This is a genomic window from Streptomyces diversicolor (genome assembly GCF_057537855.1).
Window position 1 is genome coordinate 1 of sequence record NZ_BAAJXA010000033.1, and the last position, 57,671, is coordinate 57,671.

Below are 57,671 nucleotides of genomic sequence, written 5' to 3' on the forward strand. Positions count from 1 at the left end.
CCCCCCCCCCCCCCCCCCCCCACCACCGTCCTGTCCGCTTACGTTCGTCCCGCTGTGAGCCGTCGGGACAACGGCGGCTCCCCAAAAGGGAGATCGGGGGTGCACACGTGCGCATCGGACTGCTTACCCAGGGTGGCTACCCGTATGTGAGCGGTGACGCCAGACTCTGGTGCGACCGGCTCGTACGCGGGCTCGGACAGCATGAGTTCGACATCTACGCGCTCAGCCGCAGCAGGCAACAGGAGGACGAGGGCTGGCTTCCGCTTCCACCGCAGGTCAGCCGCGTACGCACGGCACCGCTCTGGACGGCCGAGGACGACGGGGTCGGCTACGCACGGCGCGCGCGCCGGCGCTTCGCCGAGTGCTACGAGGATCTGGCGAGGGCCGTCTGCACCGGCTCGGACGGTCAGGCGGACCGTTTCGCCAGCGCCCTGTACGGGCTCGCGGAACTGGCCCGCGACGAGGGCGGGCTCGTCGGCGCACTGCGCTCCGAGACCGCCGTACGCGCGCTGGAACGTGCCTGCCGCGCCCCCGGCGCACCCCGCACGGTGCGCGAGGCCCGCGTCCCCGACCTCCTCACCGTCGCCGCACACCTCGAACGCGCCCTGCGCCCCCTCTCCCTCGACTGGTACGAGGACGACGGCCTCGGCTCCGTGGACCTGTGCCATGCGACGGCCGGCGGCCCCGCGGCCCTGCCAGGACTGCTCGCCGGCCACTTCTCCGGCGTGCCCCTCGTGGTGACCGAGTACGGCGTACAACTGCGCTCGCACTACCTGGCCGCCGGCGCCGGGACGCAGCCCCCCGCCGTACGGGCGCTGCTCGCCGCCTTCAACCGCCGGCTCGTCGCCGAGATCTACGCACGAGCCGTGCTCCTCACCCCGGGCAACACCCATGCCCGCCGCTGGCAGGAGCGGTGCGGCGCCGACCGTTCCCGGATCCGTACGGTCTACCCGGGCATGGAGGCGTCCCGCTTCGCCGAGGTCGGCGAGTCCCAGGAGCGCGCCGACGCGGACACGCTGGTGTGGGTCGGCCGGGTGGAGCCCGCCAAGGACCTGGTGTCGCTGCTGCACGCCTTCGCGGAGGTCCGCAGGGCGCAGCCCAAGACCCGGCTGCGGATCGTGGGCGCGCCGGCGGACCCCGAGGGCCGGGCCTATCTGGGGCACTGCAGGGCGCTCGCCGCCCAGCTCTTCCCGGACGAGGCGGACGGCGTGCACGCCGTCGGGGACAATCCGGTGTCCTTCGAGGAGATCGGCGGCCCGGAGACCCCGACCCTGGCCGACGCGTACGCCTCGGGTGCCGTGGTCGTCCTGTCCAGCGTGGTCGAGGGCTTCCCCATCGGTCTCGTCGAAGCGATGCTCTGCGGCCGTGCGACGGTGTCCACGGACGTCGGCGCGGTGGTCGAGGTCATCGGCGGCACGGGCCTCGTCGTGCCGCCGCGCAACCCGCGGGCGCTCGCCGAAGCCTGCGTGGCGCTGCTGCGCGACCCCGAGCGCCGTGAGCGCCTGGGCGCGGCCGCCCGCGCCCGCGCGCTCGAACTGTTCACGGTCGAGCAGAACATCGCGGCATTTCACGGCATTTACCTGGAGGCCGTCTCGCGCTGTCCGGTGCGGCGCGTGGTCCTCGACGGCTCCGGTGAACCCCTGCCGTTCGCCGTCCCGGCCGAGGCGCACATCCCCGGCCGCTGGACCGGCCCGGCAAGCCGCGTCCTCGCTCGCGGCGGCCCCGGCTGGGCCGTCACCGCCTCCGACCCGGTGGCGGCGACCCCGGTTGCGGCCACGGAGGGCGCCCGATGAGCGGCCTGGGCGAACTGGACCGCCCCGGAACCCCGGCCAGCCCCGGCGCCTGGGACGCCCGCTCCGAGGGCTGGCTCTTCGGAGAACCGAAGGAACCGGACGAGCCTGGTGAGTCCCCTGCGGCCGGTGAATCCGGTGACCCGTACGCGGCCTTCGCGATCGGCGAGGCCGACGTGACCGGCGAGGCCGATGTGAGGGAAGCGAGGGGTGTGAGGGACGTGAGGGACGTCATGCGGGCTCAGGAGGACACCGCCGGACACCCGGCGGCCGGTGCCGCGACCGCCGACGCCACCACGGACGGCACCGGTGAACGGCCGGCGTTCGGCGCCCCGGCCCGCACCCCGGCCGGCGCGAGGCCGACGGGCGCAGGCCGCGACGCAGGTGAGGGAAGCGGCGCCGGCCGGGACCGCGGTGCGGACGGTGCCGGCTCGGACACGAGGCGCGGGACCAGGGCGCGGCGCGGGGCCGACCCCGTGAAGACGCTGATGCACCGGCACCGCGACCTGTGCGAACGGGCCGTGGACCCGCTGGAGATCGCCGCCGGCCTTGAGGCGCACGGCATCACCGACCGGACCGCCGCCCGCTTCCGCCACCGCGACGTCTTCTCACTCGCCGAGGAGATGTACGCGCGCGTCCCCCGCGACGGCGACCGGCCCCCGCCGCCTGCACGAACCGCCCCGGCCGTCCGGGCACGCGCCGACTGGGTCCTGCGCGCCCTGCTGCCCGGTGCCGTGACCGGACTCACCCTGGCGGGCCTGCACCTCACCCACGGCCGCGCCCGCCTCCTGGTGGCCGTCGCAGGCGTCCTCGCCGTGGCACTCGGCGTGCGTGCGGCACTGCGCCGCGGCCCGCTGAGCACGCCGTCCGGCACGCACGCGTGGCGCCCCGCGGACGGCACCCACACGGGCACCTGGTGGCTGCTCGGCTACGCACTCCTCGGCGACGGCCTCCTCAGGGCCGCCCTGTCCGGCGGCCCCGACGGACTGCCGAACGGCACCGCGGACGGCCCCTGGCCGCTGACCGCCGCACCCGTCCTGGCCCTCACCCTGGCCTGCGTCCCGGCGGCCTGCTGCGCCCACCTCTTCGCCACCCGCGCCCGCCGCAGACTCGACGGCAGCCGCGGCCTTGAGGAGTTCGCCGCCGCCGTGCGGCCGTTGCTGTTCGGCACGTTCGCCCTGTTCCTCGGCGCGCTCGCCGTCCTCGCCGCGCTGTGCGGCGTGGTCCTGCGCGAGCCCGCCGCCTACCCCCAGACGCTTGCCCTCGGTGCCCTCCTCCTGCTCGCCCGTCTCCTCACCGTCCACCACCTACCGCACCCCGCGGCCCTTGCCCTCGCCGCCGCGGCCACGGCCGAGGCACTGGCGCCCGCCCTTGCCCTCGCCGCCCGCCTCCCCGGCTGCGCCTTCCTGGCCACCCCCGTCGAGGCCCTGGTGGACGCCTGGGGGCCCGGCGGCGTCCCGACGCTCGCCTGCGCGACGGCCGCACTGGCGCTGCTGCTCCACGCGAGCCGCGCCCTGACCCGGGCCTCGGCCCACGCGCCGACCGGAGAGCTGACGTGAACCCACTCGCAGACGCCCGGCCCCACGTGCGGCGGCGACCGCATCACCCCTTCGAAGGAGAAGACCAGATGACCACCTCCCGACCCGGAGCATCCGGAGCCACCGGAGCAGCCGGAGCACACACCCCGGGAGCCGAACGATGAGGGTCCTGCTGATCGGAGCCAACGGCTACATCGGCCGATTCGTCGCCGACCGTCTGCTCGCCGACCCGGCCGTCCAGCTCACCGCGCTCGGCCGCGGCGACGACGCCGACGTCCGCTTCGACCTCGCGACCGGCAGCCCCGGCGCGCTCACCCGCTTCCTGGACGCGGTCCACCCTGGCGTCGTCGTCAACTGCGCGGGCGCCACCCGCGGCGGTGCCCGCGAACTGACCCGGCACAACACCGTCGCCGTCGCCACGGTCTGCGAGGCCCTGCGGCGCAGCGGCTGCGGCGCCCGCCTGGTGCAGATCGGCTGCGGCTCCGAGTACGGGCCCAGCCAGCCCGGCTCCTCCACGGCCGAGGACGCGGTGCCCCGCCCCGGCGGCCCGTACGGCGTCAGCAAGCTCGCCGCCACCGAACTGGTCCTCGGATCGGGCCTGGACGCCGTCGTGCTGCGAGTGTTCTCGCCCGCCGGCCCCGGCACCCCGGCAGGATCGCCGCTCGGCCGGCTCGCCGAAGCCATGCGCCGCGCCATGCAGGCCGGCGACGGCGAACTCAAACTGGGCGGCCTCGGCGTGCAGCGCGACTTCGTCGACGTACGCGACGTGGCCCGCGCCGTGCACGCGGCCTCCCTCTCCGCCGCGCAGGGCGTCATCAACATCGGCTCCGGCCGGGCCGTACGGCTCCGGGACGCCGCCGCCGTCCTCGCCCGCGTCGCCGGATACGGCGGCGCCCTGCACGAACTCGACGGACCTCCCGGCCCGCTGCGCACCGCCATCGGGCACCCCCGCGCCGACTCCGACCACACGCCGCCCGTCGCGTACCCGTACCCGGACGGCTGCGGCAGCTGGCAGCAGGCCGACGTACGCACCGCACGCGACCGGCTCGGCTGGCGCCCCCGGATCAACCTTGAGGAATCCCTCGCCGACATCTGGATGGAGGCCGCATGCCGTATCTGACCAGCACCCCGGAGGGCACCGCCCGCGCCGCTCTGCGCACCGGCTTCGGCGTCCCCGGCCTTGCGCACCCCCTCCTCGCCCCGGCCGAGTGGGCCGAACTCACCCGTCCCGGCACGCCCCTGCACTGGGTGGTCCTCGATGTCGCCGACGGCCCCGGCGCGCACCCCGACCCGCACTGCCTGGAGGCCGCGGGCCGGCTGCGCAACAAAGGCGTCCGCGTCCTCGGCCACCTGGACGCCGCGTACGGCGCCCGCGCCCGCGCCGACCTGCTCTGGGACGCGCGCCGCTACCGCGACTGGTACCAGGTCGACGGCTTCCTGCTGGCCCGCTGCCCCACCGAGCGCGCCGACCTGCCCGACATCCGGCGTGTCGTCACCGCGCTGCGCACCCTCGACGCGGCCACCCACATCGTCCTCGGCCACGGCGCCCACCCGCACCCGGGCTACGCCGAGAACGCCGACCAGTTGGTCACCTTCTCCGGCACCTGGTCCGACTACCGCTGGTCGCAGGCCGCCGAGTGGACCGCCGACTACCCGCCCGACCGCTTCTGCCACTTCGTGCACGGCGTGCCCCGCGGCCACCTCGAAGAGGCGCTGCGCATCGCCCGCTGGCAGGGCGCGGCCACGATCTACTTCACGGACCGCACCGACCGCGGCGGCCACATCGACCCCTGGGAGACGATGCCCGGCTACTGGGACGACATCGTCTCGCGGATCGGAACGGGTGTCTCGGAATGAAAAAGGCCGTGGCAGTGTTACGGGTAGAACAACTGTAGTGTTTGACCGACCAACGGAGTCCCCGTGTCGCTGCCACCCCTGGTCGAGCCGGCCGCCGAGCTCACCGTAGACGAGGTCCGCAGGTACTCCCGCCACCTGATCATCCCTGACGTCGGGATGGACGGGCAGAAGCGGCTGAAGAACGCGAAGGTGCTCTGTGTGGGCGCCGGTGGCCTGGGCTCGCCGGCACTGATGTACCTGGCCGCCGCGGGCGTCGGCACGCTCGGCATCGTGGAGTTCGACGAGGTCGACGAGTCGAACCTGCAGCGCCAGATCATCCACAGCCAGGCCGACATCGGCCGCTCCAAGGCCGAGTCGGCGCGTGACACCGTCAAGGGCATCAACCCGTACGTGAACGTGATCCTTCACGAGGAGCGGCTTGAGGCCGACAACGTGATGGACATCTTCAGCCAGTACGACCTGATCGTCGACGGTACGGACAACTTCGCGACCCGCTACCTGGTCAACGACGCGTGCGTGCTGCTCAACAAGCCGTACGTGTGGGGCTCGATCTACCGCTTCGACGGACAGGCGTCGGTGTTCTGGTCGGAGCACGGCCCCTGCTACCGCTGCCTCTACCCGGAGCCCCCGCCGCCCGGCATGGTGCCCTCCTGCGCCGAGGGCGGCGTGCTCGGCGTGCTGTGCGCGTCCGTCGGGTCCATCCAGGTCACCGAGGCGATCAAGGTCCTCACCGGCACGGGTGAGCCGCTGGTCGGCCGCCTGATGATCTACGACGCCCTGGAGATGCAGTACCGCCAGGTCAAGGTCCGCAAGGACCCGAACTGCGCGGTCTGCGGCGAGAACCCGACCGTCACCGAACTCATCGACTACGAGGCTTTCTGCGGCGTCGTGTCCGAGGAGGCCCAGGCGGCGGCCGCCGACTCGACGATCACTCCCAAGCAGCTCAAGGAGTGGATCGACGACGGCGAGAACATCGAGATCATCGACGTCCGCGAGCCGAACGAGTACGAGATCGTCTCCATCCCGGGCGCCAGGCTCATCCCGAAGAACGAATTCCTCATGGGCTCCGCGCTGGAGGGCCTTCCGCAGGACAAGAAGATCGTCCTGCACTGCAAGACGGGCGTGCGCAGCGCCGAAGTCCTCGCCGTGCTGAAGTCCGCGGGCTTCGCCGACGCCGTGCACGTCGGCGGCGGCGTGATCGGCTGGGTCAACCAGATCGAGCCGGACAAGCCGGTCTACTAGGCCAACGCCCTCCCCGGTTCCCAAGGGGCCCGGCAGCGCGCCTGCCGGGCCCCTTCGCGCTGCCCGCCACATGCCCGGGGCGCGCGCCGCCTGGGCCGCTAGGCGCAGACCTTGCCGTCCTTCGGCACCGTCCCGTCCAGCAGATAGGCGTTCACCGTCGTATCGACACAGTCGCTGCCCCTGCCGTACGCCCCGTGACCCTCGCCCTTCCAGGTCAGCTCCACACCGACGCCCTTGCCCAGTTCGTCCGCCATCCTGCGGGCGCCCTCGTACGGGGTCGCCGGGTCGCCGGTGTTGCCGACCAGCAGGATCGGGGCCGCACCCGGCGCACTCACCTGCGGGGTGTCGTACTGCCCGGCGACCGGCCAGTCGTGACACCAGCCGGCCGTGTCCCAGCCCAGGAACTCCCCGAACACCGGGGAGATCTCCGCGAACTCCGGCAGCAGCTTCTTCGTCTCCTCCAGCGTGGGCCGCTGCCTGTCGTCCAGGCACGATATGACCCGTTGCGCGTGGGACGAGGTGCCGTAGCGCCCCGAGGAATCACGTTCGTTGTAGTCGTCGGCGAGGGACAGCAGCCGTGAGCCGTCACCCTGCTCGGCCGCCTCCAGCGCCTCGGTCAGCTCCGGCCAGCGGGACCTGCTGTACAGCGGCAGGGCGATGCCGGTGACCGCGAGCGACTGGGTGAGCCTGCGCCCGGACGTCGCCGGCAGCGGCCGGGCGTCGAGCCGGTCCAGCAGGTCCGCGATCTTCCGGGATCCCTCCGCGGGGTCCTGACCGGTGGATTTCAGGTAGTCGTCCAGGGCTCGCTGGAAGCCCAGCGCCTGGTTCTTGGCGTGCCCCACCGTGTCCGCGGTCGGGTCGACGACCGCGTCCAGGATCATCCGGCCCACGTTCTCGGGGAACAGGTGGGCGTAGACGCCGCCGAGTTCGGTGCCGTAGGAGATGCCGAAGTAGTGCAGTCTCGTGTCGCCGAGGACCTGGCGCATCAGGTCCATGTCGCGGGCGGTGTCGGTCGTCGAGGCATGCGCCATCAGTTCTCCGGCGGCGCGTGCGCAGCCCTTGCCGAAGTCGGCGGCGTCCTGGAGGAACGCCTTTTCCTCGGCCGGGGTGTCGGGGGTGTTGTCCACGGTCTCGGCGGCCTGGATGTCGCGGTCGCTGCGGCAGCGGACGCCCTCGCTGGCGCCGACGCCGCGCGGGTCGAAACTCACCAGGTCGTACCGCTCGCGCAGCTTGGCGACCGTCGTGGCGTAGTACGGCATCATCGAGACGCCCGAGCCGCCCGGGCCGCCGAAGTTGAAGAGCAGCGAGCCGATGCGGTCGCCGCCGGTGGCCCGCGCCCGGATCAGCGCGACATCGATCGTCCGGCCGTCCGGCTTCGACCAGTCCAGCGGGACCTTGAGCGTCGCGCACTGCCAGTCGGCGCTCGGCGCCGCGGAGTCCGCGGTGGCCTCGCAGCGGCCCCAGTCCGGCTGCTGCGCGGTGAGCGAGGCGGGCAGCCCGGCCCTGGACGGCCCGGCCGGTGCCGTAGGCGAAGCAGCCCGGTCCTTCCCGTCCCCCGCGCCCGCGCCTGTTTCTCCACTGCCGTCGGACGATCCGCCGCCGCATCCGGCCATCAGCACCGCTGCCGCGACCGCCGCCGTCCACCGTACGAAACGCACCTTGTGCACCCCCCTCGCAAGCCCTCCGCATCTCGGTCGCGGAGGGCGGTCAGGCCATAGTAGGCGGATCGAGCCGGACCCGTTACAGCCTGTGGATAACGCTCTGACCTGCTGGTTAATCGAATCTGATGGTGGGTCAGGTGCAGACCGTGCCGGCGGTCGGCAGCTTCCCGTCCAGCAGATAGCCGTTCACGGCGTCCTGCACGCACTTGTTCTTGCTGTCGTACGCGCCGTGCCCCTGCCCCTTGTACGTCAGCTGGATGCCGACGCCCTTGCCGAGCGCGTCCGCCATCCTCCGCGCACCCTCGTACGGGGTCGCCGGGTCGCCGGTGTTGCCCACGACGACGATCGGCGCGGATCCGGGCGCGCTCACGTCGGGGTGGTCGGCTGCGCCCGGCACCGCCCAGTTGGTGCAGCTGATCATGCCCCAGGCCAGGAAGTCCCCGAACAGCGGGGAGGCGGCCCGGAACTCGGGCACCTTGCGCTGGATGTGGTCGACGCTGTACCGCGGTTTCTCGTCGGCGCAGTTGATGGCCACGTTCGCGGAGGTGAGGTTGCTGTACTCGCCGCTCGCGTTGCGGCCGTTCATCGAGTCGGACAGCAGCATCAGGATCCTGCCGTCGCCGTCGTACGCCTCTTCCAGGCCCTCGGTCAGGTACTCCCAGAAATCCTTGGAGTACAGGGACTGCGCGATGCCGTTGGTGGCGGCGGTCTGGGTGAGCTGGCGCGGGAAGATGCCCGGGATCGGCTTCTTGTCGAGGTCGGCGAGGAGTTTGGCGATGCGGTTCTTGACGTCCTGCGGGGTGTCGCCGATCGGGCACTCGGTGACCTTCGAGGTGCAGTCGTCGGCGAAGTTGTCGAGCGCGCGCTGGAAGCCCCTTGCCTGGCCCAGAGCGTTCTGCTCGGGGGTCTTGGTGGGGTCGACGACCGCGTCGAAGACGGCCCGGCCCACCTTCCTGGGGAACAGGTGGGCGTAGACGCCGCCGAGTTCGGTGCCGTAGGAGATGCCGAAGTAGTACAGCCTGGTGTCGCCGAGGACCTGGCGCATCAGGTCCATGTCGCGGGCGGCGTCCGTGGTGCGCACATACGGCAGGATCGTCTTGGAGTTCTTCTCGCAGCCCGCGTTGAACCCCTTGGTCCGGTCCACCAGTTGGGCCCGCTCCGTGGCGTTGTCGGGCGTCGCGTCCTGCTGGAAGTACACGTCGAGCTGTGCGTCGGTCTTGCACTTGACGGGGGCGCTGCGGCCGACGCCGCGCGGGTCGAAACTGACCAGGTCGTAGCGTGTGCGCAGCTTCGCGTAGTCCGAGGCGAAGGCGGGCAGCGTGGTGACGCCGCTGCCGCCGGGCCCGCCGAAGTTGAAGATGAGTGAGCCGATCCGCTTGCCCGGGTCGCCGCTCGCCCTGGCCCGGATGAGGGCGAGCCCGATGGTGTCGCCCTTCGGGTTGCTCCAGTCCAGGGGCACCTCCAGGGTGGCGCACTGCCAGGGGCCGCTGCCCGGCAGCGGCGAGGGGGTGTTGCCGCCGCCCTCCGCCTCGGAGGGTGCCGGACAGTCCTTCCAGTCCAGCTTCTGGGCCGTCAGGTCCCCGGCCTTCGAGCCGCCGCCGCAGGCCACGAGCAGGGAGGGCAGCAGGACGGCGGCGGCCACGGCGGCGCGGATCCGGGAGGGCTTCATGATCCCATCCTGGGGCGGCGCACGCCGGGGCGCTCGGGGCGCGGGCCGTACGAGGGACGAGCCGCCCCCCTGGCCGGGCCGTGCCCCGGCGTGCTACAGGGAGCCCCGGCGGGAGAGATGGTTGAAGGCCAGCCAGCCCGGCAGCACCGGCAGCCACAGCGTGAGCAGCCGGAACAGCAGCACGGCCGGTGCGGCGACCTCCTTGGGGAGCCCGACGGCGATCAGTCCGACGGTCAGCGTGGCCTCCACGGCGCCCACACCGCCCGGAGTCGGCGCCGCGGAACCGAGGGCGTTGCCGGCCAGGAAGACGACGGCGACACTGGCGATGCTGAGCGAGGTGGACCCGTCGCCGAACGCGCGGATCGAGGCGTCCAGGCACATCACGAAGCAGGCGGTGAGCAGCAGCATCCCGCCGATGCCCGTGACCAGCTTCTGCGGGCGCTGCAACACGTCGAGCATGCGCGGCACGACGCCCGCGAACAGCGACCTCACGCGCGTGACGACGAATTTCCGCAGGAACGGCACCGAGGTCACCACGAGGACGAGCACCGCCACCGTCAGCAGGCCGGCGATGACCGTCCGGGACGGGGACAGCGACGGGGTCTTCTCGGTGCCGGTCAGGTAGCCGAAGGACAGCAGCATCAGAATGTGGCAGCCGAGCCCGAACAGCTGCGACGCGCCGACGCTCGCCACCGCGAGCCCGGGGCGCACGCCGGCGCGCTGCAGAAAGCGTGTGTTGAGGGCCACACCGCCGACCGCGGCCGGCGCCACGATCTTCACGAACGACCCGGCGACCTGCGCCCCCACGGTCCGCAGGAACGGCACGCGCTCGGGCACGAAGCCGAGGAGCGCCATCGCGGCGGCGACGTAACTGAGCGCCGAGAACAGCACCGCCGCCGCGACCCAACCCCACTGGGCCTGCGCGAAGAGCGTGCCGAACTCGATGTGGGTGAGCTGTGTCAGCAGGTAGTACGCGCCGATGGCGCCCGCGATGAAGCTGATCAGCGTGCGTGGCCGGACCCGCTCCAGCCGGGCCGGCTCCACCGGCGCCTGCGGCCTGATGCGCAGCACCTCGTGCCGGATCTGGGTGAGCAGATCGTCTTCGCGGGCCTCCTCCAGTGCCTCGTCGATGGCCCTCTTCTCGGCCCGCTGCTCGGCGCGCACGGCCTTCTTGTCGGGCTTCTCCAGGGACGTGTCGTCCGGGGCCTCCTCCAGGCGGGCCTGCTTGTCCTGCCGGGCTGCCTCCAGGACCGCCTCACGCTCGCGCTGCGCCCGTTCGCGGGCCAGTTTGCGCAGCGTCGCGCGCGTGGAGCGGGTCAGGGCGATGGGCTGGAGCATCGGCAGACAGTCGGCGACCGCGTCGGGCCCGAGGACGCCGACCGCGGAGGCCACCGCCCGCTCGGCGCCGACCCGCAGTCCGAGCGTGGTCACGAGCTGGGCGACATCCATACGCAGCAGCAGATCTCCGGCCGCGATCTCGCCGCCGCGCAGATCGGTGAGGATCACCGAACCGGACCGGTCCACCAGGATCGCGTCGCCCGCGAGCCTGCGGTGCGCGATGCGTCGCGACTGCAACGCCTGCACCTGGTGCCAGGCGTGGCGCAGCAGCTCGTCGGTGATCTCCTCGTCGGCCAGTGAGTCGAGCGTGCGCCCGCCGGTGTGCTCGTAGACGAGCATGACGGCGTCCGGGCCCAGCTCGGAGGTCGCGATCAGCTTGGGCGCGTTGGCGCCGGCCGCGATGGCGGCGTACGCCAGCAGCGCCTCCTGCTCCAGCGCCTGGCGCAGCGACTGCAGGCTGGATCGGGTGGCGAAGCCGCGCAGGGTCAGATTGCGCCACGCCCGGTAGAAGAAGCCCTGGGCCTGCTGCTCCCGGTCGACGACGGTGACGTCCAGCGGCGGACCGTCCTCCAGGGTCACGAAGTAGCGTCGTCCGCGGTCGCCGTTCTCGGTGTCCGCGGCCTCCTCGCGTGCGGCGGACACCGGGTGGAAGCCGACGTGCCGCAGGCCCGCCATCAGCGTGCGCCCGGTGGGGCGGACGTTCGGGGAGCCGACCGCGTACAGCGTCCCGTAGGCCACGGTCCAGCCGATCAGCACCGTCAGGATGATCGAGAACGGCGTCGTATAGCCGGTGACGAGCATGGAGAACGCGTCGAGCAGCAGCACGATCCACAGCACGGCACGCCAGCGCGGTCTGCGGGACATGCCGACGGCCGTCATGTACGCGATGACGGGGGCCAGGTAGCCGTGCACCGGGTCGGTCAGGGCGTGGATGTTGCCGGGGGATGGCTGGGTGAGCGCTTCCTGGATCGAGTTCGGAGCGCCCCTGGCGACCCAGAGGTCGGTGGCGAGCGTCACCCCGTGCGCGAGGACCGCCGCCAGGACGCCGTCGGCGATGCGCAGCCCGTCCCGCTTGATCAGCCGCTCGATCGCGAACGCGACCGGCACCAGGAGGATGGCGATGCTCGACGCCAGCCCCGCGATCTTGATCAGCAGGTCGGGTGCCTGGCCGGTGCCCTTGTTGATGTCCTGTTCCAGGCCCGAGGTGGTGCCGTGGGCGAAGGCGGCGACGGCCAGGAGCACGGCGATCGCCAGCACGCCCACCAGGAGGCGCATCAGGTCGGAGGGCCGGTGCACGCGCGCGGGAAGCAGCGGTTCGTCGCCCTCGACCTCGTCGGCGTGGGCGTCATCCGGGCAGTCGGCGAGGTGCGCCGCGCCGGTGCCGTTGTCCGCCTCGGCGGGGCTCGTGCCGTGCGGCTGGGCGGCGTCCGGGCGCGCCCCGGCGTCGGAGGTGCCCTCCGCGCCCTCGGCGTGCACGCCCTGCTGCTTCATGGTCTCTTCTTGGTCTCGTATCACCGGTCACCGCCCGCACGATGGTGGCATGACCCTCCGACACACAGGGTCATCAGGGTGCAAATGCGGGGCGCACAGTGTGCCGGAAACGCCGCCGCAGGGCGAGGGGCGGGCATCACACCGCTCGCGCCGCGTTGTCGGTGGGGTGGGGCAGGATGGGGCGAATGAGCGAGGAGAGCCGTCCTGAGGAGGCGGGCGCGCAGGGGCACGCGGACGCGCTGCCGGAGTATGCCGAGCGGGTCCTCGACGTCGCCGAACGGATCCCGCCCGGGCGGGTCATGACATATGGGGACGTCGCCGAATGGCTGGAGGAGGGCGGCCCGCGCCAGGTCGGCAGGGTGATGGCCCTCTACGGGGGAGCCGTGCCGTGGTGGCGCGTCGTGCGGGCCGACGGGGCGCTGCTCCCGGGCCACGAACTGCGCGCGCTCGGCCACTACCGCGCGGAGGGCACACCGCTGAAGGAGGCGGGCAGGGCCGCCGAGGGCCACCTGCCGCGGCTCGACATGAGACGGGCCCGGTGGGACGGCGGCGAGAGCGCACAGGGTCACACCTGACAGCTTCCGCCATAGAGGGCTCGTTGGGGGAACCCATGGCCCGTTCGGGGGACACAGGGGACGTCCGTGACATGACGTACGTTCGTGGGTTGTGGGGCTCATGCGCCTGGGGAGGCGCGTGAGAAGAAGCGGAAGCCCTGCTTCCGTGCCTCGCGTCGGCGTAGCGTCGGCGGCGCGTGTCCCCCTCACCCCGCGGCCACCACCTTGCACGCGGGGCGGCCAGACGAGTACGAGCACCAGGACCGGCGAACCACGTGAGCTCCTTCTCCACCACCAGACACCTGCCGCACCAAGAGGTGCGGCAGGGGAGCCGTGGCGCCTACCGACTGGTCCGCACCCCGCCGGCCGAGCCGGATCCCCTTCGTCTGGACGCCGCCCAGCGCGCGGTGGTTGACCACCGGTCCGGGCCCCTGCTGGTCCTCGCGGGTCCCGGCACCGGCAAGACCACCACGCTGGTGGAGTCCGTGGCCGCGCGGATCGCCCGCGGCGCGGACCCCGAGCGGATCCTGGTGCTGACCTTCAGCCGCAGGGCCGCGCTCGAACTGCGCGACCGCATGGCCCGGCGGGTGGGCGCGGCCCGCGCACCCCGCGCGACCACCTTCCACTCCTACGCCTACGCCCTGGTCCGCGCCCACCAGGACAGCGACCTGTTCGTGCAGCCGCTGCGCCTGCTCTCCGGCCCCGAGCAGGACGTGACCGTCCGCGAGCTGCTGGCGGGCCAGCCGGACCTGGAACGGCTCGGTCTCGCCCATGTGCGCTGGCCGGACGAACTGCGCGCCTGTCTGACCACCCGGGGCTTCGCCGACGAGGTCCGAGCCGTCCTCGCCCGCAGCCGGGAGCTGGGCCTCGGCCCGGCCGCCCTGGACGCCTTCGCGCGGCGCATCGGCCGCCCCGACTGGCGGGCCGCCGCGGCCTTCCTCGCCGAATACCTCGACGTGCTCGACCTTCAGGGCGTCCTCGACTACGCGGAACTCGTCCACCGCGCGGTGCTGCTGGCCGACCGGCCCGAGGCCGCCGCCCGCCTCGCGGCCCGGTACGACGCCGTGTACGTCGACGAGTACCAGGACACCGACCCGGCCCAGGTGCGCCTGCTGCACGCCCTCGCCGGCGGCGGCCGCACCCTGGTCGCCTTCGGCGACCCCGACCAGTCGATCTACGCGTTCCGGGGCGCCGACGTCAACGGCATCCTGGACTTCCCGGCGGCCTTCCCGCGCGGGGACGGCCGCCCGGCCCCCGTCGAGGTGCTGCGGACCTCACGCCGCCTGGGGGCCGGCCTGCTGGCCGCCACCCGGCTGCTGACCCAGCGCATGCCCCTGACCCGCCTACCGGCCGACAGGGTGCGCGCCCACCGCGAACTCACCCCGGTACGCGACATCGGCCGCGTCGAGGTCTGCACATACCCCACGGCCGGCGCCGAACTGGACAACATCGCCGACATCCTGCGCAGGGCACACCTGGAGGACGGCGTGCCCTGGAACGAGATGGCGGTCCTGGTGCGTGCCGGATCCCGCACCATCCCCACCGTCCGCCGGGCCCTCACCTCGGCCGGCGTGCCCCTCGACATCGACGGCGACGACCTGCCGCTGCGCCATGAACCGGCGGTCGCACCGCTGCTGACGGCGCTCAGGGCGGTGGCCACGGCCGAGGCGGCGCGGCCGGCCGAAGAAGGCGCACTGAAGGACGGGGAGCGCCGGGACGGCGCGATCCCCGACGAGGGCGGGCCCGCGGAGGAGCCCCCCGTGGCGGTCTCCGGAGAGCGGGCCCTTGCGGAGCGGCGCTCCGGGGACGCCGTCGAGCCCGCCGGGGAGGACACCTCCTGGCTCGACACCGAGACCGCGCTGACCCTGCTCGTCTCGCCCCTCGCCGGCATGGACGCCGCCGATCTGCGCCGCCTCGGCCGGGCCCTGCGCGAGGAGGAGAGGGCGGCGGGCAACCCGCTGCCGCCGCCCTCGGACGTGCTGCTCGCGCGGGCGCTCGCCGAGCCCGAACGGCTGGTCGCGCACGACCCTGCGTACGCCCGGGGAGCCCAGCGCCTCGGCGCGCTGCTGAGAAAGGCCCGGCAGCGCCTCGCGAACGGCGGCACCGCCGAGGAGGCGCTGTGGGACCTGTGGGAGAGCACGCCCTGGCCCGGCCGCCTGGCACGGACCGCCCGGCGCGGCGGAGCGGCAGGCCGCAACGCCGACCGCGACCTCGACGCCGTGTGCGCCCTGTTCGCGACCGCCGCGCGGGCCGAGGAGCGCACCGGGGGCCGCGGAGCCCTGAACTTCCTGGAGGAGATCGAAGCAGAGGACATCGCCGCAAACACGCTCGCCGGCCGCGCCGTGCGTCCCGATGCCGTCCGGCTGATGACCGCACATCGCGCCAAGGGCCTGGAGTGGCGTCTGGTCGTCGTGGCCGGCGTCCAGGAGGGCCTGTGGCCGGACCTGCGCCGCCGCGGCTCCCTCCTGGAGGCCGACCGCATCGGCCGCGACGGGCTCGCCGAACCCCTCACCCCCGGGGCGCTGCTCGCCGAGGAGCGCCGCCTGTTCTACGTGGCCGCCACACGCGCGCGTGAACGTCTCGTCGTGACCGCGGTGAAGGCGCCCGCGGACGACGGCGACCAGCCCTCCCGGTTCCTCACCGAGCTGGGCGTCGAGCCGCAGGACGTCACCGGTCGCCCGCGCCGTCCCCTGTCGGTGGCAGCGCTGGTCGCCGAGCTGCGCGCCACCACGGTCGACCCGCGCGCGTCCGCCGCGCTGCGGGAGGCCGCCGCCCGCCGCCTGGCCCGGCTCGCCGCGCTCGGCGACGAGGAAGGCCGCCCCCTCGTCCCGTCGGCGCACCCGGACCGCTGGTGGGGCATGCACGAGCCGACCGCGAGCAGGGTGCCGCTGCGCGACCGCGGCCAGCCCGTCGTGCTGTCCGGCAGCGCCCTCGACCAGCTCGCCAACACCTGCGCCCTCCAGTGGTTCCTCGGGCGCGAGGTGAAGGCCGACGCACCCGCCACCACCGCCCAGGGCTTCGGCAACGTCGTGCACGTACTCGCCGACGAGGTGGCCTCCGGACGCACCCCCGCCGACCTCGACGTCCTGATGGAGCGCCTGGAGTCGGTGTGGAACGCGCTCGCCTTCGACGCGCCCTGGAAGTCGGCGCAGGAGAAGGAGAACGCGCGCGTGGCACTCGAACGCTTCCTGACGTGGCACGTCGACTCCAACGGCGCCCGCGCGGGCCGCAAGCCGGTGACCAGCGAGCATGACTTCGACGTCAGCCTCGAAGCGGGTGACTACGAGGTGCGCATCCGAGGCCAGATGGACCGCGTGGAGACGGACGGCGAGGGACGTGCGTACGTGGTCGACTTCAAGACGGGCAAACAGGCGCCCAGCACCGCCGAGGTGGCCCGCCACCCCCAGCTGGCCGTCTACCAGCTGGCCGTCCGAGAGGGCGCCGTGGACGACGCCTTCGACGGGACGCGTCCCGAACCCGGTGGCGCCGAACTCGTCCATCTGCGGCAGGGCGCGCCCAAGCGGGACGGCGGCGACAGCCTGCCCAAGGTGCAGGCCCAGGACCCCCCGGAGGGCGAGTGGGTCGGCGAACTGCTCGCCACCGCCGCGGGCAAGGTTCTCGACGAGCGGTTCACGCCGACCACGGGACAGCACTGCGCCCACTGCGCGTTCCGGGCGTCGTGCAGCGCACGGCCGGAAGGGCGGCACGTGGTCGAGTGACCCGCGCCGCCCGCCGCCGCGCCGTTACGGGACGCCCGCTGCCACGGCCCGCCCCACCAGCCGTACCGACCGCGGCGCCAGTACCGACCGCGGCGCCAGTGCCGGCCTGTGGCGCTCGGTGCCGGTCCACGGTGTCCGTGTCGGCCTGTGGCCCCGTCGGCCCGTGCCGGCCTGCCGCGACCGGACCGGTCCGCGCCCCCGTCCGGCCCGGCCGCCCGAGCCCTCCGGCAGCGGGATCCGGCACCGACTGTCAGTGCCCGCCGATAACCTCTGCGACATGCCCGCCCGTATCACCGATCCCCAGCAGCTCAAGGAGCTCCTGGGCATCCCGTTCACCCCGGAGCAGACGGCCTGCATCACCGCGCCGCCCGCCCCGCAGGTGATCGTGGCCGGGGCCGGGTCGGGCAAGACCACGGTCATGGCGGCCCGGGTGGTCTGGCTCGTGGGCACCGGCCAGGTAGCCCCCGAACAGGTCCTCGGCCTGACCTTCACCAACAAGGCCGCCGGGGAACTCGCCGAACGCGTCCGCAAGGCGCTCGTCAAGGCCGGCGTCACCGATCCCGACACCATCGACCCGGACAACCCGCCGGGGGAGCCGGTCATCTCCACGTACCACGCCTTCGCGGGCCGCCTGCTGACCGACCACGGCCTGCGCATCGGGCTGGAACCGACATCCCGGCTGCTCGCCGACGCCACCCGCTACCAGCTCGCCGCGCGCGTGCTGCGCGAGGCCCCCGGCCCCTACCCTGCGCTCACCCGCTCCTTCGCCGACCTGGTCAGCGACCTGCTCGCGCTCGACGCCGAACTCGCCGAACACCTCGTACGCCCCGAGGACCTGCGCACCTGGGACGCCGGTCTGCTGCACACCCTGGAGGGCGCCAGGCTCACCAACGCCGACCTGCGCAAGGTCCCCGAGACGGCCGCGGCCCGCCGCGAACTCGCCGAGCTGGTGCTGCGCTACCGGGCCGCGAAACGCGACCGCGACCTGCTCGACTTCGGCGACCAGATCGCCCTGTCCGCGGCGCTCGCGGAGATCCCCGACGTCGGCCGCGCGCTGCGCGAGGAGTTCCGCGTGGTGCTCCTCGACGAGTACCAGGACACCTCCGTCGCCCAGCGCGTCCTGCTGGCCGGTCTGTTCGGCGGCGGCACCGGCCACCCTGTGACCGCCGTCGGCGACCCCTGCCAGGCGATCTACGGCTGGCGCGGCGCCTCCGTCGCGAACCTGGACGACTTCCCCGAGCACTTCGCACACGCCGACGGCCGCCCCGCCACCCGCCAGGCGCTCAGCGAGAACCGCCGCAGCGGCGGCCGTCTCCTCGACCTCGCCAACGGCCTCGCCGAGCCCCTGCGCGCACTGCACGCGGGCGTGGAGGCCCTGCGCCCGGCCCCCGGAGCCGAGCGCGACGGCATGGTCCGCTGCGCCCTGCTGCGCACCCACGCCGAGGAGATCGCGTGGATCGCCGACTCCGTCGCACACCTCGTGCGCACCGGGACGGCGCCCGGCGAGATCGCCGTCCTGTGCCGTACGGCGACCGACTTCGCGGAGATCCAGGGCGCGCTCGTCGCCCGCGACATCCCCGTTGAGGTGGTCGGCCTGTCCGGGCTGCTGCACCTGCCCGAGGTCGCCGACCTCGTCGCCGTCTGCGAAGTCCTCCAGGACCCCGGCGCCAACGCCTCCCTGGTCCGCCTGCTGACCGGCCCCCGCTGGCGCATCGGCGCCCGCGACCTCGCCCTGCTGGGACGGCGCGCCCGCCTCCTCGTGTCCCACGCGCGCGTGGACGCCGACGACGACCCCGACCGCAGGCTCGCCGAGGCCGTCGAGGGGGTCGACCCGTCCGAGGTGATATCGCTCGCGGACGCCCTCGACACGTTCCTGGAATCCCCCATGGACGCGGACGGCGCCGACGACGGGCTGCCCTTCTCCACGGACGCGCGCGTGCGCTTCGCCCGCCTCGCCACCGAACTGCGGGAACTGCGGCGCTCCCTGTCCGACCCGCTGATGGACGTCCTGCACCGCGTCCTCGCCGTCACCGGCCTCGAAGTGGAACTGTCCGCATCCCCGCACGCCCTGGCGGCCCGCCGCCGCGAGACCCTGTCGAACTTCCTGGACGTCGCCGCCTCCTTCGCCGCCAACGAGAGCGAGGCCACCCTGCTCGCCTTCCTGGGCTTCCTGCGCACCGCGGCCCAGTACGAGAAGGGCCTCGACAACGCCCTGCCCGGAGGCGAGAACACCGTCAAGGTGCTCACCGCCCACAAGTCCAAGGGCCTGGAATGGGACGTCGTCGCCGTCCCCGGCCTGGTCACCGGAACCTTCCCCAGCACCCAGGGCCGGGAGAAGTGGACCTCCCAGGCCAAGGTGCTGCCGCACGCGCTGCGCGGCGACGCCGACACCCTGCCCGACATTGCCACCTGGGACGCGCGCGGCATGAAGGACTTCCACGAGGCCGTGAAGGACCACCAGCACACCGAGGAGCTACGCCTCGGCTACGTCACCTTCACCCGCCCCCGCTCCCTGCTCCTCGGCTCCGGCCACTGGTGGGGCCCCGCCCAGAAGAAGCCCCGCGGCCCCTCCGACTTCCTGCGCGCGCTGCACGACCACTGCGCCGCCGGGCACGGCGAGATCGAGGCGTGGGCGGACGAACCCGAGGAGGGCGAGGAGAACCCGGCCCTGCACGAGGCGACCGCCGACCGGGCCTGGCCGCTGCCCCTGGACGCCGACGCCCTGGCCCGCCGCCGTGCCGCCGCCCAGACGGTCCTCGCCCATCTGGACGGCCTCACCTCACCCGTGGACGCCCCTCCGGTGGCCGTCCACGACCCGCACACCCATGAGGACCCGGACTGGCCCCCGCCGCCCGACGACGACGCACCACTCGACGCCGAGCCCCCCTACACCCCCCACAAGGACGAGCCGCAGTTCCCTCCGTACGAGGACGAGCCCCCGTTCACGGAGGACCCGGCCGACTGGGACGCGTGGGCCACCGACCGGCCGACGCTCCCGCACCAGGCGGGCGCCCCCGCCCCGCCGGCGCCCGCACACCTCCACCCCGAGCAGTCCGGCCCCACCCCGCTCACCCCCGAGGAAGCCCGCACCGTCGCCTCCTGGGACCGCGACCTCGACGCGCTCACCGGAGAACTGCTGCGCGCGCGGGAGACCGTGACCGACGTCCTCCTGCCGGCCACGCTGACCGCGACCCAGCTGCTGCGCCTCGCCGCCGACCCCGACGGGCTCGCACAGGAACTCGCACGCCCCATGCCGCGCCCCCCGCAACCGGCCGCGCGTCGAGGCACCCGGTTCCACGCCTGGGTAGAGGCCCGCTACGAAGCGTTGACGCTGCCGATGCTGGAACCGGAGGAACTGCCCGGCAGCGAGGCCGAGATCGCCGACGAACGCGACCTCGAAGCCCTCAAAGATGCCTTCGAACGCACCGAGTACGCCCACCGCACGCCCTACCGCGTCGAGGTCCCCGTCCAGCTCGCTCTCGCCGGACGCCTCGTGCGCGGCCGGATCGACGCCGTCTACAAGCACGGCGACGGCGCCACGGCCACGTACGAGATCGTCGACTGGAAGACCGGGCACGGGCACAGCGCCGACCCGCTCCAGCTCGCGGTGTACCGGATCGCCTGGGCCGAGCAGCAGGGCGTACCGCCCGAATCCGTCACCGCCGCCTTCCTCTACGTACGCAGCGGCGAGGTCGAACGACCGGACGGCCTGCCGGACCGGGCGGCGCTCGAAAGACTGCTCACCGGCGCGGCCCGGTGTGACGAACCGCCCGATCAGGAAGCCGGCGCGGGCCGATAGGCTCGATGGCATGAGCCAGACCCCGGACAGCGCCGTCCGCGCGTACATCGAGCAACACCGCGCCGCCTTCCTCGACGACCTCGCCGCATGGCTGCGCATCCCCTCCGTGTCGGCCCAGCCCGACCACGCGCCCGACGTACGACGCAGCGCCGACTGGCTCGCCGCCGCGCTCACAAGGACCGGCTTCCCGATCACCGAGGTCTGGGAGACCCCGGGCGCCCCGGCCGTCTTCGCCGAGTGGCCCGCCGACGACCCCGGGGCACCCACGGTCCTCGTCTACGGCCACCATGACGTCCAGCCCGCCGCCCGCGAGGACGGCTGGGACAGCGACCCCTTCGCACCCGTCGTACGCGGCGGCCGGCTGTACGCGCGCGGGGCCGCCGACGACAAGGGCCAGGTGTTCTTTCACACACTCGGCGTCCGCGCCCACCTCGCCGCCACCGGCCGCACCGCCCCCGCCGTCCACCTCAAGCTGCTCATCGAGGGCGAGGAGGAATCCGGCTCCCCGCACTTCCGGGCCCTGGTCGAGGAGCACGCCGGACGGCTCGCCGCCGACGCCGTGATCGTCTCCGACACCGGCATGTGGTCCGCGGACACCCCCACCGTCTGCACCGGCATGCGCGGCCTCGCCGAGTGCGAGATCCGCCTGTACGGACCCGACCAGGACATCCACTCCGGCTCCTTCGGCGGCGCCGTGCCCAACCCGGCCACCGCCGCCGCCCGCCTCGTCGCCGCCCTGCACGACGAGCACGCGCGCGTGGCGATCCCCGGCTTCTACGACGGCATCGCCCACCTCACCGACCGCGAGCGCGCGCTCTTCGCCGAGCTGCCCTTCGACGAGGAGCAGTGGCTGCGCACCGCCAAGTCGTACGCCGCCCACGGCGAGGCCGGACACACCACCCTGGAGCGCATCTGGGCCCGCCCCACCGCCGAGGTCAACGGGATCGGCGGCGGCTACCAGGGACCCGGCAGCAAGACGATCATCCCGGCCTCGGCGATGGTGAAGCTGTCCTTCCGGTTGGTCGCGGGCCAGGACCCCGACCAGATCGAGAAGGCCGTCCGCGCCTGGGCCGCCGACCAGGTGCCCGCCGGGATCCGCTGCGAGATCGACTTCGGCGCCGCCACCCGCCCGTGCCTGACCCCGCTGGACCACCCCGCCCTGCGGTCCGTGGTCCGCGCCATGGTCCGCGCCTTCGGCAAACCCGTCCGCTTCACCCGCGAGGGCGGCTCCGGACCGGCCGCCGACCTCCAGGAGGTCCTTGGCGCCCCGGTCCTGTTCCTGGGCATCTCCGTACCCTCCGACGGCTGGCACGCCCCGAACGAGAAGGTCGAGCTCGACCTGCTGCTCAAGGGCGTCGAGGCCAGTGCCCACCTGTGGGACGACCTCGCGCAGAACTGGCGCCGTGCGCCCTGATCCGGCGCCGCGCGGGGCCGCACCGCCCGCGCGGCACACTGGAGGGACCGCCTGCCCGCCCCGCACCCGCCCGACCCGGTTCCCTCCCGCCCCAGATCCCGCCGACCGCCGCCGAACCCGACCGTTCCACCGGGGGAGTTGGAAGCACCCGTGACCACCTGGACCGACCAGACCGCCGACCGACCCATCTCGCTCACCGCACCCAGTGGCATCGACCGCGCCGCCCACCACCGGCTCGACGAGGCATGGCTCGCGGCGGCGTGGAGCCACCCCACGACCCGCTGCTTCGTGGTCTCCGGCGGCCAGGTCCTCATCGACGAGACGGCGGACGGCCGTACCGAACTCGTCATGACCCCGTCCTTCGAGGCCCCCCTCACCGAGGCGCACCGCTACTTCCTGGGCACCGACGAGGACGGCGTCAGCTACTTCGCCCTCCAGAAGGACTCCCTGCCCGGCCGCATCGACCAGTCCGCCCGTCCGGCCGGGCTGCGGGAGGCCGGGCTGCTCCTGTCACCGCGAGACGCCGGTCTGATGGTGCACGCGGTCGGCCTGGAGAACTGGCAGCGCACCCACCGCTTCTGCTCCCGCTGCGGAGAGCGCACGGTCATCGCGGCCGCCGGTCACATCCGCCGCTGCCCGGCCTGTGGCGCCGAGCACTACCCGCGCACCGACCCCGCCGTGATCATGGCGGTCACCGACGACGAGGACCGGATTCTGCTCGGCCGCCAGGTCCACTGGCCCGAGGGCCGCTTCTCGACGCTCGCCGGCTTCGTCGAACCCGGCGAGTCCATCGAGCAGTCGGTGCGCCGCGAGGTCTTCGAGGAGGCCGGCGTCACCGTCGGCCGGGTCGAGTACGTCGCCAGCCAGCCCTGGCCGTTCCCGTCCAGCCTCATGCTGGGCTTCATGGCCCACGCCACGACGACCGACATCGAGGTCGACGGCGACGAGATCCACGAGGCCCGCTGGTTCTCCAGGGAAGAACTGCGGGCCGCCTTCGAGTCCGGCGAGGTGCAGCCGCCGTACGGGATCTCCATCGCCGCCCGCCTCATCGAACTGTGGTACGGCAAGCCGCTGCCGACCCGCAGCTTCGTCTGAGGCCAGGGGACGGGGCCGGGAACGGCGGAGGGGTGGCGGTCCCGCCGGGACCGCCACCCCTCCGCACGAGCGGAACGCTCACACGCCGATCTTCTGCTTCACCTGCGCCAGCGACGGGTTCGTCAGCGTCGAACCGTCGGCGAAGAGCACGGTCGGCACCGTCTGGTTGCCGTTGTTCGCCTTCTCCACGAACGCGGCCGACTCGGGGTCCTGCTCGATGTTGATCTCGGTGTACGCGATGCCTTCCCGGTCCATCTGGCTCTTCAGCCGACGGCAGTATCCGCACCACGTCGTGCTGTACATCGTCACAGTGCCCTGCATCTCGCTCGCGCTCCTCTGGCAGCTCGGGGAAGGTCGTCCTGTGGGGGAACGTACGCCACCGGCCCGCCATTCCCGCCGGGGGTATACGGCCGCCGGGCGCGAGGCCAGACGCACCAAGCAGGTCCAGTGAAGTCCGCTGCGGTTCGACCGCGCCCCAAAGTGCAGAGGGGCGCGGGGAACTGCGCGACCGGCCACGACGGTGCCGCAGACGACCGACGGCCTATCGCGGCATTTCCAGCGGAGCGCTTAGTACGACTGCAAGGGGCTCCCTGTGGACAACCGTCACAGCCGTCCCGGGCGACCTGGCAGCATGGCCGTGTGACAGCAGCAACGCACTCCACCCTCTTCCCGCAGGTACCGGACTCGGCCGACGCGGTGCTCGAAGGGCTCGACCCCGAGCAGCGCGAGGTGGCCACCGCCCTGCACGGCCCGGTGTGCGTGCTGGCCGGGGCCGGCACGGGCAAGACGCGGGCGATCACCCATCGCATCGCCTACGGCGTGCGTGCGGGCATCCTCCAGCCGTCCAGCGTGCTCGCCGTCACCTTCACCAACCGCGCCGCCGGCGAGATGCGCGGCCGGCTGCGCCAGCTCGGCGCACAGGGGGTCCAGGCCCGCACCTTCCACTCCGCCGCGCTCCGCCAGCTCCAGTACTTCTGGCCGAAGGCGGTCGGCGGCGCCATGCCCCGGCTCGTCGACCGCAAGATCCAGCTCGTCGCGGACGCGGCAGCCGCCTGCCGTATCCGCCTCGACCGCGGTGAGCTGCGCGACGTCACCGCCGAGATCGAATGGTCCAAGGTCACCCAGACCGTCCCCGCCGACTACCCGCTCGCCGCCGTGAAGGCCGGCCGTGAGACCCCCCGCGACGCGGCCGAGGTCGCCCAGCTCTACTCCGTGTACGAAGACCTCAAGCGCAGCCGCTCGGTCATCGACTTCGAGGACGTCCTGCTGCTGACGGTCGCGATCCTCCAGGACCGGCACGACATCGCCGAGCAGGTCCGCGCCCAGTACCAGCACTTCGTCGTCGACGAGTACCAGGACGTCAGCCCCCTCCAGCAGCGGCTGCTGGAGCTGTGGCTCGGCGACCGGGACAGCCTGTGCGTCGTCGGCGACGCCAGCCAGACGATCTACTCCTTCACCGGGGCGACCCCCGACCACCTGCTCGACTTCCGCATCCGCCACCCCGGCGCCACCGTCGTCAAACTGGTCCGCGACTACCGCTCCACCCCCCAGGTGGTCCACCTCGCCAACGGGCTGCTCGCCCAGGCCCGCGGGCGGGCCGCCGACCACCGCCTTGAGCTGGTCTCCCAGCGCGCCGCGGGCCCCGAGCCCGGCTACACCGAGTACGCGGACGAGCCCGCCGAGGCCGAGGGCGCCGCCCGCCGCATCCGCGAACTCGTCGACGCCGGGGTCCCGGCCGCCGAGATCGCGATCCTGTTCCGCACGAACTCCCAGTCCGAGACCTACGAGCAGGCCCTCGCCGACGCCGGGGTGCCCTACCAGCTGCGCGGCGCCGAGCGGTTCTTCGACCGCCCCGAGGTGCGCAAGGCGGGCATCGCCCTGCGCGGCGCGGCCCGCTTCGGCGGCAACGACGCGCTGCTGGACGACGTCGTGGACCTGCCCTCGCAGGTGCGCGCGGTCCTGTCGGGGGAGGGCTGGAGCCCCGAGCCCCCGGCCGGCTCGGGGGCGGTGCGGGAGCGCTGGGAATCACTGGCGGCGCTGGTCGGTCTGGCGCAGGACTTCGCCGCAGCCAGAGCCGGCGCCACCCTGGGCGACTTCGTGGCGGAACTCGACGAACGGGCGAACGCCCAGCACGCCCCGACCGTCCAGGGCGTCACCCTCGCCTCGCTGCATTCGGCCAAGGGCCTGGAGTGGGACGTCGTCTTCCTGGTCGGCGTCGCCGAGGGCATGGTGCCGATCAGCTACGCGAAGACGGACGAACAGATCGAGGAGGAACGCAGACTCCTGTATGTCGGTGTGACCCGGGCCCGGGAGCGGCTGCATGTCTCCTGGTCCCTCGCCCGGTCCCCGGGCGGCCGTCCGAGCCGCCGTCCGAGCCGCTTCCTCGACGGACTGCGCCCGGGTTCCACGGCCACGGTCGGGCGTGCGGCGGGCGGTGCCGCGGGCGGCATCGAACGGGGCCGGCCGGCGAACGGCACGGCCGCGCCCCGGCGTACCCAGCGGACCCCGGCCCGGTGCCGGGTCTGCGGCCGTACGCTCACCGACGCCGGTGAGATGAAACTGATGCGCTGTGACGACTGCCCCTCCGACATGGACGAGGGAATCTACGAGCGGCTGCGTGAGTGGCGGGCGGAGCAGGCGCTGCGTTCGGGCCAGCCGGACTTCTGTGTGTTCACCGACAAGACTCTGATGGCGATCGCCGAGTCCGTGCCCGAGGACTATCCCGAGCTGTCCCGGATCCCCGGCGTCCCGGCCCGCAAGCTCAAGCTGTACGGGGCCGCCGTTCTGGCCATCTGCGCAGGCGGGAGCGGTGCGGCAGACGGCGGGGGCGACTGATGCGAACTCGTCGGAAAAATAGTTTGCGCATGGCCCGGCGATCCCCATAGGTTCTAGACACGGAAACAGCGGCCTTCTCGGAGGCACTGATTCCGTGTTCTACTTGCATATCCGATGGGACCGGCTCACCCCGGTCCCCGAGACGCCGAGAGGAGGCGAGTCCAGTGATCAGCATCAACATCAGCACCAGCGCCGGTTCCCTGAACGCGGCCAAACTGCGCGATCGCGCGACCGTCTCCCTGTGCATGCTCGGCGCCTCGAACACGGGCACCGGTCTGTCCGGCATTCGTGCCGTGCGTCCGGCGTCCTCCGTGTCTCTCGCGGGTCTTCCCGTGCGTGAGCGCGATGAGCGACCGACCGAGGCACTGGAAGCAGTAGTGGCACAGGCGCGCGCCTATGCCTTTGCGGCGGCCGGTGCCGGAGCCCGGAAGCAGACGACGCAGCACCACCTGATGTGGGCCTTCCGTGGGCCAAAACCCTGGAGTGATCCAGCCTGATCGCCGATCAGGCCGGCGCCTTCAGGGCCGCGGAACCCCATCCGGGATCCGCGGCCCTTCTGTTTTCCCCGAACGGGGACGACGGAGCGAAGGGGCCTCGGGACAAGAAAAGAACCCGGTACCAAGCCGACACCCGGTCAACAGGCCGGACCGACCAGACGAGGAAGACGAACCGTGCAACTCGAAGCGCACGCCCCGTCCGTACCGCCTTCCGACATGATCCCCCCGCCCGTCCCCACGGAGGACTCCACCTTGACCCCGCTCACCGCGCTCACCGCGCTCGACGACGCCATCGAGAACCTCGGCGTGCCCGTCCCCTGCCGTTCCTACGACCCGGAGGTCTTCTTCGCGGAGTCGCCGGCGGACGTCGAGTACGCCAAGTCCCTCTGCCGGACCTGCCCGCTGATCGAGGCATGCCTCGCCGGCGCCAAGGAACGGCGTGAGCCCTGGGGCGTCTGGGGTGGCGAGCTGTTCGTCCAGGGGGTTGTCGTCGCCCGGAAGCGGCCGCGTGGCCGCCCGCGCAAGAACCCGGTCACAGCATGAACATCCCAGGAACCATCGACCGCCCCCTCACGCACGACCCCAAGAAGCAGGCCCCGATGAAGCCGTCCACCAGCGAGCCCGCAGGCTCCGCGACCCCAGACTTCACCACCACCGGCGCGATCGACTCGCGTCAGAACAGGACCCGAGAGATGCAACTCATCCCAGAAGCCCTGGCTCGTGCGCATATGCACGACCGGCTGCAGGAGGCCGAAAGGGAGCGCGAGGCGGTACGCCTGGCGACCGCCCGCCGGATGCAGCGCCGGGCCGAGCGCGCGTCGAGGCGTGCCCGCCGTGCGCTCGCCATGGCGCTCATGCAGTAGCCGATCACACCGGAAGCGGTGGCCCCCGGCCTCGGGGGCGAAACCTTCCCGCGGGGGCCGGTCCGTCCGAACGGACCGGCCCCCGCGGTGCGTTGTCGGGCCGAACCCGGGCCGCGGAGTTATCGTCGCCGGGTGACGAGTCCTTCCGCAGACGGTGACCACGACGGCCCCACCGCGCGACTGAGCCCCCTCGTGTGCGCCCGCTGCCGCACCCCCTCCGCGGCCCTCCAGCCCGCGACCTGGACCTGTTCCGTGGAGAACGGCGTCCGTCAGTACTTCTGCGACGGCTGCTCCAGGGAAAACCTCAGGGCGATCGAGGGGCGGCTGGACTCGGCCCGGTGGTGAGGCGGCTCAGGCCTGCGCCGCCGGTTCCTGCGCGGTCAGGTCCTCCTCCTCGGGGAGGAATCCCGGAAGCCACTCCAGTTCCTCCCGCAGCCGCACCGTCGCGCCCAGTTGGCACAGGACGCCTATGGTGCTCAGGGTCACCCGGTGGATCAGCAGGTAGGCCGGGGGCAGGTTCAGCTGCTTGCCCAGCTGATAGGCGGGGGAGCGGGGGTCGGCGATACGGGCGGCCTGGCTGCGCATCCAGGCGCGGGTGAAGGTGAACTCGTCCACCCGGGCCGGCTCGATGATCGGCAGGAGGTAGTCGAGTACGGCGTCGGGGTCCAGTTCTATGGAGTCCTTGACGAAGCCCTCGGTGCGAAGCATCTCGTAGACCGCGACGGCCTCGCCGTCCAGAGTCATCCGCAGGGCGTCGCCGATCGGCGCCGGCAGGCCGCCGGGGAGGCGGTCGACGGTGCCGAAGTCCAGGACGCCGAGGCGCCAGTCGCCCTCGCCCTCCGGCTCGCCGGGCAGCAGCCGGAAGTTGCCCGGATGCGGATCGGCGTGCAGCAGGCCGGTGCGGGCCGGACCCGAGAACAGGAAGCGGGCCAGGAGCTGACCGGCCCGGTCGCGCTGTTCCTGTGTGCCGCCGGTGATCACCTCCGAGAGCGGGATCCCGTCGATCCACTCGGTGACCAGTACCTGCTCGCACTGGTGCACCACGGCCGGCACCAGCACGTCGGGGTCGTCCGCGAACTCCTCGGCGTGCGCCTGCTGGGCCTGGGCCTCCAGGCCGTAGTCCAGTTCCTCGGAGACGCGGTCCCGCAGCTCAGCGATCAGCGGTTTGACGTCCATACCGGGGATGAGCGGCCCCAACAGTCGGGCGAAACGGCTCAATTGCCCCAGATCGGAAAGCAGTGCCTCGCCGGCCCCCGGGTACTGCACCTTGACCGCCACCTCGCGGCCGTCGTGCCACACCGCCCGGTGCACCTGGCCGATGGAGGCCGCCGCGGCCGGCTTGTCCTCGAACTCCAGGAACAGCTCACGCCAGTCCGTCCCGAGCCGTTCCTCCAGCACCGAGTGCACGGTGCGGGTGGGCATCGGGGGCGCCGCCTCCTGGAGCCTGGTCAGGGCCGCGCGGTAGGGGCCCGCGACCTCCTCGGGCAGCGCCGACTCGAAGACCGACAGGGCCTGCCCGAACTTCATCGCACCGCCCTTCAGCTCGCCGAGGACCTTGAACAACTGCTCGGCCGTGCGCTGTTGCAGTTCACGGCCGACGATGTCCGCGGACTCGCCCACGATCCGCTTGCCCAGGCCCCAGGTCGCCCGGCCGGCGAAGCCGAGCGGGAGCGCGGCGAGCTTGGCGGTCCGGGTGACCGCCTTCCGGGGAAGATCAGACATGCGCCCTCCAAGTCCCTGCCGGCCGCGAAGCGTCCGTGGTGCGTCGTCGTTGCGTCGACGGCCGTTGCACGCCCATTGTCTCGTGCGGCCGCCCGTCCGTGGAGGTGTGTTCCTCCTTACCTCTGTCCGCGGCCCCGCATGGGCACGCGGGATGCGGCGGGACGGGTCGCGCCTGCCATCGCAGGCCCGGCAGCGCGGCCTCCCAGCGCGCGCCCGTGCTCGACGGCGAACCCCCGTCGAGGAAGGCGAGCGCGTGCGCGGCAGCCAGCCCGGCGGCCGTGGCCGCGAGCGTCAGGTCACACGGGCTCACCGGGCGGGCCCGCCCGGAGCGCCACTGTGCGACCAGGCGGGGCCAGACCGGATCCCGGTCCGCCCGGTCCCGGTGCAGACAGCCGGCGCAGCCCGTCTCGCCCGGCAGCACGAGGGGCCCGACGACCGCGGTTGCCTCCACGACGCCGCAGTGCAGATGAGGTGTCCCGGATGCCAGGAGGGGTTCGACGGCGCCCGGATCGGGGGCGTGCACGGCGACATCGTCCCGCGGCGCGAGGATCACCAGGCAGTAGCCCGGCTCGTCGGTCGGGGGCGGCCAGGCGCGGGCGCGGCGGCGCGGGTGGTCCGGTGCCGCCCGGTGCACGGCCTGCCGCGCGGCCTCGTCCCTGCGCTCGCTGACCGACTCGGCGGGCAGTCCGCCCGGGGCGACGTCCCATGGCTCGACCTGGCCGCCGTCGCGCACGTCGACCTCGCCGACCCCCGCGCCCGACAGCAGCGAGGCCAGCACGGCGCCGACCCGGCCCGCGCCCCTGACCTGCACGCGCAGGGCGCGGCGGGCCGCCAGCCGGTCGATCGCCTCGCCCGGCGCGGAGGTGGTCAGGGACAGCGAGGCCAGATCGGGGCGCAGCCGGTCGAGGGTCTTCTTGTGCTCGCGCAGGGCGGCGCCCGCGGGGCCGCCGCCGCGCGCGTCGTCGAGCAGCCCGGCCCCGGCCAGCCCGCGGACCACGGCGTCGACATGGCCGTCGGGCAGGTCCATCCGGTGCCCCTCGTCGCGCAGGAGCGGCAGTCCCCGGGTGCCGTTGAGCAGTTCCAGGAAGCTGCCCGTCGCCGTGTCGATCGGACCGAGCGTCAGCGCGTGCGCCGGTGTCATGCCGAACTGCACGGTGTTGAGGTCGCGCCAGCCGCGCCGGAACGCGGGCTTCGTCATCGGATGCATAGCTGTCCCCCGTCATTCGCTGCCATTCCCCGTACTTCACCGTAATCCTCCGTGACTCGCGGAAAACAGGAGCAATTCACGGCATATCGGTGATAGTCGACGGAATCGGTCACGTCCGCCGACGAGTGCCAGCATGCCCCGCCCGGCGAACCGGCGCCGAAAGTTGTCCACAGGCGGTGGATATTCGTCGTACAAATCAAACGCATGGTGGGGGAACGGCACTGAACCGTTCCGGACCCGGGACTTCCCCAGGGCCCAGCGGGTAACGTCGGGGCGTGCCCGCCGACCCACCGCACCGCGCCGGAAAGCCACAGCGCAGCACGACGAGCCAGCCGCCGACGGGCTCGGGGACGAGCGCGATCGAGGTCCGCAGGAGCGCCCGGCGACGCCGGACCGTCTCCGCGTACCGCGAGGGCGATCGCACCGTCGTGCTGATCCCCGCCCGGATGTCCGAGGCGGAGGAGCAGCGCTGGGTAACCGTCATGCTCGACAAACTGGCCGCCCAGGAGAGCAAACGGTTGCTGGGCGACACGGAACTGGCCGAGCGCGCCCGGCGGCTGTCGGAGCAGTACTTCGACGGCCGGGCCCGGCCCGCCTCCGTACGCTGGGTCACCAACCAGAACACACGCTGGGGTTCGTGCACCCCCGCCGAGGGCAGCATCCGGCTCTCGCATCGACTGCAGGGCATGCCCGAGTACGTGATCGACTACGTGCTCTGCCATGAACTCGCGCATCTGCTGGTGCCCGGGCACGGGCCGCGGTTCTGGCGGCTGCTGGAGTCCTACCCGCGGACCGAGCGGGCGCGCGGCTACCTCGAAGGGGTCGCCGCAGCGGAGCGGCTGCCCCATGCGCCGGACCCGCACGAGGAGTGATCCCTTCCCCGGGCGGAGCCTCCCGCGCCGCGGAAGGCGGTTGTGTACCGGGTCTGTACCGGCTTCGTCCGACGTCGGGGTTTGCCGCTAGCCTGACGCGACGCACTCACATTCGGGATGGGGGACGGTCGTTACGCATGGCCAGGGAATTCCAACGGGGCCACAAGGCCAGGATCAGTGACCTCACCGCGGGCACGGACCTGTACGTAGGCGTGCAGATCTCGGGACCGGGGCTGACCTTCGACATCAGCTGCTTCGGGCTCGACGCCGACGAACGTCTCTCGGACGACCGGTACTTCGTCTTCTTCAACCAGCCGAAGTCCCCCGAGGAGTCCATCCAGTTGCTGGGTGCCCAGGCCGGCGACACGGAGTCCTTCCGGGTCACGCTGGACCGGATCCCGCCGCGGATCCAGAAGCTGTCGTTCACGGCGACCATCGACGGCGCCGGGCAGATGTCCCAGATACAGCCCGGCTACCTCCGCATCGTCGCGGGCGGCGAGGAGGTGGCCCGGTACTCGTTCACCGGCTCGGAGTTCTCCACCGAACGGGCCGTGATGCTGAGCGACTTCTATCTGAAGGACGTCTGGCGCTTCGCGGCGGTCGGCCAGGGCTTCGACGGCGGCCTCGAAGCGCTGCTGAAGAACTTCGGCGGCGAGGTGGCGGAGGAGGCACCCGAGGCCCCCGCGCAGCAGCCGCAGTCCGCCGCCGCTCCGGGCTTCGCCCCGCCGGCCCAGGCAGCCGCGCCGCCCGCGTTCGCCCCGCCCGCCCCGGCACCCGCGCCCGCCCCGGCACCCGCGTTCGCACCGGCTCCCGCCCCCGCGCCTCCCGCCGCCCCGGCGCCGGCTCCCGCCCCGCAGGGTTTTGCGCCCCCGCCCGGCGCCACACCGCCCGCGCCCCCCACCCCGGCCCCCGCGCCCAACGTGCACGCCGCGCCCACCGTCATCGCCCCCCTGGGCACGCCACCCGGCGGCACGGTGCCGCCCCCGCCCCCGGCCCCCGCGCCCTACCCCCAGCAGCCGTACGGCGGTCAGCCCGGCGCCCCGCTGCCTCCCGGATACGGCCAGCCCCCGGCACCCCAGGCGCCAGCACCGCCCCCCGGCTACGGCCAGCCGGTCCCGCCCCCCGGATACGGCCACCAGCCGCCGCTCGGCCAGCCGCCCGCCGGCTACGGCGTGCCCCAGGGCGCCCCCCAGGGCGGCGCCGGCGTGGCCGCGGCGCTGCAGCAGTTCAAGGAGACGCCGACCGGGCAGCGCTGGACCCAGCAGAACAGCAAGCTCATCCGGGTCGACCTCGGCATCGGCGGCCAGCCCGTGCTGGCCCGGCAGGGCAGCATGGTGCTCTACCAGGGCAAGGTCGACTTCAGCTACAAGGGCGCGGGCGTGATGGGCCGGATCGTGGGCAACGCCACCGGCCAGGAGATGCAGCTGATGCGCTGCACCGGCCAGGGCCAGGTGTTCCTCGCGGAGGAGGCCACGCATCTGCACCCCGTGGAACTCCAGGGCGACGCGATCTGCGTCTCCTCCGAGAACGTCCTGGCCTTCGACGAGAGCCTTCAGTACGAGGTCCGCCGCATCGAGGGACACGGCATCCCCGGCGGCGCCCTGTTCACGATGCAGTTCCAGGGCACCGGCACCGTCGTCGTCAAGACGCACGGCACGCCCGTCGTCCTGCCCGTCACACCCACCACGTTCGCCGACTGCAACGCGGTCGTCGCCTGGTCGGCCGCCTCCCAGGTGATCGTCTCCAGCCAGGTCCGCATGCGCCGCAACGCCTACCCGGGCGACACCGGCGAGAGCGTCAACCTGCAGTTCCGGGGCGCACCCGGCAACTTCATCGTCGTCCAGCCGTTCGAGGTCTGAGGGAGCCCGTCATGAACCAGCCGCTCGCGGGCTACGCCCCCGCACCGGTCACCGCCCGCATGGAGAACCACGGCGACCACATGCTGAAGGTCGCCATGCAGACCGGGAACGACCTCCTCGCGCGCGTGGGGTCCATGGTCGCCTACGAAGGCTTCGTCCAGTACGAGCCCAACCCGCCGGCCGTCCGCCAGATCGCCCGCGACTGGGTCACCGGCGAGGGCGCCCCCCTGATGAAGTGCTCCGGCGACGGCCTGCTCTACCTCGCCGACTACGGTGCGAACGTCGTCGTGATCAACCTCAACGGCGACGGCATCTCCGTCAACGCCACCAATCTGCTCGCCTTCGACGCCCAGCTGACCTGGGGCGTGGAGCGGGTCAAGGGGCTCGCGAAGTTCGCCGGACAGGGCCTGTGGAACACCAGGATCTCCGGGCAGGGCTGGGTCGCCCTGACCTCCCGCGGCAAGCCGATCGTCGTCGACTGCGGCGGCGGCGAGGACGAGACGTACGTCGACCCGGACGCGCTCGTCGCGTGGTCCCCGAACCTCAAGGTGAAGGGCAAGCGCAGCTTCAAGGCGCAGTCGCTGATCGGCCGCGGCAGCGGCGAGGCATACCAGATGGCCTTCTCCGGTCAGGGCATCGTCGTCGTCCAGCCCAGCGAGGACAGCACCGACCGCCTCCGGGTCCGGGGCTGAGGGGGAGTCAGAGTCACCATGCAGAGCCCGCTTTTCGCCCACAACGACCAGCAGACCCAGGAGCGCTGGAGCCTGCAGAACAAGCAGATGCTCCGTGTCGCCCTGGGGGGACACGACGACATCCTCGCCCGCAAGGGCACCATGGTCGCCTACCAGGGGCTCGTCGAGTTCGACGCCGAGTACCAGAGCGGCGGCCAGGCACACACGCGTGCGTACACCGGGGAGGGCCTGGATCTGATGCGCTGCCACGGGCAGGGCACGGTCTACTTCGCCAACCTCGCCCAGTACGTCCATGTAGTGGACGTCGAGCAGGAGGGCCTGACCGTCGACAGCGGCTACGTGCTCGCCCTGGACTCCTCGCTGCACCACGAGGTCATCGCCGTGGACAGCCAGTACGGCATCTCCGGGTCGGGGAAGTACCAGCTCAACATCACCGGACACGGCAAGGTCGCCCTGATGACCTCGGGCATGCCGCTGATGATGCAGGTCACCCCCGACCGGTACGTCAACTGCGACGCCGACGCGATCGTCGCCTGGTCCACGGGCCTGCGCGTCCAGATGCAGGCGCAGACGCACTCCTCCGGCGTGTGGCGGCGCCGCGGCAACACCGGTGAGGGCTGGGAGCTGAGCTTCATGGGCACCGGTTACGCGCTCGTCCAGCCGAGCGAGCTGCTGCCGCCGCAGAACGCCGCGATCGGCCAGGGCATCGCCGCGCAGTACGGCATGGGGCAGCACGGCGCGCGGGGCCAGAACCAGGGCAACGTCTGGAGCTGAGCCGCGGCGAGCACGGCGCACGGGGCGGCGACCACCCTCGGGCGGTCGCCCCTCACCCGCCCCTCACCCGCCACGCGCCCTGGTGCACACCGTGACGACGTCAGGGCTCAGAGCCTGGCACGCGTCGCCTCCAGCAGCCGCACCACCGACTCGTCCGCGACCCGCGGCACCTCGTCGTAGGCGAACCAGCGCAGGTCCAGTGACTCGTCGCTGATCTCCTGCACCGCTCCGGGAGGCGCCAGGACCGCGTACTGCACGTCGAAGTGCCAGTGGCACGGGGCCGGGATCCGATGGCGGTCCAGGCCCACCGGGCCGCCCGGCAGCAGCGCCAGCCCCGCCACGCCCGACTCCTCAGTGGCCTCGCGCACGGCCGCCGCCCGCAGGGACGCATCCTGCGGTTCGCAGTGGCCGCCCGTCTGCAACCACATGCGCAGCTTCTTGTGCAGGGTGAGCAGCACCCGCCCCCGTGCCGGGTCGACGATCAGGGCGCTCGCCGTGAGATGCCCGGCCCCGCAGCCCTTCCACATGCCGTCCGGATGCGCGGCGAGATGGTCCAGATACGCCTGGCGCAGCTCTTCCTGGCCCTCGTACCCCTTCAGGACGAGGACCGCGTCGTCGTACAGGCTCACTCGGTGCCGTCGTCCTCGGAGGAGTCACCCTTGGCGTCGCCGCGCGCGTCGCCCTTCTTCAGGTTCGGCTTCTCGCCGGTGCCGCCGGCCGCCTCGCCGAGCATCTTGTCCAGCTCGGAGAAGTCCAGCTGCTCGCGGTGCACAAAGCCGTCCGGGTCGTCCAGGTCGGTGGCCGTCGGCAGCATGTCCGGGTGGGCCCACAGGGCGTCCCGGCCGTCGACACCGCGCGCGTCCGTGAGGGAGGCCCACAGCCGGGAGGCGTCGCGCAGCCGGCGGGGCCGCAGTTCCAGGCCGATCAGCGTCGCGAAGGTCTGCTCGGCCGGGCCGCCCGAGGCACGGCGGCGGCGCAGCGTCTCCCGCAGGGCGTCGGCGGACGAAAGACGCGGCTTCGCGGCCGCGTGGACCACCGCGTCCACCCAGCCCTCGACGAGCGCGAGGGCCGTCTCCAGACGCGCCAGGGCGGCCTTCTGCTCGGGCGTGTCCTCCGGCTGGAACATGCCCTGCTGGAGGGCGTCCTGCAACTGCTCCGGGTTCTGCGGGTCGAACTGCCCGACGACGTCCTCCAGCTTGGCCGTGTCGACCTTGATCCCGCGCGCGTAGCCGTCGACCGCGCCGAACAGGTGCGAGCGCAGCCACGGCACATGCGCGAACAGGCGCTGGTGGGCGGCCTCACGCAGGGCGAGGTAGAGCCGCACCTCGTCCCTGGGAACGCCCAGGTCCTTGCCGAACGCCTCGATGTTCAACGGCAGCAGCGCGGCCTTGCCGGCCGGACCGAGCGGCAGACCGATGTCGGTGGAGCCGACCACCTCGCCCGCGAGCACGCCGACGGCCTGCCCGATCTGCGTGCCGAACATGGCGCCGCCCATCGAGCGCATCATGCCGATCAGCGGGCCCGCCATGGCCTGCATCTCCTCGGGCAGGACGTCGCCCATGGCCGCGCCGACCCGCTCGGCGACCGGGTCGACCAGTTCCTTCCAGGCCGGAAGGGTGGCCTCGACCCACTCCGCGCGGCTCCACGCCACCGCGGAGCCCGCCCCGGACGGCAGGGACGTCGCGTCGTCCAGCCACAGGTCGGCCAGGCGCACGGCCTCCTGGATCGCGGAACGTTCGGCGGGGCCGACGCTCGCGTCCTTGACGCCGTCCGGGGTGCCCTGGGAGACCGTCTGGCGGGCGATCTGCTGGGCCATGTCCCAGTTCACCGGGCCGCCCTCGTAGGAGAGCATCTGGCCCAGCTGCTGGAAGGCGGCGCCCAGGTCGGTGGGGTTCAGCGAACCGAACATGGCAGCGAGCGGATTGTCGGCGCCCGGGCCGCCAAAGCCTCCGGCTCCGGGCAGCCCGAAACCGAACGGGTTGGCCGGTCCCTGCCCACCACCGCTCTGCTGGTCCTTCTTCTTGCCCTCGTCGCCGTCCTCCGGCTCCTCCGGCGGAAGGCCGAATCCGAATGGGGTGTCACTCACGGGGTTCCTCGGCTGGTTAGGCCGCCGGTTCTCTCCGGCGGCGCGGCTGCCCGACAACACCACCCAGCGTAGACACCAAGACCCGATCGGGCCTCGGTGCTTCGCCGACTCTCGGCCTGCGGCAGGATGGATGCCACCTGGTTCGTACGCCTCCGACGCGTATGTACTGAAGACAACCGCTGGAGACGCCTGGTGAGTTCCCCAGATCCGCAGGTTCGCGCAGCGCGAAACCACGCAACCCCTCCCGCCGTGCGCGGGCCCGTCGTCGCGGTCACGGGCGCCGCGACCGGGGTCGGCGCGCTGCTGACCGCGCGGCTCGCCGCGTCCGAGGAGGTCAAGCGGGTCGTCGCGATCGACGAGCGGCGCGGCGACTGCGCGGCGGCCCAGTGGCACATCCTCGACGTACGGGATCCGGCCATCGCCGAGCGGCTGCGCGGCGCCGACGTGGTCGTCCACCTCGCGCTCGACCTGGACCTGGAGACCGACGCGGTGGCCCGGACGGCGTACAACGTGCGCGGCACGCAGACCGTGCTGACCGCGGCCGCGGCGGCCGGCGTGCACCGGGTCGTGCTGTGCACCTCCGCGATGGTGTACGGGGCGCTGCCGGACAACGAACTGCCGCTGTCGGAGGACGCGGAGCTGCGGGCGACCGCCGAGGCGACCGGGGTGGGCGACCTGCTGGAGATCGAGCGGCTGGCCCGGCGGGCGCCGCGGGCGCATCCCGGCCTCAATGTCACCGTGGTGCGGCCCGCCGTCCTGGTCGGCGGCACCGACACCGCGCTGACCAGGTACTTCGAGTCGCCGCGGCTGCTCGTGGTGGCCGGCTCGCGGCCCGCCTGGCAGTTCTGCCACGTCGAGGACCTGTGCGGCGCCCTGGAGTACGCCGTCCTGGAGAAGGTCGACGGGGAACTGGCCGTGGGCTGCGACGGCTGGCTGGAACAGGAGGAGGTCGAGGAGCTGAGCGGGATCCGGCGGATGGAGCTGCCGTCGGCGGTCGCCCTGGGGGCGGCGGCCCGGCTGCACCGGATCGGGCTCACCCCGTCGCCCGCCGGTGACCTGGCCTACACGATGTACCCCTGGGTGGTCAGCGGGAGCCGGCTGCACGACGCCGGGTGGCGGCCGCAGTGGACCAACGAAGAGGTCCTGGCGGAGCTGCTGGACGAGGTCTCCGGGCGGCACACCGTGGCCGGGCGGCGGCTCGGCCGCAAGGACGCGACCGCGGCGGGGGCCGCGGGGGCGACGGTCGCCCTGCTGGGCGCGGCGGCCGTGGTACGGCGGGCACGGAAGGCGCGGCGGCGGATCTGAGACGGTCCCGGCCCCCTGGCAGCGGCCCGGAAGGAGCCCCGAGGAGGCCCGGCGGACCCTGCCTGTGCCGACGGACCCTGCCTGTGCCGACGGACCCTGCCTGTGCCGGCGGATCCTGCCTGGGGAGGAGCCTGCGAGCGCGTACGCGCGCGTGGCGGGAGTCGGCCTGTCGAGTTCGGCCGGGCTCGTGGTCGCGTACGCGCGCGTGAGGGGCGGACCTGCGGTACGGGACCTTCGTGCGTGCGGTACGGCACCTGCGTGGCGGCGTGTTCCACGATGTCCGTGCGGTGCGGCACCATGGCTCCATGGCACCCACCAACGATCACCCCGGTGAGCAGGCGGCTCAGGACCCCATCAAGCTGATCGGCGTCCGCCGGACCGCGCTCTCCGTGGACGAGGTGTTCCAGGCCGTGGGCGACGCCGCGGCGGGCGGCATCGCGCTGTTCGCCGGAACCGTACGCAACCACGACGGGGGCGCGGACGTCGACCGGCTCGGGTACTCGTGCCATCCCAGCGCCGAGGCCGAGATGCGCCGGATCGCCGAGAAGGTCGTCGCGCAGTACCCGGTGCGGGCGCTGGCCGCCGTCCACCGGGTCGGGGACCTCGGCGTCGGGGATCTCGCCGTCGTGGTCGCGGTCGCCTGCCCGCACCGGGCGGAGGCATTCGAAGCCTGCCGGAAGCTGATCGACGACCTGAAGCACGAGGTGCCCATCTGGAAGCACCAGACCTTCTCCGACGGCACCGAGGAGTGGGTGGGGGCGTAGGCCCGCAGGGCGGCCCGCGCCCGACACGCCGTTCCGGTTGCGTAACCGCACCCCTGGCCTGAGCGTTGTCAGTGCGAACGGTTAATCTGCTGATCAGTCAGTCGCGGACGCTCATGGGGTTGGGAGGTCGGCATGGCGGCGCTCGCCTGGTTGCTGATTCCGCTTATCGCCGCGATAGGCGCAAGTCTGTGGGGCAGTTGGGCCAGTCGGACGCGGAAGGCCCGGGGCGACGGCCCCGAGCTGGACGGCTACGCCCGGTTCTGCGCGGCCATGGAGAAGCCGCACTCCGGCCGGTGACGATCCGGTCGGGGGCGCCCTGACGGTGCTCCGACAGACTCGTCACGTAGTGTCGAACCATGCCACGCCGCACCGCGACGATGCTCGCCTCCACCCTGATGCTGATCGCATTCCTGTGCGCGGGTGTACTGCTGCCCGTCCCGTACTCGGAGATGTCCCCGGGGCCGACGGTGAACACCCTCGGGGAGCACGACGGCGAGCCGGTGCTGCAGATCTCCGGTCACAGGACGTTCCCGACGACCGGACACCTCAACATGACCACGGTCCGGGTCACCAGCGCCGACTACAAGATGAACCTGGTCGAGGCCGTCTACGGCTGGCTCGCGCACGACGACAAGGTCGTGCCGCACGACACGCTCTACCCGGACGGCAAGACCGAGGAGCAGTCCACCCAGGAGAACGCCGAGGAGTTCAGCCAGTCCCAGGAGAGCGCCAAGGTCGCCGCCCTGAAGGAACTGGACATCCCGGTGAAGTCCTGGGTGATCGTCTCCACCGTCGTCAAGGACTCACCGGCGGAGGGGCGGCTGCACGCCGGTGACGTCATCAAGGCCGTCGACGGCACGCCCGTGAAGCAGCCCTCCGACGTCGCCGAGCTGGTGACCAAGCACAAGCCCGGCCAGGACGTCGTCTTCAGGGTCATCCCGGCCAAGGAGCAGGCCGCCGCGGAGAAGGAGAACCGGACGCCGACCGTCACCCAGGATGTGACGATCACCACGACGACGTCCGAGGACAGCGGGGCCAAGCGGGCCGTCGTGGGGATCTCCGCCGGCACCGACCACACCTTCCCGTTCTCCATCGACATCAAGCTCGCCGACGTCGGCGGGCCCAGCGCCGGTCTGATGTTCGCGCTCGGCATCTACGACAAGCTCACCCCGGGCAGTCTCACCGGCGGCAAGTTCGTCGCCGGTACCGGCACGATCGACGACAACGGCAAGGTCGGGCCGATCGGCGGCATCGAGATGAAGACCGTCGGCGCGCGCGACAAGGGCGCCCAGTACTTCCTGACGCCCGCCGACAACTGCGCCGCCGCGGCCAAGGACACCCCGAGCGGGCTGACCCTCGTCAAGGTCAAGACCATCAAGGACGCCCTGGGCGCCCTCGACGACATCCGCAGCGGAGACACGGCAGCCCTGCCGAAGTGCACGACCAAGAGCTGACCGACCGACGCCGCGCGTGAGCCCACCGGCAGCACAGCGTCGACGGCGCCCGACCGGGCACGAGACCGCAGGACCACCCCACGCGCAGGGACCCAGGGACGCCGTCGCCGCCCGGTCCTTCCGGAGCCGGGGAAGGCCCCGCGGGTCCGGTTGCGACCGCGGCCCGGCGAGCGGTCGAGGCGCCCATGGAGCCCCATCGCCCGGTCCCCCGATGCCCGGCCGCGAGGCGTGCGGGGACGGGGCGGGTCGGTGACCCGCGAGGGGGCTCGGGCCGGGCGGGGATCACGTCGGGTGCGGTCTGCCGGGTTCGGCCGAGCCAGGGCTCGGTGGGCGCGTCAGCAGCGGCCGGGGGTGGCGGACGCAGGGCCCGCCGGTGTTCGGTGCGCGGGAGTCCGCAAGGTCGTCAGCATGCGCAGGACCGCGCAAGGCAGCAGGCGCCGTCGTGGTGGGCCTGTCCGGGGAGCCGGCGAGCGGCTCGCCGGCAGGGGGCCGGAAGGGATCGGCGTGCGGGGTGGGTCAGTCTTCGAAGGTCGCCGTCAGGGCGTCCGCCAGTCCCGGTACCAGATCGGGGCCGGTGAGCACTTCGGTCGGCGTGTCCTTGTCACGCAGCCGCAGCGCCGACTCCCGGGCGCCGTCGCGCAGCACCGCGACCGTCATCCGGACCTCCTGGCGCTCGGGATGGTCCGCCACCCACTTGGTCAGCTTCGCCCCGTCCAGCCCCTGCGGCACCTGTGTCTCGGCGGACGGCGGCAGCATCAGACGCTCCACCGTGAGCGCACAACCGGCCACGGCGTCCGGCCAGGCGATGGTGCCGAGGAATTCGTCGAGCGGCCTGCCCGCGGGGATCTCGTCCTGCTCGATCGGGGTGAGGCCGGCGGGCCCCGGCTCGTCCGGCAGGCCGAGCTGGGCCGCGAGCGCGGGTTCCTCGGCCCGCAGCCGCGCGGTGTCGACGAGGGCGAAGAGGCGAGCGGGCTGGTCCCAGCCGAGGCCGGAGGCGTACTCGTCGATCTCTAGCACGGCCCGGGTGAGGGGGTTCGCTGCCATGGGAGTGTTGGACATGGTCACAATCCTGCCTCGTTCCTGGCCGGAATCGGGAACCGAGTAAACGGTGAGTAAGTTGCATAGGTGTGGGCCCGTGAACCGCGGGCCCACCGGACGGTCCACGAACCCGGGGGCCTGACGCAACGACAGCGAACCACCACCGAACTTCGAGGTACGCACCTTGGCTTTCCAGATGCCGGACCGAGGCGGAGGCCCGACGGGGCCACGGATCAGAGCGGGCCGCCCGTCCCGGCGCGTCCGGACTTTGCTCATGACACTGGGCGTCCTTGCCGTCCTCGGCATGGCGTTCACCATGTTCGCGGGCTTCTGGACGGACTGGCTGTGGTACCGGTCGGTGCACTATTCGTCCGTGTTCACCACCACCCTGTGGACCAAGATCGGGCTGTTCGCCGTCTTCGGACTGCTGATGGCGCTCGCGGTCGGCTTCAACATCTGGCTCGCACACCGGCTGCGGCCCCCGCTCAGCGCCATGTCCATGGAGCAGCAGAGCCTCGACCGCTACCGCATGGGCATCGCGCCCTTCAAGCGGTGGCTGCTGCTCGGCATCACCGCCCTGGTCGGCCTGATCGCCGGCGCCTCCGCGGCCAGCCAGTGGCGCACCTGGCTGATGTGGGTCAACGGCGTGCCCTTCCACGAGAAGGACCCGCAGTTCCACCTCGACGTCTCCTTCTACGCCTTCGATCTGCCCTGGTACCGCTTCCTGCTGGGCTTCGGCTTCGCCGCCACGATCCTGTCCGCGATCGCCGCCGTGCTCACCCACTATCTGTACGGCGGGCTGCGCGTGACCAGCCCGGGCGCGAGGGCCACCGCGGCGGCCACCGGGCACCTGTCGGTGCTGATCGGCGTCTTCGTCGCCCTGAAGGCGGTCGCGTACTGGCTCGACCGTTACGGACTGGCCGTGAAGTCCAGCGACTTCAAGGCCACCGGCAACTGGACGGGCCTCAGGTACGTCGACGCGAACGCCTACCTGCCGGCGAAGACGATCCTGTTCTGCATCGCGGTCATCTGCGCGCTGCTGTTCTTCGCCACGCTGTGGCGGCGTACCTGGCAGTTGCCCGTCATCGGCTTCGGCCTGATGGTGCTCTCGGCGATCCTCATCGGCGGTCTGTACCCGGCGATCGTCCAGAAGTTCCAGGTCCAGCCCAACGAGCAGGCCAAGGAAGCCCCGTACGTCCAGAAGAACCTCAAGGCGACCCGCCAGGCGTACGGCATCGACGACACCAAGGTCACCGAGTACGAGGGCAAGAGCACCACCACGGACAAGACGCAGCTGCGGGACGACGTCAACTCCGCCGCGAGCATCCGCATCATGGACCCGAACATCGTCTCGCCGACGTTCCAGCAGCTCCAGCAGATGCGGAACTACTACGCGTTCCCGACCAATCTGGACGTCGACCGGTACTCCAAGGACGGCAAGGACCAGGACACCGTCATCGGTCTGCGCGAACTGAACCTGGACGGCATTCCGAAGAACAACTGGATCAACGACCACTTCCGTTACACCCACGGGTACGGCGCCGTCGCCGGCAAGGGCACCGAGGCGGACTCCGAGGGACGCCCGGTCTTCACCGAGTACAACCTGCCGTCCAAGGGCGACCTCGGCACCTACGAGCAGCGGATCTACTACGGCGAGAAGACCACCACGTACTCGATCGTCGGCGGTCCCCAGAAGGAGATCGACTACTCCGACGACAACGGCGAGAAGACCACCAGCTACCAGGGTAAGAGCGGGGTCAGCCTCGCCAACCCGATCAACCGCGCCGCCTACGCGGTGGCGTTCAACGAGCCGCAGATCCTCTACTCCGGCGCGATCGGCGACGGTTCGCGGATCCTGTACAACCGCACGCCCAAGGAGCGCGTCGAGGCGGTGGCCCCCTGGCTGACGATCGACGGCGACGCCTACCCGGCGGTGGTCAAGGGCCGTATCCAGTGGGTCGTCGACGCGTACACGACGACGAACGGCTACCCATACTCCTCGCGCACGACCCTCGGTGACACGACGGCCGACTCGCTGACCGCGACCAACAACTCGCGCGCGGTGGTCGCCCAGCAGAACCAGGTCAACTACATCCGCAACTCGGTGAAGGCGACCGTCGACGCGTACACCGGCGAGGTCAAGCTCTACGAGTGGGACACGAAGGACCCGGTGCTGAAGACCTGGATGAAGGCGTTCCCCGGAACGGTTCACCCCAAGTCGGATATCTCGGGCGATCTGATGGCGCATCTGCGCTACCCGCAGGACCTGTTCAAGGTGCAGCGGGAACTGCTCACCCGCTACCACGTGACGGACGCGCAGACGTTCCTGACCGGCAGCGAGGTCTGGCAGGTGCCGGACGACCCGACCAACAAGTCGGGCAACGCGGTGCCACCGTACTACCTGAGCATGCGGATGCCCGACCAGACGTCGCAGTCGTTCTCCCTGTCGACGACCTTCACGCCCAACGGCCGGGACAACCTCAGCGCGTTCATGTCCGTCGACGCCGAGGCGGGCACCAGCGACTACGGCAAGATCAGAATTCTGAAACTGCCGACGAGCACGACGGTCGACGGGCCCAAACAGGTGCAGAGCCAGTTCAACTCGGAACAGGAGATCGCCTCGGCGATCAAGCTGCTTGAGGGCGGCAGTTCCCAGGTCGAGTACGGCAACCTGCTGACCGTGCCGCTCGACGGCGGCCTGATGTACGTGGAGCCGGTCTACGTACGCGGTGGTGGACTCAAGTACCCGCTGCTGCGGAAGGTGCTGGTGACCTACGAGGGCAGAACCGCCTTCGAGGACACCCTCGACGACGCTCTGGACGTGGTGTTCGGGGCGAAGGCATCGACTCCGCCGCCGTCGGACACCGACAACGGTGCCGGTACCGGCACCGAGAATCCACCGCCGGCGTCCGGTGACCCCACCGTCCAGCAGGCGCTGAAGGATGCCCAGAAGGCCTTCGACGCCGGCCAGGAGGCGCTGAAGAACAACGACTGGGCGGCCTACGGCAAGGCGCAGAAGGACCTCCAGGACGCGCTGAAGCAGGCCGAGGAGGCGCAGAACAAGGCCAACAGCGCGGGCGGCGGCAAGAACGGCGACGGCAAGGGCGGCGGCAGTCCGAGCCCGAGCGGCAGCTCCAGTCCGGGTGGCAGTCCGAATAGCGGTTGATCAAGACCACCCCGCGCCGTGGTACGGTTGCTGAACACGGCGCGGGGTGGAGCAGCTCGGTAGCTCGCTGGGCTCATAACCCAGAGGTCGCAGGTTCAAATCCTGTCCCCGCTACTGAAGTCGAAGGCCCGGATCCTCAAGGATCCGGGCCTTCGACGTGTGCGTACGCGCGACGAACGCATGTGCCGATGTGCGCGGTCGCCGCGCCCACGTGGGGACTTGGGGGATGTGTGTTTGACTTGTCTCTCTGTGGGCATGTCGACAAAACGCTGAAGTGACCTCATGGGCTGCGGTATACCGGGTGTACCCGGGTTGCGGGTGGTGCGACGATGGACGTTATGGGGGACAAGGCAAGTCTGTTGGAGACAGGGCGTTTTGCGCAGCCTGCCGACTTTGGGCAGGCTGCTGACCTTGTGCACCCCGCCGACCTTGTGCAGCCCACCGACCGTGACGAGGCCGGCGAGGCCGCCGAGGAGGCGCGCCGCCGGCTCGCCGCGGAGGCGGGTGACGTCGAGGCGATGAGCGTCCTAGGAGCCATGCTGCTGCGCCGCGGTGATCTCGACGGCGCCGAACCCCAGTTGCGTGCCGCCACCGCCGCGGGCGACCGTGCCGCCGCCAACAACCTCGGGGTCCTGCTGCACCAGCGCGGATACGCCGACGAGGCCGCCGGATGGTGGCGGATCGCCGCCGTCGCCGGATCGCCCGCCGCCGCGCACGCGCTCGGCCGCCACCACCGCGAACGCGGCGACGAGCCCGCGGCCGAGTACTGGCTGCGCCAGTCCGCCGAACAGGGCCATGTGCTGGGCGCCTACGCCCTCGCCGATCTGCTGGAACACCGCGGCGTGGACGGCGCCGAGCGATGGCTGCGGGCCGCCGCCGAGCGCGGGCACCGCGAGGCGGCGTACCGGCTGGCACGGATGCTGGACCGCGCCGCGGGCGCCGACGCGGACACCGGTGCCGGGGCGTCCGGCCCGGACGAGGCCGAGCAGTGGTACCGGCAGGCCGCCGCGCGCGGGCACCGCCGGGCCGCGCTCCAGCTCGGGGCCATCCTGGAGAAGCGGGGCGACCTGAAGGAGGCCGGGCGCTGGTACCTGACCTCCGCCAAGGACGGCGAGGCGCGGGCCGCCTGCGCGCTCGGATTCCTGCTGCGGGACGCCGGGGACACCGAGAGCGCGGCCGTGTGGTGGCTGCGGGCCGCGCAGGACGGCGACGGCAACGCGGCGAACGCGCTGGGCGCGCTGTACGCCGAGCGCGGCCAGCCGCAGACCGCCGAGCGGTGGTACCGGGCGGCGCTGGACGCCGGCGACGACAACGGCGCGTACAACCTGGGGCTGCTCTGCGCCGAGCAGGGGCGGACCGGGCAGGCCGAGCAGTGGTACCGGCGGGCCGCGTACGCCGGGCACCGGGAGGCGGCCAACGCGCTGGCGATCCTGCTGCTGCAGAGCGGCGACCCGGCCGGTGCGGAGCCGTGGTTCTCCAAGGCGGCCGAGGCGGGCAGCGTGGACGCGGCGTTCAACCTGGGGATCCTGTACGCCGGGCGGGGCGAGGAGCGGGTGGCGCTGCGCTGCTACGAGCGGGCGGCGGCGGCCGGGCACACGGAGGCGGCACTGCAGGTCGGGATCGCCCGGCTGCGGGAGGGGGACGAGCAGCAGGCGGAGCGGCACCTGCGGTGCGCGGCCGGGGCCGGCAGCGCGGAGGCGGCGTACCGGCTGGCCGCACTGCTCGACGCGCGGCGGCCCCCGCGGCCCGCGCACGAGCTGGGGGAGACGGTGCACGAGAAGACCGAGTGCGAGGAGTGGTACGAGCGGGCGGCCGGCCAGGGGCACCGGCGCGCGCAGGTGCGGGTCGGGATGATGGCCGCGGCGCGGGGCGATGTCGTCGAGGCGGCGCGGTGGTACCGGGCGGCGGCCGAGGCCGGGTCCCGGAACGGGGCGTTCAACCTGGGGCTGCTGCTGGCCCGTGAGGGGAGCGAGCCGGAGGCCGCGGTGTGGTGGACGCGGGCCGCGGATGCGGGGCACGGCCGTGCGGCCCTGCGGCTGGCCCTCGTCTACGCCCGCCGCGGGGAGCTGGCGGAGGGGCAGCGGTGGGCCGACCGCGCGGTGACGCTGGGGCCCGCGGAGGTCAGCGAGCGTGCGGGGCGGCTGAGTGATGCGCTCCGCGACGAGCTTACTGCGTAGCTTTGGCCAGGGGACCTCGCCGCCGTCGGGGGTGCGGTGTGGTGGTCTGTGCGGGTGGGTGGGGGCTGGTCGCGCAGTTCCCCGCGCCCCTAGGTTGGCTGTGCCTTACGGGGTTTGTAGGTCTCGGGTGGGTGGGGGCTGGGCGCGCAGTTCCTCGCGCCCCTAGGTTGGCTGTGCCTTACGGGGTTTGTGGCGCGGTTCCTCGTGCCCCTTGGTTGGCTGTCCGTGGCCGGGGGGTGGGGATTTGCTTCTGGGGGTTGGGGTCACGTAATGTTTCGTTCATCGACGCGGGGTGGAGCAGCTCGGTAGCTCGCTGGGCTCATAACCCAGAGGTCGCAGGTTCAAATCCTGTCCCCGCTACTGAGACCGCGGGCCGGAATCCAGGCAATGGATTCCGGCCCGCGGCGTGTTTCCGGGCAGCCCCGGGCCGGGACGGCCGGTCAGGGGGCGTGGCCCACCGCCTCCGCGTACAGCGAGCGGTCCACGGTCGCCGACTCCGGCAGGGCCGCGCCCTCGGTGACGCCCTGGGCCCGGTAGGCGGCCTGGAGGCGGGTGACCGTGCCTGATCTGATCTCCCAGTCCATGCGGAGCGACGGCGTCGACTTCAGGACCGCCGCATCCGTCTTCAGGAGCTTCGCCAGATAGGCGACGAAAACCGTGTCCTTCTTGTAGTCGCCGGCGAAGTAGGTGTCGACCGTGCGGATGTAGGCCCGCAGCAGGGCCACCCCGGCGTCCACGTCGTCCTGGAGCAGCGTGCGGCCGTACAGCATGCCGCCCAGAGGCTCCCCGAGCGGCTGGCCGCCCAGGAAGGCATAGCCCCGCTCGCCGTCCATCCGGCGCCACACCGGGTCGAGGAGCCAGGCCGAGTCCACGCCGCCGCCCTGCAGGGCCGTGAGCACGTCAGCCGAGCCCAGTTGCTGGTAGCGGATCTCGTCGAGGCCGCCGCCGTGCCGGGCCAGGGCCCGCTGCATCGGGTACGCGATCACCGAGCCCTTGCCGATCATGGTGCCCATGGTGCGGCCCGCCATCCGGACGCGGTCCGCGCTCTCGCCGCTCGCCAGCTTCACCCACAGGCCGCTCTTCGATCCCGGGGCGGGCGAGAAGTTGCCCGCGACCCACTTGATGGCGAAGCCGCCGCGGACGCCGTTCATCACGGCCGCCTCCGGAGCCGCCCACAGGGCGTCGATGTCGCCCTTGGCCAGCAGCGGCAGCGCGTCCGGCGTCGGCAGCACACGAAGCGTGACATCCAGCCCCTCCGCCGTGAACTCGCCCTTGTCGAGGGCGACGCGCAACGGGGCCACATATTCCGCGCTCAGCGTCCCGGTGGCGATGGTGATCTTCCGGCGCTGGGCCAGAGGCCGGGCGGCCGGAGTGCGCGGCGCGCAGCGGGCCGGTGCCCGGCCGGGGGACAGGTCCGCCGGATCGGTCCAGGACGCCGTGCCGCAGCCGTCGACCGGCCGGACCGTGCGGTGCTCCGGCCCGGACCGCGCCCGGGCGTCCCCGGAGTGCGCCGACGAGCAGCCAGCCACCGCCAGCAGGGCGGCGACCGCGGCGAGCGCCGTCCCGCGCCCGGGGCCGAGGCGTCCCCTCATGACTGCCCCCGTCCCCGGTCCCGTGGCGCCCACGGTGTGAGCAGCCTGCCCGCGATCCGGACCAGTTCGGAGAAGAGCACCCCGAGCACGGCCACGCAGACGATCCCCACGAACATCACGTCGTTCTGGAACAGCGCGCGCGAGTCGAAGATCAGATGCCCCAGGCCGTCGGACGCGGCGATCTGCTCCGAGGCGACGATCACCAGGACCGCCACGCCCGCCGCGATCCGCGTGCCGACCAGGACCGACGGCAGAGAGGCGGGGAGCAGCACATGGCGGAACATCTGCCACGGCGAGGCGCCGAAGACGCGTCCGGCGTCCCGGTGGCCGGCCGGGACGGCGATCACCGCCGACATCGTGGAGATCCAGACGAAGAAGAAGACGGTGGCCGCGACCAGAGCCACCTGCGGGCCCTCGCCGAGGCCGAACATGTTCAGGAAGACGGGGAGCAGGGCCAGCTTCGGCACGACGTACAGGGCGTCCAGGAGCGGTTCGAGGGCCGCCCGGACCAGGGGGAGCGAGCCCATCAGGAGGCCGAGCAGATAGCCGGCCGCGGTGCCGACGGCATAGCCCGCCAGGACGCGGCGCAGCGTCGCCCACACGTCGGGCCACAGCTCGCCGGCCGCCGCCCGGTCCCAGCCGTCGGCGAGGATCGTGGAGGGTGCCGGATAGACGCGGTCGTCGAGCCACGCCCGGTTCGCGGCCAGCTGCCACAGCAGGACGAGCAGCAGGGGCACGGCCACCGCGAGGGACAGCTCCAGGGCGCGGCGCCTGCGGTGGGCGACGGCCGGGTGCAGTTCGCGGACGCCGGGGCGGCGGACCAGGACGGCCTCCCGGTCGGGCAGCACGGTCGTCATGCCGGCACCGCCTCCTTGCGCAGCAGGTCCCACAGCTCGCCCTTGAGGGCCGTGAACGCGGGCGCCGAGCGGATGTCGCCGGTGCGCGGGCGCGGGAACGGCGGGCGCCGCTCGGCGATGATCCGGCCGGGGCGCGCGGACATCACCAGGACCCGGTCGCCGAGGACGATCGCCTCCTCCAGGCTGTGCGTGATGAACACGGTGGTGGTGCGCAGCGCCTGGGTGATCTCCAGCAGTTCGTCCTGGAGTATGGTGCGCAGCTGGGCGTCCAGCGCGGCGAACGGCTCGTCCATCAGCAGCAGTTCGGGTTCCACCGCCAGGGCGCGGGCGATCGCCACGCGCTGCCGCATGCCGCCCGAGAGCGTCGCCGGGTGGGCGTGCGCGAAGTCCGCGAGGCCCAGCCGGGCCAGCCAGTCGGCGGCGCGGGCGTTGGCCTCGCGGCGCGGCACGCGCTGCACGTCCAGGCCGAAGCGCACGTTCGCCTGGACGGTCTTCCAGTCGTAGATGCCGTAGTCCTGGAAGATCATGGCGACCGGGTGCGGGCTCGTCGTGCGGATCTCCAGCGTGCCCGTGCTGGGGCGCAGCAGGCCCGCGGCGATGCGCAGCAGGGTGGACTTGCCGCAGCCGGAGGGGCCGACGACGCAGACGAACTCGCCGGCGGCGACGGTGAGGTCGAGGGGGCCGAGGGCGTCGACCGTGTGGGGGGTTCGGCCGAAGGCGCGGGTCAGTTCGGTGGCTCGGAGTTTCGGATACGGCTCTCCCACGGGCGTCTCCTCGCGGAGTGCGGAACGGACTGGTGGGCGCCGTTGACCATATGACGGGTCGTCAGTTTCAGGAAGCCCGTACGCAGCACAAAGCCCCGGCGGATGTCGCTGCCGGGGCTCGCAGGGTCTTCGTCGGCGTTCGCGGGGCGGGCTAGGCGTGCGCGCAGTCCGGGCACAGGCCGCGGTAGGTGACCTCGACGTCCGAGACCGTGAAGCCGAAGCGCTCCGAGTCGGGGAGGTCGGCGAGCGGGTTCCCATTCGGGTGGACGTCGCGGATCGCGCCGCAGCGGGCGCAGACCAGGTGGTGGTGCGGCCGGTGGGCGTTCGGGTCGTAGCGCTTGGCCCGCTTGTCGGTGGCGACCTCCAGCACCTCACCGAGCGAGACCAGCTCCCCGAGGGTGTTGTAGACCGTCGCGCGGGAGATCTCCGGCAGCCGGGTGACGGCGCGGGCGTGGACCTCGTCGGCGGTCAGGTGGACGTGCTCGCCGTCCAGGACCTCGGCCACGACACGGCGCTGCGCGGTCATCCGCCATCCGCGTCCGCGCAGCCGTTCCAGAAGGTCACTCATGGACACCAGCCTAACAGCTAAGGGGACCAGGTCCCGAACAGGTGTGACTTTGGATCGCCATTTGACTTAGACAATGTCCATTGTAGGATCGAGTTCGGCCTTGGCCAAGCAACAGGATCAGTGGCAAGTGACGCAGGAGGCGCACGTGACGCAGGGACCTCTCACGACGGAGGCCGGTGCACCGGTCGCCGACAACCAGAACAGCGAGACCGCGGGCATCGGCGGCCCGGTGCTCGTCCAGGACCAGTTGCTGCTGGAGAAGCTGGCCCACTTCAACCGCGAGCGCATCCCGGAGCGCGTGGTGCACGCGCGGGGCGCCGGTGCGTACGGCACCTTCACGGTCACCGCCGATGTCACGCGGTACACGCGCGCCGCGTTCCTGTCCGAGGTCGGCAAGCAGACGGAGACCTTCCTGCGCTTCTCGACCGTGGCCGGCAACCTGGGCGCCGCGGACGCGGTCCGCGACCCGCGCGGCTTCGCGCTGAAGTTCTACACCGAGGAGGGCAACTACGACCTCGTCGGCAACAACACCCCGGTGTTCTTCATCAAGGACGCCATCAAGTTCCCCGATTTCATCCACACCCAGAAGCGCGACCCGTACACCGGTTCGCAGGAGGCGGACAACGTCTGGGACTTCTGGGGGCTGTCGCCCGAGTCCACCCACCAGGTGACCTGGCTGTTCGGCGACCGCGGCATCCCGGCCTCCTACCGGCACATGAACGGCTACGGATCGCACACCTACCAGTGGAACAACGAGGCCGGCGAGGTCTTCTGGGTCAAGTACCACTTCAAGACCGACCAGGGGATCAAGAACCTCACGCAGCAGGAGGCGAACCGGCTGGCCGGCGAGGACCCCGACTCCCACCAGCGGGACCTGCGTGAGGCCATCGAGCGCGGTGAGTTCCCGAGCTGGACCGTGCAGGTGCAGATCATGCCGGCGGCCGACGCGGCGACGTACCGCTTCAATCCGTTCGACCTGACCAACGTGTGGCCGCACGCGGACTACCCGCCGATCACCATCGGCAAGCTGGAGCTCAACCGCAACCCGGAGAACATCTTCGCCGAGGTCGAGCAGTCGATCTTCAGCCCCGCGCACTTCGTGCCCGGCATCGGCCCGTCCCCGGACAAGATGCTCCAGGGCCGCCTCTTCGCCTACGGCGACGCCCACCGCTACCGCGTCGGCATCAACGCCGACCACCTGCCGGTGAACCGCCCGCACGCCACCGAGGCGCGCACCTACGCGCGGGACGGCTTCCTCTACGACGGCCGCCACAAGGGCGCGAAGAACTACGAGCCGAACAGCTTCGGCGGCCCGTTCCAGACCGACCGGCCGCTGTGGCAGTCCACGGCGGTCGCGGGCGCCACGGGCGACCACCCGGCACCGGTGCACGCCGAGGACGACGACTTCGTGCAGGCGGGCAACCTGTACCGGCTGATGTCCGACGACGAGAAGGAGCGCTTGATCGGCAATCTGGCGGGCTTCATCGCCAAGGTGTCGAGGGACGACATCGCCGAACGTGCGATCGGCAACTTCCGCCGGGCGGACGACGACTTCGGCAAGCGGCTGGAGGCCGCGGTCCAGGCCCTGCGCGGCTGATCACCAGCACTGGACCGCTTGCCGCGGCGCGGGCCGGACCTCCCGGGTACGGGGGCTACGGCCCGTCGGCATGTCTCAGGCCGGCACCCGCTGCCGCAGCGGAGCCCAGCAGCGGATGATGTCGCGGACCGAGACGATGCCCACGGGCTCGCCGTGGTCCAGGACGATCAGATGGCGGAAGCCGCCGTGCGCCATGGCGCGGGCCGCCTCCTCCAGGGTCCAGGTCGGCGTGGCGAACACGACGTTGTCGGTGGTGTGCGCGTGGGCGCGTTCCGTGTCCGGGTTCTGGCCGAGGCCCACGGAGTTGAGGATGTCGCGCTCGGTGAGGATGCCGATGCCGCCGGCGTCGGGATCGAGGACGATGGCGGCGCCCACGCGGCGGGCGGACATCAGGGTGGCTGCTTGGCGGAGGGTGTGTGCGGGGCCGACGGTGAGGACCACCGTGCTCATGGCGTCACGGACGAGCATGGCTGGGAGCCACCTCCTAGGGAGAATCCTCCGAGGAACCCGGGCGGATCGGGACGACGCGGTGATCTGGCGACGCTGACCTGGTGACGCAGTGGCCGACCGGCCCGTCGTGCCGATCGATGGATCGACAGGTCGATGAGTCGACAGGTCGGCGGATCGATGGATCGATCGCGTCGGTGGATCGATAGTTCCCGGTTTCACAAATTCACAAATGGGGGGACTTTCAGAGTCGCAGGCAAAGCACGAGTCAACAAGGGGGCGCGTGCAGCTGACCGAGGGCGTGCGCAGGCACCTCGTGCTTCTCAGTAGCGCCCGTTGAGATACCCCAGCAACCGGTCGTGGAGCAGCCCGTTGGACGCGGCGGCGTCGCCGCCGTGCGGGCCGGGGCGGCCGTCGAGGCCCGTGAAGGTGCCGCCGGCCTCCGTGACGACGATCGCCGGCGCCGCCATGTCCCACAGGGACAGCTCGGGCTCGGCACAGAAGTCCACCGACCCCTCGGCGACCATCATGTAGGGCCAGAAATCGCCGTACGCGCGCGTGCGCCACACCGCGCGGGTGAGGTCGAGGAAGCCGCCGAGCCGGCCCCGCTCCTCCCAGCCGGACAGCGAGGAGTACGCGAAGGACGCGTCCGCCGGCTCCGAGACCCGGGAGACATGGATGCGGGTCGCGGAGGACAGGCTGCGGCCGGTGAAGGCGCCGTGGCCCCGCGCGGCCCACCAGCGGCGGCCCAGGGCCGGGGCGGAGACCACGCCGACGACGGGCCGGTAGCCGCCCTCGGCCGCCTCCATCAGCGCGATCAGCGTGGCCCAGACCGGCACGCCCCGCACATAGTTCTTGGTGCCGTCGATCGGGTCGATCACCCAGCGGCGCGGGCCGGTCCCCTCGATGCCGTACTCCTCACCGAGGATCGCGTCGCGGGGCCTGGCGCGCTGGAGCTGGCCGCGGATCAGCTCCTCGGCGGCCTTGTCCGCCTCGCTCACCGGGGTCATGTCCGGCTTGGTCTCCACCTTGAGGTCGAGGGCCTTGAAGCGGGACGTCGTCGCGGCGTCGGCCGCGTCCGCGAGGACGTGGGCGAGGCGGAGGTCGTCGAGGTAGTCGGGCATGTGATGCACCGTATCCGGCCCGGTCGCGGCGCGGCCAGCGGGGGCCGCGCCGCGAGGGCACCGCCCGGGCGCAGCCGCCTCGGCCACGGCATGGCGCACAACCGCCCCCGCCGGGACGCGCCTGCCACGCGAACCCTTGACAGTGCACGGGGGCGCGTCAAACCTGGGCGCAGAGCCGCTCACCCCAGGGAGGCGACGATGCCTGCTGCCCGGGAATCCCTGCTGGACGCCGCCTGCACCGCGCTCGCGCTGCGGCCGTGGCCCGCCGTGCGGATGGTGGACGTGGCCGCGGCGGCCGGGGTGTCCCGGCAGACCCTCTACAACGAGTTCGGCAGCAAGGACGGGCTCGCCCGGGCGCTGGTGCGCCGGGAGGCCGACGGCTATCTCGCGGGGGTCGAGCGGGCCCTGGCCGACGGCGTCGAACCGCACGAGCGGCTGACCGCCACCGCCGAGTGGACCGCCGCCGTGGCCCGTGACAACCCGATCGTGCGCGCCATGCTCACCGGCTGCTGGAGCGAGCGACTGCCCGCGCCGCCGTTGTCCGCCGTGGCGTCGTCCTCGGCCGTACCGGCGCAGCGCCGGGCGGACGGGCCGCTGCCGTCGCCGGGCGATCTCGTGCGGATGGTGCGGGACCGGGCGCTCACGGCCCTGGCCGGTCCTGGCGCCGGCGGGGAGCTGGCCCGTGCCTGCGAGGTGGTGGCGCGGCTGGCGCTCTCGTGTGTGGCCGCGCCGCCCGCGGAGGGCCAGATCGCCGACCTGGTCCGTGCGGCACTGCACCACCAGCCGGTGTGAACCACCGCCCGCGCCGTCGTGAGCCGTCCCCGGCGCACGGTCCGGCTAGTGGGCCGAGCCGGACAGCTGGAGGCCGATCACGCCGATGATGACCAGGCTGATCGAGACGATCTTCAGCGTCGACACCAGGTCGCCCAGGAAGACCATGCCGTAGATCGCGGTGCCCGCAGCGCCGATGCCGGTCCACACGGCGTAGGCGGGACCCACGTCCAGCTTCCGCAGGGACAGGGTCAGCAGGCCGAAGCTGCCGAGGGCGAAGCACGCGAACGCGATGGTCGGCCACAGCCGGGTGAAACCGTGCGACAGCTTCAGGCAGACCGCGAAGCCGGTTTCGAGCAGTCCGGCCACCACGACCAGCAGCCACGCCATGTGCTGTCCTCCCGTATGTCCGGCTCGGTGCTGTCCGGCTCGGTGCGATTATGCACTTGCCAGGCCCGCGGCCCCGCAAACACCGCTGAGGTCAGTCGCCTTCCCTGCGTTCCCGCGTGGCCAGCAACCGGCGCAAAGAGTACAGGCGCGCCGGGTCCGCGTGTCCCTCGGCCACCCAGGCGTCCAGCGCGCAGTCCGGCTCGTCGTGGCTGCAGGCGCGCGGGCAGCCCGCGGTGCCGGGCTCCAGATCCGGGAAGGCGTGGATCACCCGGGAAGGATCGATGTGGGCGAGGCCGAAGGAGCGAACGCCCGGGGTGTCGACGACCCAGCCGGCCATGTCGCCCAGCGGCAGCGCGAGCGCCGACGTGGTGGTGTGCCGGCCGCGGCCCGTCACCGCGTTGACATGGCCCGTCGTACGTCGGCGGTCCTCCGGTACCAGCGCGTTGACCAGGGTCGTCTTGCCGACGCCCGAGTGCCCCACGAACGCGGTGACCTTGCCCGCCAGCTGCTCCCGCACCCGGTCGGCGGCGGCGCCGTCCGCCAGTTCCGCGCGGCTGGTGACGACATACGGGATGTCCAGGTCGCCGTAGAGCTCCAGGAGCTTGTCGGGCGGGGCGAGGTCCGACTTGGTCAGCACCAGCAGCGGGTCGAGACCGCCGTCGTAGGCGGCGACCAGGCAGCGGTCGATCAGCCGGGGGCGCGGCTCGGGGTCGGCGAGGGCGGTGACGATGGCGAGCTGGTCGGCGTTGGCGACGACCACCCGCTCGTAGGGGTCGTCGTCCGCGGTGCGGCGCAGCACCGATGTGCGCTCCGCGATGCGGACGATCCGCGCGAGCGTGTCCTTGCGCCCGGACAGATCACCGACCAGCGCCACCCGGTCGCCCACGACGGCCGCCTTGCGGCCCAGCTCGCGTGCCTTCATCGCGAGGACCGTACGGCCGTCGACGAGGCAGGTCAGCCGGCCCCGGTCCACCGTGAGGACCATGCCTTCGGCGGCGTCCTCGTGCTTGGGCCGGATGTTCGTACGGGGCCGGTTGCCCTTGCGGTTCGGGCGGGTGCGGATGTCGTCCTCGTCGGTGTGCTTGCCGTAGCGGCGCATGATCCCGGTCCGCCCGTCAGTTCCCGAGCATCCCGGCCCACAGTTCGGGGAAGTCCGGCAGGGTCTTGGCGGTGGTCGCCACGTTCTCGATCCGCACGCCCGCGACCGCCAGGCCGATGACGGCGCCGGCCGTCGCCATGCGGTGGTCCTCGTACGTGTGGAAGACCCCGCCGTGCAGCGCGCGCGGGCGGATGTGCAGGCCGTCGGCGGTCTCGGTCACATCGCCGCCCAGTTCGTTGATCTCCTTGGTGAGCGCGGCCAGCCGGTCCGTCTCGTGCAGCCGCAGATGGGACACGCCGCGCAGGGTCGACGGGGAGTCCGCGAGCGCGGCGACCGCCGCGATGCCCGGGGTCAGCTCGCCCACGTCGCCCAGGTCCACGTCGATGCCGTGGACCGCGCCGGAGCCGGTGAACTCCAGGCCGTACTCGGTCAGCGTGCAGGAGCCGCCCATCTCGGTGAAGATCTCGCGCAGCCGGTCACCCGGCTGGGTGGTGCGGGCCGGCCAGTCCGGGACGAGCACCTTGCCGCCGGTGACGAGGGCCGCGGCCAGGAAGGGCTGAGCGTTCGACAGGTCGGGCTCGATGGTCAGGTCGCGGCCCAGCAGGGCACCCGGCGTGACCCGCCAGACGTTCGGCTCGCCGCCCGACTCCGGGGTGTCGACCTGGGCGCCGACCGCGCGCAGCATGTCGACGGTCATCCGGATGTGCGGCAGGGAGGGCAGCGAGGCGCCGGTGTGGCGGACCTCGACGCCCTGGTTGAACCGCGGCCCGGACAGCAGCAGCGCCGAGACGAACTGCGACGACGACGAGGCGTCGACCGACACCGGACCGCCCTCAAGGGCGCCGCCGCCGTGCACGGTCAGCGGCAGCGCGCCGCGGCCGTCGTCGTCGATCCGGGCGCCCAGCGCGCGCAGGGCGTCGATCACGCCGTGCAGGGGGCGCTCGTACGACCTGGGGTCGCCGTCGAAGCGGACCGGGCCGTCGGCCAGCGTGGCGACGGGCGGCAGGAAGCGCATGACGGTGCCCGCGTTGCCGACGTCGACGGAGGCCGGGCCGCGCAGGCCCGTGGGCAGCACCCGCCATGCCTCGCCGGAGCCGTCCGGGCCGACGCCCTCCTCGATGCCGACGCCCATGGCCCGCAGGGCGCCCGCCATCAGCAGCGTGTCACGGGAGCGCAGGGGGCGGCGCAGCCAGCCCGGTTCGGAGGCGAGGGCGGCGAGCACGAGGGCGCGGTTGGTGACGGACTTGGACCCGGGCACGTGGACCGTCGCGTCGACGGCTCCGCTCGCGTGCGGGGCGGGCCAGAGGGCGGTGTGCGCGTTGTTCGGGGCCATGGCCCCACTTTAGTGGGCGGGGGTCGCCGGGTGCGGGCGCGCGCTTTCGGGCGGCGCTGTGCGGGGTGCGTTGCGTCGTACGGTGCGGCGCCGTGGGGCTGGGCGCGCAGTTCCCCGCGCCCGTGTGACGCGCGTCCCTTCGGGGCCGCGTCACATCGAGGCGTGCCCTCACGCCGCCAGCAGCCACCGTCCCCCGCCGATCAGCGAGCACAGCGACACCGTGTGGAACAGGAACAGCCACAGCCACGCCGGCACATGGGTCAGCCGCGACAGCTGGTCCGCGTCGGAGTCGCCCGCTCCGCCCCGCGCCCGCTTGGCCTGCAGTTCGAAGGCCGGCCGCACCCCGCCCAGCAGCAGGAACCACACCACCGCGTACCCGAACGCCGCCTGCACCTGCGCACCGGCCAGCCAGGACACCAGCAGGAAGGTGCCGCCGGTGAGGAACACGGTCAGCACCCCGTAGGCGTTGCGGATCATCACCAGCATCGCGACGAGCAGGGCGGTGGCCAGCCAGAGCAGCAGCGTCAGGCGCCCGGCGGCCAGCAGCGCGGCCCCGCCCAGGCCCAGCAGCGGCGGCGCGGTGTAGCCCGCGGCGGCGGTGAGGATCATGCCGAGGCCGTGCGGCTTGCCCCGGCTGAGGGTCAGGCCGCT

46 protein-coding genes and 2 tRNA genes (1 of these 48 running past the window's edge) are annotated in these 57,671 nt (G+C 72.5%); 29 read left to right on the top strand and 19 right to left on the bottom strand.

Annotated elements, in window-relative coordinates; genetic code table 11:
- Nucleotides 1-107: 107 nt before the first annotated feature.
- The 5 genes from AC27LF_RS31910 to moeZ all read left to right on the top strand — a co-directional run bounded on the left by AC27LF_RS31910 (nt 108) and on the right by moeZ (nt 6,427).
- Nucleotides 108-1,793, top strand: coding sequence for a DUF3492 domain-containing protein (locus AC27LF_RS31910; RefSeq protein WP_479656239.1), 1,686 nt, complete (start codon nt 108-110; stop codon nt 1,791-1,793).
- Entirely contained in the window at nt 1,790-3,349 is a 1,560-nt protein-coding gene (locus AC27LF_RS31915; RefSeq protein WP_479656238.1) for a hypothetical protein, read from the top strand. The genes AC27LF_RS31910 and AC27LF_RS31915 overlap by 4 nt, the downstream gene beginning before the upstream one ends.
- A 139-nt stretch (nt 3,350-3,488) precedes the next feature.
- A complete protein-coding gene (locus tag AC27LF_RS31920; protein WP_479656237.1) occupies nt 3,489-4,448 on the top strand; it encodes an NAD-dependent epimerase/dehydratase family protein in 960 nt (319 codons plus the stop codon).
- Entirely contained in the window at nt 4,436-5,185 is a 750-nt protein-coding gene (locus tag AC27LF_RS31925; RefSeq protein ID WP_479656236.1) for a spherulation-specific family 4 protein, read from the top strand. The genes AC27LF_RS31920 and AC27LF_RS31925 overlap by 13 nt, the downstream gene beginning before the upstream one ends.
- Before the next feature lie 63 nt (nt 5,186-5,248).
- On the top strand, nt 5,249-6,427 hold the full coding sequence (gene moeZ, locus AC27LF_RS31930) for an adenylyltransferase/sulfurtransferase MoeZ (protein WP_479656235.1): 1,179 nt from the start codon (nt 5,249-5,251) through the stop codon (nt 6,425-6,427).
- Nucleotides 6,428-6,525: 98 nt separating this feature from the next.
- On the opposite strand, the gene AC27LF_RS31935 is transcribed toward moeZ, so the two are convergent.
- From AC27LF_RS31935 to AC27LF_RS31945, 3 genes are all read right to left on the bottom strand, one after another.
- Entirely contained in the window at nt 6,526-8,040 is a 1,515-nt protein-coding gene (locus AC27LF_RS31935) for an alpha/beta hydrolase (RefSeq protein WP_479656371.1), read from the bottom strand.
- Between the two features lie 181 nt (nt 8,041-8,221).
- Nucleotides 8,222-9,757, bottom strand: a complete 1,536-nt coding sequence (locus AC27LF_RS31940) for an alpha/beta hydrolase (protein ID WP_479656234.1) — start codon at nt 9,755-9,757, stop codon at nt 8,222-8,224.
- A gap of 93 nt (nt 9,758-9,850) precedes the next feature.
- Nucleotides 9,851-12,586, bottom strand: coding sequence for a lysylphosphatidylglycerol synthase domain-containing protein (locus AC27LF_RS31945; protein WP_479656233.1), 2,736 nt, complete (start codon nt 12,584-12,586; stop codon nt 9,851-9,853).
- Between the two features lie 185 nt (nt 12,587-12,771).
- On the opposite strand from AC27LF_RS31945, the gene AC27LF_RS31950 reads away from it, so the two are divergent.
- The 5 genes from AC27LF_RS31950 (at nt 12,772) to nudC (ending at nt 23,167) form a co-directional block, all read left to right on the top strand.
- Entirely contained in the window at nt 12,772-13,161 is a 390-nt protein-coding gene (locus AC27LF_RS31950; RefSeq protein ID WP_479656232.1) for an MGMT family protein, read from the top strand.
- A gap of 254 nt (nt 13,162-13,415) precedes the next feature.
- A complete protein-coding gene (locus AC27LF_RS31955) occupies nt 13,416-16,859 on the top strand; it encodes an ATP-dependent helicase (RefSeq protein WP_479656231.1) in 3,444 nt (1,147 codons plus the stop codon).
- 277 nt (nt 16,860-17,136) lie between these two features.
- Nucleotides 17,137-20,658, top strand: a complete 3,522-nt coding sequence (locus tag AC27LF_RS31960) for an ATP-dependent helicase (protein WP_479656230.1) — start codon at nt 17,137-17,139, stop codon at nt 20,656-20,658.
- Nucleotides 20,659-20,668: 10 nt separating this feature from the next.
- A complete protein-coding gene (locus AC27LF_RS31965; RefSeq protein ID WP_479656229.1) occupies nt 20,669-22,072 on the top strand; it encodes a dipeptidase in 1,404 nt (467 codons plus the stop codon).
- Between the two features lie 150 nt (nt 22,073-22,222).
- Nucleotides 22,223-23,167, top strand: a complete 945-nt coding sequence (nudC, locus tag AC27LF_RS31970; RefSeq protein WP_479656228.1) for an NAD(+) diphosphatase — start codon at nt 22,223-22,225, stop codon at nt 23,165-23,167.
- A 78-nt stretch (nt 23,168-23,245) separates the two neighbouring features.
- On the opposite strand, the gene AC27LF_RS31975 is transcribed toward nudC, so the two are convergent.
- A complete protein-coding gene (locus AC27LF_RS31975; protein ID WP_404024664.1) occupies nt 23,246-23,488 on the bottom strand; it encodes a mycoredoxin in 243 nt (80 codons plus the stop codon).
- A 318-nt stretch (nt 23,489-23,806) separates the two neighbouring features.
- Here AC27LF_RS31975 and AC27LF_RS31980 point away from each other — a divergent pair, with 318 nt between their 5' ends.
- The 5 genes from AC27LF_RS31980 to AC27LF_RS32000 all read left to right on the top strand — a co-directional run bounded on the left by AC27LF_RS31980 (nt 23,807) and on the right by AC27LF_RS32000 (nt 27,707).
- Entirely contained in the window at nt 23,807-26,002 is a 2,196-nt protein-coding gene (locus AC27LF_RS31980; RefSeq protein WP_479656227.1) for an ATP-dependent DNA helicase UvrD2, read from the top strand.
- A gap of 164 nt (nt 26,003-26,166) precedes the next feature.
- On the top strand, nt 26,167-26,499 hold the full coding sequence (locus tag AC27LF_RS31985; RefSeq protein WP_479656226.1) for a hypothetical protein: 333 nt from the start codon (nt 26,167-26,169) through the stop codon (nt 26,497-26,499).
- 174 nt (nt 26,500-26,673) lie between these two features.
- Nucleotides 26,674-27,042, top strand: coding sequence for a WhiB family transcriptional regulator (locus AC27LF_RS31990; protein WP_479656225.1), 369 nt, complete (start codon nt 26,674-26,676; stop codon nt 27,040-27,042).
- On the top strand, nt 27,039-27,362 hold the full coding sequence (locus AC27LF_RS31995; RefSeq protein ID WP_404024674.1) for a hypothetical protein: 324 nt from the start codon (nt 27,039-27,041) through the stop codon (nt 27,360-27,362). Before AC27LF_RS31990 ends, AC27LF_RS31995 begins: the two co-directional genes overlap by 4 nt.
- Nucleotides 27,363-27,494: 132 nt before the next feature.
- Nucleotides 27,495-27,707: a hypothetical protein gene (locus AC27LF_RS32000; protein ID WP_479656224.1), complete on the top strand. Its 213-nt coding sequence runs from the start codon at nt 27,495-27,497 to the stop codon at nt 27,705-27,707.
- Between the two features lie 6 nt (nt 27,708-27,713).
- Here AC27LF_RS32000 and AC27LF_RS32005 read toward each other — a convergent pair whose 3' ends face one another.
- Nucleotides 27,714-29,084: an ABC1 kinase family protein gene (locus AC27LF_RS32005; RefSeq protein WP_479656223.1), complete on the bottom strand. Its 1,371-nt coding sequence runs from the start codon at nt 29,082-29,084 to the stop codon at nt 27,714-27,716.
- Nucleotides 29,077-30,291 (bottom strand): TOMM precursor leader peptide-binding protein, encoded by a 1,215-nt coding sequence (locus AC27LF_RS32010; RefSeq protein WP_479656222.1) that lies wholly within the window; start codon nt 30,289-30,291, stop codon nt 29,077-29,079. Before AC27LF_RS32010 ends, AC27LF_RS32005 begins: the two co-directional genes overlap by 8 nt.
- Before the next feature lie 275 nt (nt 30,292-30,566).
- Between AC27LF_RS32010 and AC27LF_RS32015 the strand changes: the two genes are divergently transcribed.
- The 4 genes from AC27LF_RS32015 (at nt 30,567) to AC27LF_RS32030 (ending at nt 34,488) form a co-directional block, all read left to right on the top strand.
- Nucleotides 30,567-31,163, top strand: a complete 597-nt coding sequence (locus tag AC27LF_RS32015) for a M48 metallopeptidase family protein (protein WP_479656221.1) — start codon at nt 30,567-30,569, stop codon at nt 31,161-31,163.
- A 137-nt stretch (nt 31,164-31,300) separates the two neighbouring features.
- The gene (locus tag AC27LF_RS32020; protein WP_479656220.1) at nt 31,301-33,022 is read left to right on the top strand and encodes a TerD family protein; all 1,722 of its coding nucleotides are present in this window, start codon (nt 31,301-31,303) and stop codon (nt 33,020-33,022) included.
- Between the two features lie 11 nt (nt 33,023-33,033).
- A complete protein-coding gene (locus tag AC27LF_RS32025; RefSeq protein ID WP_479656219.1) occupies nt 33,034-33,714 on the top strand; it encodes an AIM24 family protein in 681 nt (226 codons plus the stop codon).
- A gap of 18 nt (nt 33,715-33,732) precedes the next feature.
- Entirely contained in the window at nt 33,733-34,488 is a 756-nt protein-coding gene (locus tag AC27LF_RS32030; protein WP_479656218.1) for an AIM24 family protein, read from the top strand.
- A 107-nt stretch (nt 34,489-34,595) separates the two neighbouring features.
- Here the strand turns inward: AC27LF_RS32030 and AC27LF_RS32035 are convergent, their stop codons facing one another.
- Nucleotides 34,596-35,117 carry an NUDIX hydrolase gene (locus tag AC27LF_RS32035; RefSeq protein ID WP_479656217.1) on the bottom strand — a complete coding sequence of 174 codons (522 nt, stop codon included), beginning with the start codon at nt 35,115-35,117 and terminating at the stop codon, nt 34,596-34,598.
- Nucleotides 35,114-36,574 carry a zinc-dependent metalloprotease gene (locus tag AC27LF_RS32040; protein WP_479656216.1) on the bottom strand — a complete coding sequence of 487 codons (1,461 nt, stop codon included), beginning with the start codon at nt 36,572-36,574 and terminating at the stop codon, nt 35,114-35,116. Before AC27LF_RS32040 ends, AC27LF_RS32035 begins: the two co-directional genes overlap by 4 nt.
- A 192-nt stretch (nt 36,575-36,766) precedes the next feature.
- On the opposite strand from AC27LF_RS32040, the gene AC27LF_RS32045 reads away from it, so the two are divergent.
- The 4 genes from AC27LF_RS32045 to AC27LF_RS32060 all read left to right on the top strand — a co-directional run bounded on the left by AC27LF_RS32045 (nt 36,767) and on the right by AC27LF_RS32060 (nt 40,097).
- Nucleotides 36,767-37,879: an SDR family oxidoreductase gene (locus AC27LF_RS32045; protein WP_479656215.1), complete on the top strand. Its 1,113-nt coding sequence runs from the start codon at nt 36,767-36,769 to the stop codon at nt 37,877-37,879.
- Nucleotides 37,880-38,184: 305 nt separating this feature from the next.
- A complete protein-coding gene (locus tag AC27LF_RS32050; protein ID WP_479656214.1) occupies nt 38,185-38,643 on the top strand; it encodes a molybdenum cofactor biosynthesis protein MoaE in 459 nt (152 codons plus the stop codon).
- 150 nt (nt 38,644-38,793) lie between these two features.
- Nucleotides 38,794-38,940 (top strand): hypothetical protein, encoded by a 147-nt coding sequence (locus AC27LF_RS32055; RefSeq protein ID WP_479663125.1) that lies wholly within the window; start codon nt 38,794-38,796, stop codon nt 38,938-38,940.
- 59 nt (nt 38,941-38,999) lie between these two features.
- Nucleotides 39,000-40,097, top strand: coding sequence for a YlbL family protein (locus AC27LF_RS32060; RefSeq protein WP_479656213.1), 1,098 nt, complete (start codon nt 39,000-39,002; stop codon nt 40,095-40,097).
- 516 nt (nt 40,098-40,613) lie between these two features.
- On the opposite strand, the gene AC27LF_RS32065 is transcribed toward AC27LF_RS32060, so the two are convergent.
- Nucleotides 40,614-41,156 carry a PPA1309 family protein gene (locus AC27LF_RS32065; RefSeq protein ID WP_479656212.1) on the bottom strand — a complete coding sequence of 181 codons (543 nt, stop codon included), beginning with the start codon at nt 41,154-41,156 and terminating at the stop codon, nt 40,614-40,616.
- A gap of 175 nt (nt 41,157-41,331) precedes the next feature.
- Here AC27LF_RS32065 and AC27LF_RS32070 point away from each other — a divergent pair, with 175 nt between their 5' ends.
- The 4 genes from AC27LF_RS32070 to AC27LF_RS32085 all read left to right on the top strand — a co-directional run bounded on the left by AC27LF_RS32070 (nt 41,332) and on the right by AC27LF_RS32085 (nt 46,838).
- The gene (locus AC27LF_RS32070) at nt 41,332-44,301 is read left to right on the top strand and encodes a UPF0182 family membrane protein (protein ID WP_479656370.1); all 2,970 of its coding nucleotides are present in this window, start codon (nt 41,332-41,334) and stop codon (nt 44,299-44,301) included.
- Between the two features lie 40 nt (nt 44,302-44,341).
- Nucleotides 44,342-44,415, top strand: a tRNA-Met gene (locus AC27LF_RS32075).
- Between the two features lie 215 nt (nt 44,416-44,630).
- Nucleotides 44,631-46,478, top strand: a complete 1,848-nt coding sequence (locus tag AC27LF_RS32080; protein WP_479656211.1) for a tetratricopeptide repeat protein — start codon at nt 44,631-44,633, stop codon at nt 46,476-46,478.
- Nucleotides 46,479-46,764: 286 nt separating this feature from the next.
- Nucleotides 46,765-46,838, top strand: a tRNA-Met gene (locus AC27LF_RS32085).
- Nucleotides 46,839-46,918: 80 nt separating this feature from the next.
- On the opposite strand, the gene AC27LF_RS32090 is transcribed toward AC27LF_RS32085, so the two are convergent.
- The 4 genes from AC27LF_RS32090 to AC27LF_RS32105 form a co-directional block, all read right to left on the bottom strand.
- Nucleotides 46,919-48,070: an ABC transporter substrate-binding protein gene (locus tag AC27LF_RS32090; RefSeq protein WP_479656210.1), complete on the bottom strand. Its 1,152-nt coding sequence runs from the start codon at nt 48,068-48,070 to the stop codon at nt 46,919-46,921.
- Nucleotides 48,067-48,927 carry an ABC transporter permease gene (locus AC27LF_RS32095; protein WP_479656209.1) on the bottom strand — a complete coding sequence of 287 codons (861 nt, stop codon included), beginning with the start codon at nt 48,925-48,927 and terminating at the stop codon, nt 48,067-48,069. The genes AC27LF_RS32090 and AC27LF_RS32095 overlap by 4 nt, the downstream gene beginning before the upstream one ends.
- Nucleotides 48,924-49,691 carry an ABC transporter ATP-binding protein gene (locus AC27LF_RS32100; RefSeq protein ID WP_479656208.1) on the bottom strand — a complete coding sequence of 256 codons (768 nt, stop codon included), beginning with the start codon at nt 49,689-49,691 and terminating at the stop codon, nt 48,924-48,926. Before AC27LF_RS32100 ends, AC27LF_RS32095 begins: the two co-directional genes overlap by 4 nt.
- A 151-nt stretch (nt 49,692-49,842) precedes the next feature.
- Complete coding sequence (locus AC27LF_RS32105; protein WP_479656207.1) at nt 49,843-50,259, bottom strand: Fur family transcriptional regulator; 417 nt, start codon at nt 50,257-50,259, stop codon at nt 49,843-49,845.
- A 145-nt stretch (nt 50,260-50,404) separates the two neighbouring features.
- On the opposite strand from AC27LF_RS32105, the gene AC27LF_RS32110 reads away from it, so the two are divergent.
- Complete coding sequence (locus AC27LF_RS32110) at nt 50,405-51,856, top strand: catalase (protein ID WP_479656206.1); 1,452 nt, start codon at nt 50,405-50,407, stop codon at nt 51,854-51,856.
- Nucleotides 51,857-51,931: 75 nt separating this feature from the next.
- Here AC27LF_RS32110 and AC27LF_RS32115 read toward each other — a convergent pair whose 3' ends face one another.
- Nucleotides 51,932-52,324: a CBS domain-containing protein gene (locus tag AC27LF_RS32115; RefSeq protein ID WP_479656205.1), complete on the bottom strand. Its 393-nt coding sequence runs from the start codon at nt 52,322-52,324 to the stop codon at nt 51,932-51,934.
- Between the two features lie 302 nt (nt 52,325-52,626).
- A complete protein-coding gene (gene hisN, locus AC27LF_RS32120) occupies nt 52,627-53,427 on the bottom strand; it encodes a histidinol-phosphatase (RefSeq protein ID WP_479656204.1) in 801 nt (266 codons plus the stop codon).
- A gap of 198 nt (nt 53,428-53,625) precedes the next feature.
- Here hisN and AC27LF_RS32125 point away from each other — a divergent pair, with 198 nt between their 5' ends.
- Complete coding sequence (locus AC27LF_RS32125; RefSeq protein WP_479656203.1) at nt 53,626-54,219, top strand: TetR/AcrR family transcriptional regulator; 594 nt, start codon at nt 53,626-53,628, stop codon at nt 54,217-54,219.
- Nucleotides 54,220-54,264: 45 nt separating this feature from the next.
- Here AC27LF_RS32125 and AC27LF_RS32130 read toward each other — a convergent pair whose 3' ends face one another.
- The 4 genes from AC27LF_RS32130 to AC27LF_RS32145 form a co-directional block, all read right to left on the bottom strand.
- Nucleotides 54,265-54,588, bottom strand: coding sequence for a DMT family transporter (locus AC27LF_RS32130; RefSeq protein ID WP_351729443.1), 324 nt, complete (start codon nt 54,586-54,588; stop codon nt 54,265-54,267).
- A 91-nt stretch (nt 54,589-54,679) separates the two neighbouring features.
- Nucleotides 54,680-55,687 (bottom strand): ribosome small subunit-dependent GTPase A, encoded by a 1,008-nt coding sequence (gene rsgA, locus AC27LF_RS32135; RefSeq protein ID WP_479656202.1) that lies wholly within the window; start codon nt 55,685-55,687, stop codon nt 54,680-54,682.
- Between the two features lie 16 nt (nt 55,688-55,703).
- Nucleotides 55,704-57,020, bottom strand: coding sequence for a 3-phosphoshikimate 1-carboxyvinyltransferase (gene aroA / locus AC27LF_RS32140; protein WP_479656201.1), 1,317 nt, complete (start codon nt 57,018-57,020; stop codon nt 55,704-55,706).
- A gap of 168 nt (nt 57,021-57,188) precedes the next feature.
- Nucleotides 57,189-57,671: the 3' portion of a M50 family metallopeptidase gene (locus AC27LF_RS32145; protein WP_479656200.1), read on the bottom strand. It continues 240 nt past the right edge of the window; only the last 483 of its 723 coding nucleotides appear in the window; its start codon lies off the right edge, out of view — the gene reads right to left on this strand; it ends in the stop codon at nt 57,189-57,191.

What these genes read in the sequence shown, in the direction of transcription:
- AC27LF_RS31915 (WP_479656238.1), top strand. Translation starts at nt 1,790, where the DNA reads ATGAGCGGCCTGGGCGAACTGGACCGCCCCGGAACCCCGGCCAGCCCC.
- AC27LF_RS31920 (WP_479656237.1), top strand. Translation starts at nt 3,489, where the DNA reads ATGAGGGTCCTGCTGATCGGAGCCAACGGCTACATCGGCCGATTCGTC.
- AC27LF_RS31925 (WP_479656236.1), top strand. Translation starts at nt 4,436, where the DNA reads ATGCCGTATCTGACCAGCACCCCGGAGGGCACCGCCCGCGCCGCTCTG.
- AC27LF_RS31935 (WP_479656371.1), bottom strand. Translation starts at nt 8,040, where the DNA reads ATGGCCGGATGCGGCGGCGGATCGTCCGACGGCAGTGGAGAAACAGGC.
- AC27LF_RS31940 (WP_479656234.1), bottom strand. Translation starts at nt 9,757, where the DNA reads ATGAAGCCCTCCCGGATCCGCGCCGCCGTGGCCGCCGCCGTCCTGCTG.
- AC27LF_RS31945 (WP_479656233.1), bottom strand. Translation starts at nt 12,586, where the DNA reads ATGAAGCAGCAGGGCGTGCACGCCGAGGGCGCGGAGGGCACCTCCGAC.
- AC27LF_RS31950 (WP_479656232.1), top strand. Translation starts at nt 12,772, where the DNA reads ATGAGCGAGGAGAGCCGTCCTGAGGAGGCGGGCGCGCAGGGGCACGCG.
- AC27LF_RS31960 (WP_479656230.1), top strand. Translation starts at nt 17,137, where the DNA reads ATGCCCGCCCGTATCACCGATCCCCAGCAGCTCAAGGAGCTCCTGGGC.
- AC27LF_RS31965 (WP_479656229.1), top strand. Translation starts at nt 20,669, where the DNA reads ATGAGCCAGACCCCGGACAGCGCCGTCCGCGCGTACATCGAGCAACAC.
- AC27LF_RS31975 (WP_404024664.1), bottom strand. Translation starts at nt 23,488, where the DNA reads ATGCAGGGCACTGTGACGATGTACAGCACGACGTGGTGCGGATACTGC.
- AC27LF_RS31995 (WP_404024674.1), top strand. Translation starts at nt 27,039, where the DNA reads ATGAACATCCCAGGAACCATCGACCGCCCCCTCACGCACGACCCCAAG.
- AC27LF_RS32005 (WP_479656223.1), bottom strand. Translation starts at nt 29,084, where the DNA reads ATGTCTGATCTTCCCCGGAAGGCGGTCACCCGGACCGCCAAGCTCGCC.
- AC27LF_RS32010 (WP_479656222.1), bottom strand. Translation starts at nt 30,291, where the DNA reads ATGCATCCGATGACGAAGCCCGCGTTCCGGCGCGGCTGGCGCGACCTC.
- AC27LF_RS32020 (WP_479656220.1), top strand. Translation starts at nt 31,301, where the DNA reads ATGGCCAGGGAATTCCAACGGGGCCACAAGGCCAGGATCAGTGACCTC.
- AC27LF_RS32025 (WP_479656219.1), top strand. Translation starts at nt 33,034, where the DNA reads ATGAACCAGCCGCTCGCGGGCTACGCCCCCGCACCGGTCACCGCCCGC.
- AC27LF_RS32030 (WP_479656218.1), top strand. Translation starts at nt 33,733, where the DNA reads ATGCAGAGCCCGCTTTTCGCCCACAACGACCAGCAGACCCAGGAGCGC.
- AC27LF_RS32050 (WP_479656214.1), top strand. Translation starts at nt 38,185, where the DNA reads ATGGCACCCACCAACGATCACCCCGGTGAGCAGGCGGCTCAGGACCCC.
- AC27LF_RS32060 (WP_479656213.1), top strand. Translation starts at nt 39,000, where the DNA reads ATGCCACGCCGCACCGCGACGATGCTCGCCTCCACCCTGATGCTGATC.
- AC27LF_RS32065 (WP_479656212.1), bottom strand. Translation starts at nt 41,156, where the DNA reads ATGTCCAACACTCCCATGGCAGCGAACCCCCTCACCCGGGCCGTGCTA.
- AC27LF_RS32070 (WP_479656370.1), top strand. Translation starts at nt 41,332, where the DNA reads ATGCCGGACCGAGGCGGAGGCCCGACGGGGCCACGGATCAGAGCGGGC.
- AC27LF_RS32080 (WP_479656211.1), top strand. Translation starts at nt 44,631, where the DNA reads ATGGACGTTATGGGGGACAAGGCAAGTCTGTTGGAGACAGGGCGTTTT.
- AC27LF_RS32090 (WP_479656210.1), bottom strand. Translation starts at nt 48,070, where the DNA reads ATGAGGGGACGCCTCGGCCCCGGGCGCGGGACGGCGCTCGCCGCGGTC.
- AC27LF_RS32095 (WP_479656209.1), bottom strand. Translation starts at nt 48,927, where the DNA reads ATGACGACCGTGCTGCCCGACCGGGAGGCCGTCCTGGTCCGCCGCCCC.
- AC27LF_RS32105 (WP_479656207.1), bottom strand. Translation starts at nt 50,259, where the DNA reads ATGAGTGACCTTCTGGAACGGCTGCGCGGACGCGGATGGCGGATGACC.
- AC27LF_RS32115 (WP_479656205.1), bottom strand. Translation starts at nt 52,324, where the DNA reads ATGCTCGTCCGTGACGCCATGAGCACGGTGGTCCTCACCGTCGGCCCC.
- hisN (WP_479656204.1), bottom strand. Translation starts at nt 53,427, where the DNA reads ATGCCCGACTACCTCGACGACCTCCGCCTCGCCCACGTCCTCGCGGAC.
- AC27LF_RS32125 (WP_479656203.1), top strand. Translation starts at nt 53,626, where the DNA reads ATGCCTGCTGCCCGGGAATCCCTGCTGGACGCCGCCTGCACCGCGCTC.
- AC27LF_RS32130 (WP_351729443.1), bottom strand. Translation starts at nt 54,588, where the DNA reads ATGGCGTGGCTGCTGGTCGTGGTGGCCGGACTGCTCGAAACCGGCTTC.
- rsgA (WP_479656202.1), bottom strand. Translation starts at nt 55,687, where the DNA reads ATGCGCCGCTACGGCAAGCACACCGACGAGGACGACATCCGCACCCGC.
- aroA (WP_479656201.1), bottom strand. Translation starts at nt 57,020, where the DNA reads ATGGCCCCGAACAACGCGCACACCGCCCTCTGGCCCGCCCCGCACGCG.